A 57671-nucleotide genomic window follows, 5' to 3' on the forward strand; every position below is an offset into this window, starting at 1 on the left:
GGTCTCGTGATATTCACACTGTTGTTCGTCGTGAACTGGTTCGGTCTCAAGGATGGCGCCACTCTGGGATACATCCTGGCCGCCTTTTCGCTCATCCCCCTGGTGGTCCTGACAGCGGCACCTTTTGCCACCGGACATGTTGACATGTCCAAGATCACCGGCAGCTGGCTGCCGACTGACTGGGCCTGGGACGCGCACCATGTCCTGATCCTCTTTGGCATCTTCGCGATCGCCCAGTGGAGTGCCTGCGCCTGGGAAACAGCCGCCATCTACGGCCCTGAATACAAGAACCCGGCAAAAGATGTGTCCAAGGCGCTGTTTGCCTGCGGCATCATCTGCTTCTTCTCCTTCGTGGCGGTCCAGTCTGCGGTTATCGGCGTGCTTGGCGTTGATGGCGTGGTGGCCGAAGCGGTATCGCCGCTGATTCCGGTGGCCCAGGCTGTCTTTGGCGAAGCCGGCTCCATGGTGACCATCATCATGCTGATCGCTGCCATGGTGCTGATCATTCAAACGGCTTATTTGGGCTCCTCCCGCGCCATGTATTCCATGTCGGCAGAAGGCAACCTTCCCAGGTTCCTCGGCAAAACGAACCGCAACGGAACTCCGTTTGTTGCCATGCTGGTCATTGCAGCCTTCAACCTGGTCCTTATTTCCCTGGGAACGCCTGCGGCAATTCTTGCGGCATCGGCGATCGGCTACACCTGCGCCAACGGCATCAGCCTGTTCGCCTATGTACGGGCGAAGAAGCACCCGTCCTTTGCTCACTTGGAGCGGCCTTTCAAGGCACCCAGGGGCTGGAAGCACGTGGCCATGCTCTTCGGCCTGTTCAACCTGCCGTTGTGCCTGGTTGGTGTCGTCTACCTGAACAGCCTGGAGGTCGGCTGGACCTCAACCTGGGTTGGCTTCCTCGTGCTGGCCCTCTACATACCGATCTGGCTGTACTCCCAACGTGAATCCCGCCGCGCCGGACAGAGGAAAACGACGGACCGCTCGTCAGATTATGGCGTCGAAAACGCCGCGAAGGTTCCAGATCCCACCTGATAGCACCGGCACCTAACTTTGCTCCGACGTCGGTCAGCTTGCCGATGATCTGACCCAAACAAAACAGGAAGGCAAGACTGTTCCAGGACGGTCTTGCCTTCCTGTTTTTATGCCATGGCGCCGGCCCCTCTCCCCCAGCAAGGCCCGCCCGCCTCGAATACCTCCAGGACGCACCTTTTCGGCCTCTGACAGCGTCAGCAGTGCCCTCAACCACTGACAGGCGGACAGTGATGAACAAGGGCTTCTGCCGCTGAAACACGCGGTTGGGCGGGCTTGCGGCCTGAGGCAACAAGCAGTGCCAACGTTACGCACACGAAGCCAAAAATGACCATACACCTGAATATTCCAAAAAAAGTCTGGACTAGATGAATTAGGAGGAGTAGGTTTGCTTGTGGGACGAAAACAGTGACCGGCATCACACCAGCAGACCTCAGAGCAGAGCTCGGCTGGCGTCTCTGGAGAGCAGAGAATGCCGGATTTGCAGATCCCCTCCCGGACCTAACCGGGGGTCGTGGGGTGATTTCAGCGCAATTCCATCACCCGCCCGAAGACGAACGGTTCTGACAAAGACGAACAGTTCAGACGAAACCTCAACCACACTATTCACACAGGAGTAACCATGGAAACCTCCCTCGTAGGAACCCTGAGCAAGGCCGGATCCATCCACAAGGTAGTAGGCGGTTACGTCGGTCTGCCGTCGATGAACGAGCCCGGCACGGTCGCTGCGATTGGCGACTCGCTGCACAACCCGGAAGGCTCGGTCATGAGCGCCGGCTTCTTCGAGCTGAAGGCCTCCGAACCCCTGGTGTACACGTACACCTACGACGAGATGAAGGTCGTCATCGCCGGTGAGTTCATCCTCACCGACGAAACCACCGGCGAAGTCACCCACGCCAGGGAGCGCGACGTGCTGTTCTTCCCGAAAGGCACGACCGTCAGGTTCGAAACCCCTGAATACGGCCTCGGCTTCTTCGCCGGCGACCGCACCTTCGCCCCGTAAGGACCGACCATGTGTTCCGCGTCCATGCCGCCGGCAGCAGGCACAGGCCTGGAACCTGGTTTCCGCGGTGTCATCTGTGCGTCTTTTGGCGCCACAGGTGACACCGCGGGTCATCACACCGGTATCCAGCCCAGGCATGACCTCCGTTTCCCAGCTGCAAACCACGAGGCCCTCACGGAGCTGAGGACCGCACTCGGACGATCACACGTCGGAGTCCGCCTCGTCCTCGCCGGTCCCCCGGCGGATATCCGTGCAGCCGCAGCCGCCGCAGCGGAATGCGGACTGCAGCAGGAGGAGATCACACTCCTGAGTGATGAGGCCGCCCCCCGGGTAATTTACTGCCCGCACTGCCATACGACCACCAAAACCGTACGACCTGCCGGCTCCGAGGTGCAGTGCAACGGGTGCGCCACCAGTCTGGCCACCACCGATCACTTTTCGCGCCGGATGGGCGCGTACCTGGGCTACGCAGCCCATGCCGAGGAGGCATCATGACTATCACGGCCCTCCCGATCAGCGCCCACCCGGCGGTGGAAGGCGGCCTCCAGCTTGAGGTGACCAACATCAGTCCTCAGACGGAGTCGATCGTCAGCATCACGCTGGCCGACCCGTCGGGCCGGACACTGCCGTCCTACGTCCCGGGCAGCCACCTGGTCGTCCAGTACGGCAGCGGCGTGAATGCGTATTCGCTCACCGGCTCGGGCAACGGCCCGTCCGAATACACCATCTCGGTCCTCCGGGTCGAGGACGGTGCGGGTGGTTCGGTGGCGATGCATCAGCTCGCCGTCGGCGACCTGGTGTATGTCTCCCGGCCCCGCAGCGCCTTCGCCCCGGCGTCAACCGCCACGCACCACCTGCTGATTGCTGCCGGCATCGGCATCACGCCCGTTCTCTCACATGCACGGGCCGCCGCCGACCGGGGCACCACCTCCTCCCTGATCTACGTGTACCGGCCCGGGGCCGGAGCCCATGTCGAGGAGGCGCGGGAGCTGCTGGGACCGGCCCTCACCGAATGCAGCAACCGGACCAGTTTCCAGAAGGTCCTGACCGAACAGCTCACCACCCAGGGCCTCGGAACCCACCTCTACGTCTGCGGCCCCAACGACTTCATGGACGCAGTCCTGGAACAGGCGCGGGAGCTCGGGTGGTCACCGGCCAGGCTGCATTCCGAAGCGTTCGGCGCGGCTGAACTGGATGAGGGCGAACCCTTCACCGTGAACCTGGTCCGCAGCGGCATCAAGCTGGACGTGCCGGCCGGTGTTTCACTGCTGGAGACCCTCGAAAACGCTGGCAAGAGCATCCCCAACATGTGCCGCAAGGGCATCTGCGGCGAATGCGTCCTCCCGGTCCTTCGGGGCACCCCGCAGCACCGGGATCTCTACCTCACCGAGCAGGAAAAGGCTGAGAACACGACAATGATGTGCTGTGTTTCACGCAGCGAAGACCCAGAACTGGAGTTGGACCTTTGAGCATCACCATCGACAGAGACACTGAGACCACCACCCTCCCGGAACGCATCAGGCGCTTCCCCTTCCCCTTCAACGGGGACATGTACCGTTACAGCGCCAACGTCGAACCGGCCAACAAGAACGTGGCAACGGACGCCGGCGCCTGGGGTGCCGGACTGATCGATATCGACGAGTTCTACCACCAGGAACTGGCGGACCGCGAAGCGATCCTGGGCCGTGACCCGTCGCGCATGGCAGTGCTGCCCCACATGCGGCCCGCCGTGTGGGACACGATCGCGACCCTGCTGCCCGCCATGGCCGCAGAAAACCCGGAGATCATGTCCTTCCACCGCGAAGGAAACAAGTGCCGCTGGCACAACGGCCTGCAGGACCTGGACATCGAATTCACCATCGGTGACGACGACTCGCTGCCCATGGAGCCGATGCGGTTCCTTGGCACCCAGATCCAGGACGACATCGTCCTGCTCGACGTCCGGGACAACACCCTGTGGCTCGACGCCGGTCTGGTCACCTTCGCCGCGGACTGGTCCTTCAATTTCGACGTCGGAATGAGCTTCCTCGAGATACACGGGCCCGTCCCGCGCGTGAAGGAAGAAAACATCATCAGCCGGGCCGAACAGTTCCTCATGCGTCTGCAGCCCGGCGAACAGTTCAGGCGCACCAACTGGACCATGACCGTCGGCAACCGCTTGGACACCTCCACCGAAACCTACCCCGAATGGGGCCCGGACCGGGGACCCATCGCGACCGATCCCGACATGCCGGACAAGCTCCACCTTCGCGTCGAGGTCCAGCACCTCATCCGGCTCCCCCACACCGGGGTCCTGCTCTTCCTGATCCGCAGCTACCTGCTGCCCCTCAGCGACATCGCCAAGGTCCCTACCTGGCGCGAAAAGTTTGGCCGTGTCCTGGCCGAACTCCCGGACGACATGGCCGAATACAAGGGCATCATCCGCTACCGCAAGGCTGCATCCGACTGGCTGCTGGCGGGCTGACGGCCCACCTGGCCCGCGCCGTCGGAAATAACTCAGTCATATGGAAGTAATCCATAAAAAGGGCTGGACTAGATGTTTTATATGGCGTAGCTTTTACTGCACAGACGGAATTTAGTGGCCGGGATCACACCGGGAGATGGTCCCTCCCGGACCGGACGAGGTTCGGAAGGGACCGTCAGCACAGTCTTATTTGCACCAACGATGAACAGTTCTGACAAAGGTGAACAGTTCTGAGAATCCATCCGGGCAGGTCGGGATCAACACCCAACATGCCCACACCAGGAAGCCGCACCCGCGGCTTCCAGCCAGTAGGCATTTTCATCCTGAATCAGGATCTATCCAAGGAGATAAGCATGACTCTTGATATTGAATCTTCGACTGTTGTTGGGGTGGCGCATCCGTTGGATCCGTTGTCGCGGGAGGAGATTTCGCGTGCGGTGGGGATTTTGAAGGCTGGTCCTGCTGCGGCGGAGTCGTTCCGTTTTATCAGTGTTGAGCTGCGTGAGCCGTCCAAGGCTGATCTGCGCAATGGTGTGCAGGTGGTCCGTGAGGCGGACGCGGTGCTGGTGGACCGGGCGGTCGCGCGGTCGTACGAGGCGGTCGTGAACCTGGAGACGGGCACGGTGGATGCGTGGAAGCAGCTGGCCGAGAATGTCCAGCCGCCGTTCATGCTTGATGAGTTCGCCGAGTGCGAGGAGCGTGCCGGAAGGACCCGAACGTTATCGCCGCTGGCCAAGCGGGGCCTGACGGACCTGGACCTGGTCTGCTTCGAGCCGTGGAGCGTGGGGTATTTCGGTGAGGACAACGAGGGCCGGCGCCTGATGCGTGCCCTGGTCTTCGTCCGGGACGAGGCCGATGACAGCCCGTACGCGCACCCGATCGAGAACTTCATTGTTTTCTATGACCTGAACGCCGGGGAGGTCGTCAAGCTCGAGGACGACCAGAAGATCCCCGTCCCTCCGCCCGGGGCAACTACCTGCCCAAGTACGTCGGCCCGGCCCGCACGGACCTGAAGCCGATCGAGATCACCCAGCCCGAGGGCGCCTCCTTCCAGGTCACCGGCAACCACGTGCGCTGGGCCGACTGGTCCTTCCGGGTCGGTTTCACCCCCCGTGAAGGCCTGGTGCTGCACCAGCTGAAATTCCGTGACCAGGACGTGGACCGCCCGGTCATCAACCGCGCCTCCCTCTCGGAAATGGTGGTCCCGTACGGTGACACCGCCCCGGTGCAGGCGAAGAAGAACGCGTTCGATTCCGGTGAGTACAACATCGGCAACATGGCCAACTCCCTGACCCTGGGCTGTGACTGCCTGGGCGAGATCAAGTACTTCGACGGTCACTCCGTCGATTCCCTGGGCAACCCGTGGACGATCGAGAACGCGATCTGCATGCACGAAGAAGACGACTCGATCCTGTGGAAGCACTTCGACTTCCGTGAAGGACCGCCGAGACCCGCCGCAACCGCAAGCTCGTGATCTCCTTCATCGCCACGGTCGCGAACTACGAATACGCCTTCTACTGGCACCTGTTCCTGGACGGGTCCATCGAGTTCCTGGTCAAGGCCACCGGCATCCTCTCCACCGCCGGCCAGCAGCCCGGGGAGAAGAGCCCGTACGGCCAGTCCCTGAACAACGACGGCCTCTACGCCCCGATCCACCAGCACATGTTCAACGTCCGCATGGACTTCGAAGTCGACGGGCCCAACAACGCCGTCTACGAAGTGGACATGGCCTACCCCGAACACAACCCCACCCACACCGCGTTCATGGCCGTGGACCGGCTCCTGGAAACCGAGAAGGCCGCGATCCGCAAAACCGACGAGGCCAAGCACCGGTTCTGGAAGATCGTCAACCACGACTCCAAAACATCGTCAACGAACCGTCGCCTACCGCCTGATCCCCACCAACGGGATCCAGCTCGCCGCCGGAGACGAATCCTACGTCTCCCAACGCGCCCAGTTCGCCCGGAACAACCTCTGGGTCACCGCCTACGACCGGACCGAACGCTTCGCCGCCGGCGAGTACCCCAACCAGGCCACCGGCGCCGAGGACGGCCTGCACATCTGGACCCAGAAAGACCGCAACATCGTCGATCAGGACCTCGTGGTCTGGTACACCTTCGGCATGCACCACGTCGTCCGCCTCGAAGACTGGCCCGTCATGCCCCGCCAGAACATCGGCTTCATGCTCGAACCCCACGGCTTCTTCAACCAAAACCCCACCCTCAACCTCCCCACCGAAACCCGCACCACCAACGGCGGCCACTGCTCCACCGGCAACAACCACTAACCACCAGCACCAAAAACCAGCAACACAGCACTAACCACCACACAGACGGTCCCCGGGCGCTGCCCCACGGCAGCACCCGGGGACCACCTGTATCCACCCCCAAAACTTTCCCCAGTCTTCGGTCCCCGGTGCTGACGGCATCCGCACCGGGGACCGAACCCCACCCGGACCCACCCAGACAGTAGGGCGTGATCGAACGTGTTCCATATCCCCGCACTCACCTGGACCCTCACAGCCGTCCTGCTCATCGCCGGAAGCTACCACCTCGCCCAGGCAGTCCGCGCCCGCCACCTCACCGACCGGGTCAACAACACCCTCCACGCCCTCATGAACACCCTCATGACCGCCATGCTCTGGAACCTCGGCCCCTCCACCCTGCTCGCCCAAATCGCCATCCTCGCTGGCGCCGCGCTCTGGTTCACCCTCCAGGCCGTCGCCCGCCCCGAATTCAAACTCCTCTGCGCCGGCAACCAAGGCAGACTCAAATGCGCCTACCACAGCCTCACCATGGCCGCCGCCGCCACCATGATCACCCTCATGACCACCCACACCCCCACGGCAGCCGCAACCGCAACCGGGACCGGGACCACGACCACCGCGGCGGGAACCCACACCACCCACCACGGCAGCGCCTACACAACCACCGACACCACAACCACCGCAGCCCTGGGCAACACCCCCGCCATCGCCCTCACCCTCGTCTTCGCCGCCGCCGCAACCACCTTCCTCATCCTCCGCCACCGCACCACCACAACCACCCACCACGGCCGCAAACACCCCACCCGCACCGAACACGCCCTCGAAGCCCTCGGCGCCACCACCATGGCCCTCATGTTCGCCACCATGACCACCTAACCCCCCACACCACCTACCCAAAAGGGTCGTTTAAAACCATCCGGAATTAGCGTTTCCCCGCCCCGCCAATGGCAGGACGATGGATGTCAAGCCCCTCTCTGGACCATCACACGAGCTAGAGCTCAACCAGACCACACCCTTTTGGAAAGGCAGTCCGATGCTACATACCTCTGATTCATATCTTGATGCGTGGATGGGCCGGGAAGCCCTCGCCGAGGCTATGATTCCGGTGATCGGTCAGCTGTACCGTGAAAACAACGTGGTGACCAGCATCCATGGCCGGACGTTGGTCAACAAGTCCACCATGAGCATCCTGAAGGCGCACCGTTTTGCCCGCCGGATCAGCAAGGACGAGCTGCCCTTGGAAGAGACGGCACCGCTGCTGAACACACTGGCCCAGCTGGACCTGGGTGCCGCTGCCATCGACGTTGCCCGGCTGAACCAGAAGTTCAAGGCCGACGGCGGGGACCGGACTCTGGAGGAATTCCTCCGCACCGAACTGGCTGAGGTCGTGGGCAAGCGGGGCGCCGACGAGCGCACCAGCACCGACGTCGTGCTTTACGGCTTCGGCCGCATCGGCCGCCTCGTGGCCCGCCTGCTCATCGAAAAGGCCGGCGGCGGCCACGGCCTGCGCCTGCGCGCCATCGTGGTCCGCCGCGGCTCCGACAACGACCTCACCAAGCGCGCCAGCCTGCTGCGCCGCGACTCCGTGCACGGTTCCTTCGAAGGAACCATCCGCGTGGACACCGAGGCCAACACCATCACGGCCAACGGCGTCCGGATCCAGGTCATCTACTCGGACAACCCGGCCACCATCGACTACACCGCCTACGGCATCAAGGACGCCCTCCTGGTGGACAACACCGGCCGCTGGCGCGATGCCGAGGGCCTGTCCCAGCACCTGCTGAGCAAGGGCGTGGCCCGCGTACTGCTAACCGCGCCGGGCAAGGGCGACCTGAAGAACATCGTGCACGGCATCAACCACCGCGACATCACCGATTCGGACCGGATCGTCACGGCTGCCTCCTGCACCACGAACGCCATCACCCCGGTCCTGCAGGCCCTCAATGACAAGTACGGCGTAGTCCACGGACACGTCGAGACGGTCCACTCGTTCACGAACGACCAGAACCTGATCGACAACTTCCACAAGGGCGACCGCCGTGGACGCTCCGCCGCGCTGAACATGGTGATCACCGAAACCGGCGCCGCCAAGGCCGTGGCCAAGGCACTGCCCGAACTGCAGGGCAAGCTCACCGGAAGCTCCATCCGCGTTCCCACGCCGGATGTGTCCATGGCCATCCTGAACCTGAACCTGGAACGCGGCACCACCAAGGACGAGGTCAACAACTACCTCCGCGAGATGGCGCTGCACTCGGACCTGCGCCAGCAGATCGACTACATCGACTCCCCCGAAGTGGTCTCCACCGACTTCGTCGGCTCCCGCCACGCCGGCATCGTCGACGGCCTCGCCACCATCTCCAACGACAAGAACCTGGTGCTCTACGTCTGGTACGACAACGAGTTCGGCTACAGCTGCCAGGTGGTCCGCGTCATGGAGGAGATGGCCGGCGTAAACCGGCCGTCATTCCCCGCGGCGGATGTCGTCGAGGAGGCAATGTCCGTGCTTGCTGCCGCGGAACCGGCCACTCCCACGATTTGAGCTGAACATGAAAATTGGAATCCTCACCAGCGGTGGCGACTGCCCCGGACTGAATGCTGTCATCCGCGGCGCCGTCCTCAAGGGCATTGCCATCCACGGCCACGAATTCGTGGGATTCCGTGACGGTTGGCGCGGAGTGGTTGAGGGTGACGTCATCGACCTCCCCCGGACCATGGTCCGGGGTATTGCCAAGCAGGGCGGCACCATCCTGGGCACGTCCCGGACGAACCCGTTCGAGAACGGCGGTGGCCCGGACGTCATCAAGTCGCACATGGACCGCCTGGGGATCGATGGCATCATCGCCATCGGCGGCGAAGGAACCCTTGCTGCCGCCCAGCGCCTCACCGACGCCGGACTGAAAATCGTCGGCGTCCCCAAGACCGTGGACAACGACCTCGACGCCACCGACTACACCTTTGGCTTCGACACCGCGGTGCAGATCGCCACCGAAGCGATCGACCGGCTGCGGACCACCGGCGAGTCCCACCGCCGGTGCATGATCGCCGAGGTCATGGGCCGGCACGTCGGCTGGATCGCCCTGCACGCCGGCATGGCCGCAGGCGCCCACGCCATCCTCATCCCGGAGCAGAAAGTCAGCATCGAACAGATCGCCCAGTGGGTGAAGGAAGCCCATGCCCGCGGGCGCGCCCCGCTGGTGGTGGTGGCTGAAGGGTTTGTTCCGGACCACATGGAGTCACCGCACTCCGAGCGCGGCCTGGACACGTTCGGACGGCCCCGGCTTGGCGGCATCGCCGACCAGCTGGCCCCGGAAATCGAAGCCCGGACTGGCATCGAAACCCGCGCCACCATCCTGGGCCACATCCAGCGCGGCGGCGTCCCGTCCGCATTTGACCGCGTCCTGGCCACCCGCCTGGGCATGGCGGCCGTCCACTTGGTGGTGGAGGGCCGCTGGGGCACCATGGTGGCCCAGAAGGGCACGGACATTGAACACGTGGGCTTCCAGCAGGCCCTTGGCCGCCTCAAGACTGTCCCGCAGCACCGCTACGACGAAGCTGCGGTGCTGTTCGGTTGAGCAGCGTTGTTCGGCTGAGCGCTCCTGTTCGGACACAATGGATGGCATGACCCTCACGACTTTCGCCCTCATCCGCCACGGCCAGACAGACTGGAACGCGCAGCGCCGGCTGCAGGGGTCCAGCGACATCCCGCTGAACGACGTCGGCCGCGGGCAGGCGCGGAACGCCGTCGCCGCGCTGTCCGGGCAGGAATGGGACACGATCGTCTCCTCGCCGCTGCGCCGCGCGGCGGAAACCGCCGAACTGATCGCCGCAGGCCTCGGGCTCACGGTGGCCCGCCACGTGCCGGAGCTCACCGAGCGCAGCTTCGGGCTTGCCGAGGGCCTGCAGGCGGGCCCGGAGCTGGAGGCATTGCGCATCCCCGGAGGCTTCCGCGGCGGCGAAAGCGACGACGAAGCGGCCTCCCGGGGCCTGACCGCCCTGGAGGCACTGGCCGAGGAGTTCCCCGGACGCCGGGTCCTGGTGGTAGCGCATGGCACGCTCCTCCGCCTGACCCTCAGCCTGGCCACCGGAAACACGCTGCGCAGCATCGACAACGCCGTACTGAACCTGGCCCACCACCACGCCGTCGATGGCTGGCGGCTCGAATACTTCAACGGCGAACCGGTAGTGGAGGCGGTCCACGGCTAGCGATTACGGACGCCGGGTCCTGCCTCTGCCGGACCCGCGGCTCTGGCCCGGCCGCGACGCGAAGCGTATTCTGAAGGCACGCTTTTTTTGGGGTGTGAACCGCAGGCATGGTACGCAAAAGCTTGGCATCGCGATCTCATACGGCCCTGGCAAGGATGCTGGGGTTCGTGCTCCTCAGTTGCCTTTGTGGCGCCCTGGTGGCCGCATACTTCGTTCCCCAGATTGCCGCCGCCGGCGTTGCCGTGAGCGGCACGGTCAACTTTTACAGCGGCCTCCCGTCAGAGCTGGCTGTGCGTCCCCCTGCACAAACCACAAAGATCCTGACGTCGGACGGGAAACTGATCGCGTCGTTCTACGAGGAAAACCGCGTCCGTGTTCCGCTGAACAAGATATCGCCATATGTCAAGAACGCCGTAGTCGCGATTGAAGACAGCCGCTTCTACGACCACAGCGGCGTTGATCCCATCGGCGTCCTGCGGGCGCTGGTGACCAACGTCTCCGGCGGGGAGCGGCAAGGGGCATCCACGCTGACGCAGCAGTACGTCACCAACGTGGCCAACGAAGCCAAGATCACGTCCGGACGCGAGGACGAGGTGGTCCTCAGCGGGGACAAGACCATTGGCGACAAGGTGCGGGAAATGAAGCTCGCGATCGAGCTGGAAAAGAAATTCACCAAGGACCAAATCCTTGAGGGCTACCTCAACATCGTGTTCTTCAACCGCAGCGCGTACGGCATCGAGGCTGCCGCGCAGCACTTCTACAGTGTTTCCGCCAGCAAGCTCAGCCTCCCGCAGGCCGCAATGCTGGCAGGACTCGTCAACAGCCCGAGCCTCTATGACCCTGTAACTAACCCGGAGAACGCCCTCAAGCGCCGCAACCTGGTGCTGGATGCCATGCTGGAGCAACGCAAGATCACCAAAAAGCAGCATGATGCAGCGGCCGCCACCGGCGTGGGCCTGAAACTCCGTGTCTCCAAGCAGGGCTGCGCCGCCGCAACCATCGCCCCTTATTTCTGCGACTACGTATCCCACCTGATCCTCAACAACCGGGCCTACGGGGCGGATGCGGAAGCGCGCGAGCAAAGGCTGCGCCGCGGCGGCCTCACCATCAGGACCACGCTGGACAGCCGGCTGCAGGCGGCGGCCCAGGCCCAAGTGAACTCCACCGCCGGGGCCAACCCGGGCAAGTGGGGTGCTTCGCTGGTGACGGTCCAGCCAGGCACCGGCAAGATCCTGTCGATGGCGCAGAACACGGTATTCCTTCCGCAGCGAGGCAAGTTCGACACCCAGCTGAACTTCAACGTGGACGCCAAGGATCCCAACGGCAATGACCTCAACGGCGCCGGTGGGTTCCAACCGGGCTCCACCATGAAGCCGTTCACATTCGCCGAGTGGCTGCACCAGGGACGGAAGATCACCGAGGTGGTGGACGCCTCGCGGCGGGAGTACCCGCTGGGATTCCGCTGGCGGGACTCGTGCGCCAAGGTGGTTGGTGGCTACAGCAGCAGGCAGCGCGCTGCGGGCCTGGAGACTGCGGACGATCTGCAGAATGCGTCAGCGGGCTACTACCGCAGGATGCCGGCCGACTACGGGCTTTACAACTCCATCAACACCGCCACCTTTGCCGAGGTGGCACAACTGGACATCTGCGGCATCCACAAGATGGTCAAGAGTCTCGGCCTGCACAGCGGCCTCGATGGGTCCGAGATCAACATGCACCAGCTGGGCAACATACTCGGCGGAACTGCCGTGTCGCCGCTCACCCTGGCGATGGCCTTCGCCACCTTCGCCGCCGACGGGCGCTACTGCGCGCCGATTGCCATCCAGCGCGTCACCGACTTCGCCGGACGGACCCTGTCCAGCCAGCAACCGGCATGCCGGACCGCCGTGGAGCCGAACATTGCCCGCGGTGTGAACTCAGTGCTGCAGGACGTGCTCAAGAAGGGTTCAGGCGTCTACATCAACCCGAAGGTCCAGAGCAAGGTCCCCGTGGCGGCCAAGACCGGCACCAACAACAGCAACGGCGCCACCTGGGTGCTCGGCTACACCACCGGCCTCGCCACCGCATCCTTCTTCGGGGATGCCCTGAACGGCCAGAAACGGCCGGGCAGGAACATCACCATCAACGGCAAGCACTACGACCGCATTGATGGCTACATGATCGCCGGGCCGCAGTGGGCCAACTACATGCTCAAGGTAGCCAAGATGTATCCGGCCAAACCGTTCCCCAAGCCCCCGGCGTCCATGATCCGCAAGGGCGGCAAGTAGCGCCGGAACTACAGGCAGCCGCGCCTACTCAGAAGCGGCTGCGCCGACTCAAAAGCAGCAGGGCCTACTCGAAATGCGTCTCAACACCTGATCCGGAGAGCCTGCCCAGGAGCTCCACGGCCACGTCGCGCAGCTTCTGGTTGCGGTTGCTGGAGACCTTGGCCAGGATGTCCATGGCTTCCTTCTGCGAGCACCTGTTCTGCGCCATGATCACCCCGCAGGCAACGTCGATCGCGGTCCGGCTCTGCATGGCCGCCTCGAGGTTCTGTGCCCGTGTCTGGGCAGCCCCCATCCGCACGGACAGGTGCAGCGTGCGGCTGGCCAGCTCCCCAAACTCCACTGCCTTGTCGAAGAGTTCGGCGGTGAAAATGCCCGGTGCCGGGCCGAAGAAGTTCAGCGCCGCACTGGCCCCCTCCCCGATGTCGAGGGGAACGCCCAGGGTGGAGTAGACGCCTTGCTCGGCGAGCCGCCTCTGGTACTCGGGCCACCGATCGTCCGTGTTGACATCGTTGAGCAATTCAGGGGCCATGGTGAACAGAGCCCGGATGCAGGGTCCGTCCCCCACGCGCTGCTCGATGTGGTCCAGCTCCACCGCACGGGGGCTGCTGCCGGCAACGGTGGTGGTATGCCTGCGCCGCTTGAGCGTCACAGCGCACTCGATGCCGGTACCGGCCAGGCCGCTGAGCGTGGAGGCGGCGAACGCGGCCAGCCCGTCAAGGAAGTTGTCAACGTTTTCGGCTCCAATCAGGATGTCCTGAAGTTGGAGTACAGCCGTTCCCTCGTTCGCTTCGGTCATTCCACAATGCTAGACGCCAAAAGTCCGCTTTAGGCTGCCTGCTCCCCCGTTTGGACCAGCTGCACACGCACGCCCGCATCCCTGAACAGTGCCACCTGGCCGGGGTCTGCGCCGGAGTCCGTCACCAGGGTCCACGGCAGGGCAAGTTTCGCCCACGCGTGGAACGGGCGTTTGCCCAGCTTGCCGGAATCCGCCAGGACATAGACCGCGTCACCGCGCCGGGCCATGAGCTCCTTGAGCCTGGTCTGTGCGTGGTCAGCTTCGCAGAGCCCGTCATCGGCCGTGACGGCGTCCGCGCCCAGGAAGACGCGGTCGAAGCTCATGCGTTCCAGGGCCGCCTCCGCCAGGGGACCCACAAACGTCTGGCTCACGCCCCGCAGCCGGCCGCCAAGGCAGTCCACCTGGATCCCCGGCGAGTCGGCCAGCTCCTGCAGTGTGTTGATCCCGGGGGTGGTGACGGACAGGTTCTCCCGTCCGCGCAGGGCGTGTGCCAGGGCGCCGACGGTGGATCCGCCGTCGAGCAGGATGTTCTCGCCGTCCTTCACCTCGGCAGCCGCCCAGGCCGCGATCGCGTGCTTTTGCTCGTATGCCTCGCCGGTCCGCTGCCGCAGGGACGGTTCGGGGTGCGCGCCCAGGGCCACGGCCCCGCCGTAGGTCCGGGCCAGCTTCCCCTGTTCGTTCAAATGGGCGAGGTCCCGCCGGATGGTGGAGGCCGTGACCCGGAAATGCCGCGACAGTTCCTCCACGGACGCCAGCCCCGTGGTGACGGCGAGGTGGTAGATCTCTTCGCGCCTGGCTTTGGCGGTGGTCATCTGTGGCTCTCCTTTGCTGTCACCATCGTAGGGGTCGGGCGGCGGTGCCGCCCTGTGCAGACGGCGTTTACTGCAAGCGTCCTACAGGGAGGCGCCTCCGCAGATGACGTAGTTCTGTCCTGTGATGGACTTTCCGTGCGGGCCCAGCAGGAAGCCGGCGAGCGCGGCAACGTCCTCCGGATCCACCAGCCGGCCGAGCGCCGGCAGCTTAGGAGGCGTGGCCGCCCGCCCCGGATCAGCCAGCATGGGGGTATCCGTGGGCCCCGGGGACAGCACGTTCACTGTAATGCCGCGCGGGGCGAGCTCCTGCGCCCAGGTCCTGCCCATGCCCATCAGCGCGGCCTTGGTGGCGGCATACTGGCTCTTGCCCGCCGCGCCCGTCGAGGTGCGGCTGCCGATCAGGAGCACGCGGCCGCCGTCGGGCATCCGCGGAACCACCTCGTTGGCCAGTACACTGGCGGCCCCGACGTGGACAGCGAACATGCCGGCGAGCGCCTCCGGGTCCAGCTCACCCAGCAGCGCCGTGCGCTGGTAGCCGGCGGCGTGCACCAGCGCATCCGCCGGCTCAATCCGCGCCGCCGTATCCGCCAGCGACGACGGATCGGACAGGTCTGCCCGCAGCCACCGGAACCCCGGTCCCAGCGAGGTCTCGCCGCGGCTCAGCCCGGTAACAGTCCAGCCGTCTGCCAGCAGCCGTTCGGCGATCGCCTTGCCGATGCCGGAGCTGCAGCCCGTGACAACCGCGTGGCGGGTCCCGGTCACTGCTTGTCTCCTCCCGGCGTTGCGCTGCCCTCGTAGGCCCACTGCGGGTCCACGCGGACGTACTTGATGGCCTGCCGGAAGTAGGTGTACGCGATGTGCAGCGCACCGTCCGGGCCCTGGTGGATGGACGGATAGGAGTACTCCCTGTTCAGGCCGTCGCGGGAGTTGTTGGAGAGGCAGTAGCCGTCCCCCACATCGAGGTTGCGCCGGATGGGCCAGCTGCGGCCCGAGTCCTCGGAGATGGCCAGCGTCATGGGCGAGCGGGGCGTCCCCCAGAAGGCGCGGCGCCCGCCGTCGTCCGTTCCGGCGCTGACGGAAGGATCGGGTTCGGTGAGCTGGCCCTGTTCGGCGGCCAGGCCGTCGTCGTCGATTTCGTCGTAGAGCGACAGCCGCCGCTCGGTGTCCGCTTCCGCCCGGCTGTGGTTGTAGACCAGGGCCAGGCGGCCGTCCGCGAGCGCCGTGAACTGGATGGAAGAGTTGTTGTTCGGCAGCTCCGTGGGAACCGGCTCGCTCCACGTGGTCCCGTCGTCCGTGGAACGGGATTCGTAGATCGAGTCCGCCCAGCGGCTGCGGAACAGCGCCAGCAGCGAGCCGTCAGCCACAGGCTGGATGTTCATGTGGACGCAGCCGAGGCTGCCGGGCAGGACCGTCCCGCTCCAGGTGGCTCCGCCGTCGTCGGAAATCATGACGGCGCTGTCGTCGCTGTTGCCAACCCATTTCTCCCCCGGCGTGGTGATGCAGCGGAAGACCGGGATGATCAGGCGGCCGGACGGCAGCAGGACCGGCAGCTGGCGGACAAACACGCCGCCTGTCTCGTTTGCCGGGAACAGCGTTTCCACCGGTCCCCACGTCCGGCCGCTGTCCGTGGAAGTACGACGGCGGACCTCGGCTGTGTCCTGGTTGCCCGCCTTCTGCGCGGTGTACAGAAGCCACAGGGAATCCCCCGGCGCGTTGAACAGGATCGGATTCTGCTCGGAGCGGGTGGAGTCGTCCGAAAGCTGCTGGGCCGGTGACCACTGGCTGCTGCCCGGTTCCAGCGTGGAGAACCAGATGGAAATGTCCGGCACGCCCTCCTGGGTGCCACCGAACCACACGCAGCCGAGGCGGCCGTCGGGCAGGGTCAGGAGATTGGCGGCATGGCTTTGCACGGTGGGTGCCGGCAGGTACGCGAAGTCGGCACCGTCCGCGCGCTTCACGGCGCCGTCGGGGGTGATGCTGCTGTACTCGGTGTTGGTGGTCTGCATGGCCTTAGCCCTCCGCGTTGCCGGCATCGGAGCGGGCCGCTGCCAGGTGCGCCTTGGCGGCCAGCTCGAGGTGGGTCAGGTCGGACGCGACCGTGGTGAAGGTGTAACCCTGCCGCAGCCGCTGGGCCGCGATCTCCCCGGCGGCCGTGTGGATGCCGGCGGCGATGCCCGCGGAGGCAGCCGCATCGGCGATGGTTTCCAGCGCCGCATTGAACTCGGCCTCGATGGCGGGATCGCCCGGGAAGGCGCCACCGACGGCGATCGCCAGGTCCGACGGGCCCACGTAGATGCCGTCCAGGCCGGGGGTCGCACAGATCTCCTTGACGTTGGCCAGGCCCTCGGGCGTCTCGATCATGGCAAAGACCAGGGTGGCTGCGTTGGAGTCGCCCGGTACGGGGCCGATCCGCAGGGCCGAGCGCATGGGCCCGTAGGACCGCCCGCCCATGGGCGGGTATTTGGCGGCAGCCACGGCTGCCGCCGCGTCTGCGGCGTTGTTGACGAGCGGGACGATGACGCCGACGGCGCCGGCGTCCAGCGCCTTGCCGATCGCGGTGAAGTCGTTTGCCTCGACCCGGACCATGCCGACGGCGGTGTGCCCGGCGTCGATGGCCATCAAGCCGTTCAGCACGCCCGAGTAGCCGAGCAGGCCATGCTGGGCGTCCAGGGCCACGTAATCATAGCCGAGCCGGCCGATGCGTTCCGTTGCCACGGGCGCGTCCAGCACCGCCCAGTAGCCGACGGCCTGTTCACGGGCGCGGATCTTGCGGGCGAATTCAATGGCCAGGTCCGATGTCATCTGTATCTTCTACCTTCAGGTCGTGGGTGGTCTTGGCGATTGCCGGGTGGGGGCTCAGCGGTTGTAGGCGGGCATGGGCCCGCGGAGCCCGGAGCCGACGGCGTCGCAGGCGGCGGTGACGTCCTCGGGCAGCGGCCCCTTGGCCACAGCGGCGATGTTGGCGCTCAGCTGCTCCACCTTGGAGCCGCCCAACAGCATGGAGCCAACGCCCTTCCGGTAGGCGAGCCAGCGCAGGGACAGCTCGGCGAGGGTGATGCCGGCCTGCTCGGCGATGCCGGCCAGGGCGTTCACGGCGTCGAACAGCTGCTTGTCCCAGTAGCGCTGGGTGTACATGGCAGCCAGCTTGGAGTCACCGAAGCGGCCTTCCGAGGGCTTGGCCTCGAAGCTGTGCTTGCCGGTGAGCAGGCCGCCGCCCAGCGGGTTGTAGACCATGGTGTGGACGTTGTGCGTGGCGGCGAACTCGAGGTACTCCTCCTCCACCCGGCGGGCCACCAGGTTGTAGAGCTGCTGTGCCACCACGGGCCGGGGTGCCCCCACCTCGCGGGCCACGTGGATCACATCGGCGATCTGCCAGGCCGCGAAGTTGGAGACACCCAGCCCCCCGATCTTTCCCTCTTCAGCCAGTTCGGCCACGGTGCGCAGGGTGTCCTGCAGCGGGGTGGCGCGGTCCGGCTGGTGCAGGTAGAACAGGTCGATGCTGTCCACGCCAAGCCGGCGCAGGCTGCCCTCCACGCTGTTGCGCAGCCCCTGCGGGGACAGCGGCGAGTGCTGGCCGTGGTCGGCGTGCGGCATGCCGGCCTTCGAGGCGAGGATGACCTCGTCGCGGCGGCCCTTGAGAAGGCGGGCGAGCATTTCCTCCGTCACGCCGCCCACGTAGGCGTTGGCGGTGTCGATGGTGGTGATGCCGGCGTTGAGCGCCTCGTCCACCATGCGCCCGGCGGTGGCTTCGTCGGCGGTGTCGCCGAACGTCATGGTGCCCAGGACCAGGCGTGAAATGGGAAGCTTCAGTCCTTCCACCGGGGTGCCTTCTGGCTGCTTGCTCATGCGTGTTTCTCCGTGGTTGCAGTGCGGGTCGGGTTTCGGTTTCTTCAAAGGGCCGCGGCCTCAGGCGCCCTTCAGCGCCAGCGACCGGACAACGTGCCGCGGCTTCAGGCCCCGCATGGTGGAGGGGTCCAGCGCGGCGCGGCGGAGCTTGCGGGTGTAGTCCTCCTTCGGCGCGGTCAGCACGGATGCGGTGCTGCCGGATTCCACCAGCTTGCCGCGCTGCATGACCATGACGCTATCGCTGATCTCCTGCACCACGCCAAGGTTGTGGGAGATGAACACGTAGGTGATGCCGGTTTCGTCCTGGATGGACTTCAGCAGCCGCAGCACCTGGGCCTGGACGGACACATCGAGGGCGCTCGTGGCCTCGTCGCAGACCAGCAGTTCCGGCTTGGAGGCGAGTGCCCGGGCGATGCCGATGCGCTGCCGCTGGCCGCCGGAGAACTCAGCGGGGTGGCGGTCCAGGGACTTGGCCGGCAGGCCAACCTGGTCGATCAGCTTTGCGGCTTCCTTGTGCCGCTCGGCCTTGGAGCGGACGCCCTGCAGCTTCAGCGGTTCGGCCACGATCTCCTGGGCGGTGAGGTGCGGATCCAGCGAGCCGTAGGGATCCTGGAAAACCATCTGGAACTTTGAGCGCAGCGGCCGCAGTTTGGCTTCGCTGAGCGCCGCCAGGTCCGTGCCGTCCAGCTCAATCCGGCCGCTGGCCGGCGTCACCAGCCGCATCAGCGCCTTGGCCACGGTGGACTTTCCGCAGCCGGATTCACCGACGACGGCGATCGTCTTGCCTTTGTCCACGGAGAAGGAGACGTCATCCACGGCACGGAACGTTCCGCCCGGCACGTGGTAATCCACCACGAGGTTCTCGACGGAGAGGAACGGCTTAGTCATGCTGGCCTCCGGTGCTGGTCAGTGCGGCTGTGGACTGTGATGCGGCTGTGGACGGGGAAGGGTTGGCTGCCGGGGTTTCGTCCCAGGGACCGAGGACCGGCACCGCGGCCAGCAGGCTGCGGGTGTACTCGGTGGCCGGGTGCTCCACGATCTGCTGGACCTCGCCGGACTCCACGAAGGAGCCGTCCTTCATCACGTGGATGCGGTCCGAGATGAGCCGGGCGACACCGAGGTCGTGGGTGATCATCAGGATGCCGATGCCGCGCTGTTCCTGGAGCTCGAGGAGGAGGTCCAGGATGCCGGCCTGCACCGTGACATCCAGTGCCGAGGTGGGTTCGTCGGCCACCAGGAGCTGCGGTTCGCTGGCCAGTGCGATGGCGATCAGCACGCGCTGGAGCATGCCGCCCGAGAGCTGGTGCGGGTACTTCTTCAGCTGCACGTCCGGCGTCGGGATGTGCACCTGTTCCAGAAGCCGGATAGCCCGGGCCCGGACGGCGTCCTTGTCCTTGGAGGCGGCACCGGCGATCCGGATGGCCTCCGACAGCTGGCTGCCGATGGAGTGGACGGGGCTCAGGGCCGTCATCGGGTCCTGCGGGATGAGCGCGAGCGTCCGGCCGCGGACCTTGTCGATGGCCTTCGGCTCGGCCACCACGTCCACGCCGTCGATGAGCACGGTGCCGGAAAGCACGGCCAGATCGTCCGGCAGAAGACGGAGGATGCCCATCGCCGTCGTCGATTTGCCGGAACCGGACTCACCGATGATGGTGACCGTTTCGCCGCGGTGGATGCTGAAGTTCACCGAATCGACGGCCCGGATGATTCCGGCGTCGGTGATCAGCTCCACCTGGAAGTCGCGGACCTCGAGGAGAGGCTGTTCCTTATTGGCGTCCATGTCAGGCACCCTTCTTCTTGCGGCGGGGACGGTCGCGGAGGCCGTCGCCCAGCAGGTTTACGCCCACCACCATCAGCACGATCACCAGGCCGGGCAGGGTGACCATCCACCAGGAGGTGGTGATGTAGTCCTGGCCGTCGGAGATGATGCGTCCCCAGGTGGCGAACGGCCGCTGGGGTCCGGCGCCGAGGAAGCTGAGCGCACTCTCGAGCAGGACGGCCTGGGCCAGGAGGAGCAGCACCACGAGGGTTGCCTGCTTGATGACGTTGGGGATGATGTGCTGGATCAGGATCTGGATGCGGTGCAGGCCGAGGATGCGCGCCGCGGAGACGTACGGTTTTTCGCGTTCCACCAGCACCATGGACCTGGTCAGCCTGGCCACCTCCGGCCATTGGGCGATGGCGATGACGAAGGTGATCACCGGGATGGACGGACCGAAAAGTGCCACCACCAGGAGCAGCATCATGAGCAGCGGCAGGGACATCTGGGCTTCGAGGACGCGGGAGACCACCGTATCCACCCAGCCGCCGAAGTAGCCGGCGGCTGCACCGAGGATGATGCCGATGGCGCCGGAGACCACCACCGCCAGGATGCCGATGGTCAGGGACACCTGTCCGCCGTGCAGGACGCGGGAGAGCAGGTCGCGGCCCAGCTGGTCGGTGCCGAACAGGTGGCCGTCCACCAGCGGGGCGAGCCTGCGCGCCGAGAGGTCCTGGTGGTTGGCGTCCGGCAGGGGCAGCACCTGGGCCAGCAGGATGGGAATGATGACGATCAGCGTGCAGACGGCGCCGATGCGCAGTTTCCACTTGGCGGCGTTGCGGCGGCGGGTGGCGCCGGCCTTGGCTACGAGTTCCCTGGTGACGGCGCTCGGAGACGGGGTGCGTGTTGCGGTGTCGCTGAGGCTCATGCTGCTGCCGCCTTTCCAAGACGAACGCGGGGATCAAGAAGCGGGTAGGCGAGATCGATGACCAGCTGCACGGCTACCGCCAGCAGCGCCGTCAGCAGGACGGTTGCCTGGATGAGGGGGTAGTCACGGGTTTCCAGGGCCCGGACAATCAGGGAGCCGACGCCGGGCCAGGCGAACACCACTTCCACCACCACCACGCCGTTGAGCATGGCCGCGAAGCGGGTGCCCAGGGCGGTGAAGACCGGGATGGCGGAGTTCCCCATGGCGTAGCGCCAGGTGAGGGCGGAGCTGCCCACTCCCCTGGACCGTGCGACGGTCAGGTACGGGGCCGCGAAGTTGGCGGTCATCTCCCGCCGCACCATCCGGGAGATCAGCGCGATCTGCAGGATGGCGATGGTGACGGTGGGGAGGACGAGGCCGCCCCAGGTGGCGAAGCCGGAAGCCGGGAACAGCGGGATCAGGACGGCGAAGCCGGTCAGGAGCATGATGCCGGTCCAGAAGTCCGGCATGGACTGTCCGGCGATGGTGAGGACGTTGACGCCGAGTTCGCGGTTGGTGTCCGGACGGCGGGCCATCCACACGCCCAGCGGGATGGCGATCACGGCGGTAAGGAGGATGGAGGCGGTGGCGAGGGTCAGCGTGTACGGCATCCGCTCCGCCACGACCTGCATGGCCGGCGCCTGGAAGGAGTAGGAGGTGCCCAGGTTGCCGGTGAACAGCTGCTGCAGGAAGATCCAGTACTGCTCCAGCACGGGACGGTCCAGGCCGAACTGTTCGCGGACCTTGGCCAGCTGCTCCGTGGTGGCCAGCGGGCCGGCGTAGGAGACGGCCGGATCACCGGGGGCGAGGCGGATCAGGATGAAGACCGTGGAGACCGTCAGGAACACGGTCAGCAGGCCCTGGCCGAGCCGCTTGAGGATGTATTTGGTCATGGCTCAGGCCTCCAGCCGGACGTCAACAAGGGGGTAGGAGTTGGTGGGCGCCAGCGCCAGGCCTGCCACGCGCTTCTGGTGGGCCAGCACCGACTTCGGAACGAACGCCCAGGCACACGGCCAGGTGTCCCAGATGGCCTTCTGCGCGGTGGCCAGCAGCTGTTCGCGGCGCGCCGGGTCTACCTCGGAGGAGGCGGCCTGGATCTTGGCCTGCACGTCCGGCACCACGTAGCCCTGGTAGGTGTCGCGGGTCTTTTCCTTTTCCGCGGTTCCGGCGTACATGCCCTGCATCATGGTGATGGCCAGGCCGGTGGGGCTGCTGAAGCCGTTGCCGAGCAGGTCCCAGTCGCCCTGCTTGCCCTGGCGCCAGGCCAGGATGTTGCCGCCGGGCTCAAACTGCTGCAGCTGGGTTTTCACGCCGATGTTGCCGAACATCTCCACGAGCGCCTCCATGACGGAGGTGTCGGAGGCGAACTCCCCGGTTTCCCAGATGATCTTCAGGTTCAGGTCGGTGACACCGAGGCTCTTCAGCGTGGCCTTGGCCTTCTCCGGGTCGAAGGTGTAATTGCCGGTCTTGGCGAAGCCCGTAAGGCTGGACGGGACCACGCCTTCGGCCTCACTGACCGAATCGACAGGACGTCCTTGACCAGCGACTCGCCGTCGACCGCCCAGCTAAGCGCCTGGCGGACCCGGACGTCGGAGAGCGGGTGGCTGGCCGGCTTGCGGAAGTTGTAGAAGATCTGGTTCAGGCGGAGGCTGGACGCCTCGGCCAGGACGACGCCGGGAAGTCCGGCCAGCTGTTCGCGCGAGTCGGGCGTGATGGAGTCAATGACGTCCACCTCGCCGCTGCGCAGTGCAATGACACGGCTGGATTCCTCCGGCAGGAAGCGGACCTCGACGTTGTCCACCTTGGGGGCGGGGCCCCAGTAGTTCTCATTGCGCTTGAGGCTGTAGGTGCCGGCGCCGCGGTTGAACTTCGTCACGACGTACGGGCCCGTGCCCACGCCTTCCTGCAGCTCTTCCGGCTTGTTCCGGGCTGCCGGGCTGATCAGGATCATGCTCATGAGGGAGTCGAGGATGGGGATGGGGTTCTTCGATTCCATCCGGAACGTGCGCTCATCCACGGGCACCACGGTGGGGAATTCGGGGAAGAACCCGGCCACGAAGGAACCCTGCACCTGCTGGTACATCTTCAGCGCGGTGGCAACGTCCTCGATCTTCAGCGGCGTGCCGTCTGAGTACTTGACACCTTCGCGGAGCCGCACGGTCCATACCGTGGGGGAAGTCATTTCAAAGCGGTCCGCCAGGACCAGGATCGGCTTGGTTTCGGGGCCGATGGCCGTCAGGCCCTGCCGCACCGCGCGCTGGACGGTGACGGCGGCGTCGAACTGGTTGAGCTTGTTGTCCAGGCTGACGAGCGACCTGTTTAGCGCCAGCGTCAGGGTGCTGGGGCCCGGCAGTCCGGTCGGGCCGGCACATCCGGCCACGGAGCCTGTGCCCAGGAGAAATCCGGCGGCTGCGCCGAACTGCAGGAGGCGGCGCCGTGAGATCTCACTTCCTTGAGGAAGAACGGTCATCGTTGACCTCTCGGTTGATTGGGACGGCTGGCGGCCGGATGGCCTGCGCCGTGTTACATGCATCACTCTGCCACCTCTGCGCGAAATGCGCAACTGACCTAGCGCAATCCGCGCAGTCATGACATCATGGTGCTACCGATCCACAGAAGAAGGGAGGACGACGTGGCTGCAGTCCTTATCCAGGCCGACGACTTTTCCGGCGCAGCAGAAGTGGGGCAATGCTTTGCAACCCAGGGGCTGGACACGCGGCTCCTCCTGTCCGCCCCCGAGGCTGGCACTGGCACCGGCCGCCACCCGGACGTCCTGGTGGTCGACACCCACTCACGGGCTATGGTTCCGGAGGCCGCCGCCGCTGCTTCGGCTGCCGTCTTTGGCAGCCCGGCCGCAGGCCGCGCAGGCGTGCTGTTCAAGAAAATCGATTCGCTGTGGCGGGGCAATATTGGGCCGGAACTCGCGGCACTTTCCGCACTGGGGCACCACGTGGTGGTGGCCGGCGCACTCCCCCAGCTGAACCGGACCGTCGTCGGCGGCCGGCCTTTCGCCGACGGTGTGCGGCTGGACCGCACGAACCTCTGGCGGGCAGAGGCAGCGGCCCCGCCCGCGGAGATCGCGCACTTGCTGCACGAAGGCTCTGCAGTGCAGCTAACGGACCTGTCCACCGTGCGGGCGGACAGCCTGACGGCCGTCCTCGGTGAAGCCCTCTCCGGACCATCAGCCGGCGCCACTCCCACCACAGTGATCGTCGACGGCGAGACTCCGGCTGACCTGGAAAAGGTCGCCGATGCTCTGCTGGCCCTGAACTTCAGTGCCGGCGGACGGCGCATAGTGCTGGCCGGGACCGGCGGCATGGCCCTGCTGCTGGCGGCGAAACTCGGCCCGGCTTCTGCGCGAAACGCGCAGGAACCCGGATCATCCCGCGTAAAGGCTGTGGCGGGCGCACCGCGGCCGGTGCTGGCCGCCGTCGGCTCCGCGTCCACGAAGGCCGCGGCGCAGCTGCGGAACCTGGAAGCCCGCGGTGTCACCGGCCTGCACATCACGCCCGGCGAACTGCAGTGGCCCGAAGATGTCCGCCCGAGGCTCGCGGAAGCACAACAGCTCCTGGCGGCCGGTGAGCCAACTGCCCTGACTGTCAGCGCCGACGTCGTCAATCCGCAGGAGTCCGGCAGGATCGTGCGGAACCTGGCGCGGCTGGCAGCGGAGGCGGCAGCGGCTCCCACCGGAACAGACCTGATCCTGACCGGGGGCGAAACCGCCCGCGAAGTACTCGACGCCCTCGGCGTCCGGTCGCTGACGCCGCTGGCGTCCGTGCAGCACGGCGCCGTGGTCAGCCTTTCCGACGACGGGCGGCTGGTGGGCACCAAGCCCGGCAGCTTTGGCGACGACGACGCCCTGGTCCAGCTTTACTCCGCCATCAAAGACCTTCGGTCTTCCAACAGCATTTCCCATCCCTCCCACATACCTGGAGCTCCAATGACATCAGCAGTGAACGCAACCGAACAGGACACCCGGCCCTTCATCGCCGTGACCATGGGCGACGGCGCCGGCGTCGGCCCCGAGGTGACCGTGGGCGCGCTCCTGGACCAGAACGCCTACCGGGACTGCCGCCCGGTGGTGATCGGCGACGTCCACCGGCTGCAGCTCGGCGCCAAGGCACTGGGTGTGGAAGCCAACATCGTCGAGGTGGAGACGGTGGGCGAAGCGGTCTTCGAGGCCGGCCGGATCAACGTGATCGACCCCAAGCTGCTGTCCGCCGACCTGCCCTGGGGCCAGGAGTCCGCCGAGGCCGGGAACGCCGCGTACCACTACATCCGGATCGCATGCGAGCTGGGGATGAGCGGCCAGGTCCAGGGCATCTGCACGGCGCCGCTGAACAAGGCAGCGCTGCATAAGGCCGGGCACATCTACCCCGGGCACACCGAGCTTCTGGCGCACTTCATGGGCATCGAGGAAGTGTCCATGATGCTCTCCACGCCCAAGGTCAAGGTCATCCACGTCACCACCCACATCGGCCTCATCGACGCCATCAACAAGATCGAGCCGGGCCTGGTGGAACGGACCGTCCGCCGCGGGCACAGCGCCATGCAGCGCGCCGGCATCGCCAACCCCAAGATCGGCGTCTGCGCCATCAACCCGCACGCCGGCGAGAACGGCCTGTTCGGCTACGGCGAGGAAGCGGAGAAAATCACCCCGGCCATCGAAAAGCTCCAGGCCGACGGCATCGACGCGGTCGGCCCCCTCCCGGCCGACACCGCGTTCTTCCTGGCAGGCCGCGGCGACTACGACCTCATCGTGGCCATGTACCACGACCAGGGCCACGGGCCGGTCAAGGTCCTCGGCATCGAGGCCGGCGTCAACATCACGGTGGGCCTGCCCGTCATCCGCACGTCCGTGGACCACGGCACCGCCTTCGACATTGCCGGCAAGGGCATCGTGGACGTGCGCAGCATGATCGAGGCGCTGCGCCAGGCGGCGGAGATGTCGCCCAGCCCCGCGGCAGCATAGGTACTGGGCAGCTTAGGTATTAGGAGATCTGCAGGCCGCCGTTGATGTCGTACGTCGCGGCCGTGATGTAGCCGGCATCCTCCCCCATCAGGAACACCATGAGGGCGGCGATGTCGCGGACGGTGCCCACACGGCCCATGAGGATGTCCCTGGACATGTCGGCTTTTCGCTCATCGCTCAGGGTGCCGCCCATGATGTCGGTGTCCACGGGGCCGGGGGCGATGCAGTTGACGGTGATGTTGTGCTGCCCCATCTCCCGTGCGAGCGCCCGGGTGAAGCCGATGATGGCCGCCTTGGAGGCGCTGTACGCCACCTTGGAGTAGGTGCCGCCGCCGCGCTGGGCCGAGATGGAGGAGACGCTGACCACCCGGCCAAGCCGGCGTTCGATCATTCCGCGGAGCACGCGCTGGGTGACAAGGAACGTGCCGGTCATGTTGATGCGGAACACACGCTCCCAGGCCTCAAGTGTCTCGTCCATGAACTCGGTGGGCGAGCTGATGCCCGCGAGGTTCGCGAGCGCCACGATGGGTGGCATGTTGGCCTCCACCTCGTCGATCGCTGCGTTGACGGTGGCCTGGTCGGAGACATCGGCCCCCACGCCCCTGGCCAGGACACCGTACACGGAGGAGATGTCCTCCGCCGCGCGCCGGGCCGCGTCGCCGTCGATATCAAGGATGGCCACGGACCAGCCGCCGCTGGCCAGCATTTCCGCTGTAGCCCGCCCAATGCCCCGTGCTGAAGCGGCCCCGGTCAGCACCGCGGTGCGTTCGGCCGGGAACGTGTCGTGGTGTGCCATGTCCGTAATCCCCTCTAGTACTTGGTGTCGTCGAACTCGTCGGCGGCAACCGCCTCTTCACCGACCGCGGCGGGAGTGCCGGGTTTCACGTGGCCCTCGGGACGCTTGCGGGCGTAGAGGTAGGTGGCGATGGCGGTGACGCCGAGGCAGGCGGCCAGGAACACGAGGCCGGACCGGTTGTCGCCGCTGGCGTCGTTGAGCACGCCCACGATGTAGGGCGCCACGAAGCCGCCGAGGTTACCGAGCGAATTCACCATGGCGAGGCCGGCCGCGGCTGCAGCTCCCACGAGGGCCGTGGAGGGCATGGCCAGGAACGGCGCGATGGCGGAGTAAATGCCCATGGCCGCCAGGGTCAGGGCGATCATGGCCAGGATGGCGTTGACCTGGACAAGGTTGCCGGCCGCGATCAGGCCGATGGCGGCCATGACCATGCTGATGCTGGCGTGCAGCACCCGGTTGCCCGTGCGGTCTGACCGCTTGCCCCAGTAGTAAACGAATATGGCGGCAATCGTGTAGGGAATGGCAACGATGAAGCCCACCTCGGTGGTGCTGAACTTGCCCAGGGCCGCGACGATGGTCGGCATCCACAGGCCCAGGCCGTAGATGCCGCAGACCAGGCCGAAGTACAGGGCTGAGTAGGCGACCGTCCTGGAATCCTTCAGGCCGGCCAGGAAGTGGTGCGGCTGGCCTTTTTGCTTGTGGGCGAGTTCCTCGTCCATGGTCCGGGTCAGCCATTCCCGCTCATCGGCAGCCAGCCAGTGCGCGTGGCTTGGCTTGTCAGTCATGAGCACCGGAGTGAGCAGCCCGAGGAGGATGGCCGGGATGCCCTCGATGATGTACAGCCACTGCCACCCCTGCAGGCCCCAGATTCCGTCCATCTGCAGCAGGAGGCCGGACACCGGGGCGCCGAGGGCGTTGGAGATGGGCTGGGCGAGGATGAAGATGCCCAGCACGGTGACGCGCTGCCGCGCGGGGAACCACAGGGTCAGATAGAAGAGCATGGCCGGGAAGAAGCCGGCCTCCGCCGCGCCGAGCAGGAAGCGGATGATGTAGAAGGTGACCTCTCCGTTCACCAGGGCCATGGCCGTGGCGAAGATGCCCCAGGAGATCAGGATGCGGGCGATCCATTTGCGGGCACCAAACTTGTACATGCCCGCGTTGCTGGGAATCTCCAGGAGCGCGTAGCCCAGGAAGAAGATGCCGGCGCCCAGGCCGTAGGCTGCGGCGCTAAGGCCGATGTCCTCGCTCATGGTCAGCTTGGCGAAGCCGACGTTGTTGCGGTCCAGATACGCAATGAAGTAAAGCAGCACAATCAGCGGCATGAGGCGGCCGCGCACTTTCCGGAGGGTCCTCTGGCCCAGCTCGTCCAAGTGGTCCGCTGGATTCATAGCAGTCATGGTGCACCTCGCAGGGAGTGACGGGTCCGCCGGGTTCCGCGACGGAACAATTAAGGTGTACCACTCCGTGCATAGATAGTCATTATGCTTACTAAATTCTTGAGCTAAGGCCGTGCTGCTAATTCCTGCTGTTCAGCCACTCCAGGAGCCGGTCCAGAGGCCAGGTGGTGACGATCCGCTCGGCCGGGACGCCGTTGCGTTCGGCCCGTTCGGCGCCGTACTGCAGGAAGTCCAGCTGGCCGGGGGCGTGGGCATCACTGTCGATGCTGAACAGGCAGCCGGCCTCAAGCGCCAGCTGCATCAGGTTGTCCGGCGGGTCCTGCCGTTCCGGCCGGGAATTGATTTCGACGGCGACATTGGCTTCCGCGCAGGCCGCAAAGACCCGCTCGGCATCGAATTCGGACTCGGGCCGCGTGCCGCGCGAGCCCTGCATCAGGCGGCCGGTGCAGTGGCCCAGCACATTGGTGTGTGGATCACGGATGCCGCCGAGCATCCGCTCCGTCATGGTGCGGCGGTCCGAGCGGAGCTTGGAATGCACGCTGGCCACCACCACGTCCAGCCGGTCCAGCATCCCGGGCGTCTGGTCCAGCTCGCCGTTTTCCAGGATGTCCACCTCGATGCCGGACAGCAGCCGGAACTTCCCGTCGGCACCCCCGTTCAGCCCGGCCACCACGTCCAGCTGCTCGCTGAGCCGCTCGGCGCTGAGCCCGTTGGCGATCTTGAGGTTCGGCGAGTGGTCCGTCAGGGCGAGGTATTCGCGGCCGAGCGAGCGGGCGGCGTCCGCCATCAGCTCGGGAGGAGAACCGCCGTCGGACCAGTCGCTGTGGCTGTGCAGGTCACCGCGGAGCAGCGGGCGCAGCCCGTCTCCCCCGGCGGCGAGTGGTTTGGCGCCGCCTTGGCGCAGCTTTTCCAGGTAGTCGGGCACATCGCCGTCCACCGCCTGCCGGATGACGTTGAAGGTGGTGTCCCCGATTCCTTTCGTCCGCTTGAGCCGGCCGTCGCGGGCCCGCTCCGCCACCTCGTCCGGAGTCAGTGCGCTGATGACGCCGGCCGCCTTCCGGAAAGCCTGGACCTTGAAAGTGGGCGCTGCGCTGCGCTCAAGCCAGAAGGCAATCTCATTCAGGGCATCAGCGGCGTCCATGCAGTACTAGTCCTGGTGCAGCTGGATGAAGTTGCCGCAGCCGTCGTCGAACACGGCGGAAATCCCGGACGGATCCTCGGCGGGCTCGCCCCGGAACTGGACGCCGGCGGCGGACAGCCGCTGGTACTCGGCTTTGACGTCCGGCGTGCCGAAGACGATGGCCGGGAGCCCGGCGTCGTACAGTCCCTTGCTGTAGGCCGACGCGATGGGGTTGTCGCTCGGCTCCAGCAGCAGTCCGACGGTGCCGGACGCTCCGGGGTCCTTGACGATGAAGAGGTTGTGCTCGGGCATGGCCATGAGTGTGTCGAAGCCGAGGGTCTCCGTGTAGAAGGAGTGGGCCGCGGCTGGGTCCTGGACGTGGATGCTGCACATTTTGAGTCGCATGGCGCCTACGCTACGCCATTGACCGGGACGCCCACAGGGGCTGCAATTTAATTGCGGCCCGAGTTGCCGGGCAGCGCCCGTCCTTGGAGGTGCAGTGGTGTCCGTACTTTCCGAAGCCGCCCCCTGGGGGCTGCTGCAACTGGTCCTCTGGAGCGCGGTGCTGATGGCCGCCGTCGCCGGCACGGTTTTTGTGGTGCGGCACCATCTAAGGACGTCCGACGGCGACAGCCCGGACCTGCTGTTCTGGGACCTTTTCGGCGGTGCAGTGGTAATTGCCCCGTCCCTGCTCATTCCGGCGGTGGCCTCGCCGCCGGCGGGCTTGGCCCTGGCCGCGGTGGCGGGCGCGAGCGGGGTAGCTGCCTACCGCAGCAGCCCTGCGGTGCTTTCCTGGTTCGAGGCGCGGCGGCGCCGGCGGGTGGACGGGCCGCTGTGCCGGACCGCTGCCGCCACGCAGGAAGAGATTCTGGGCCGCTGGGCCCAGTACGAACTGGACCCAGCGCTGGCCATCAGCTACCCCGCTCTGGCCGACGTCAGGCAGCCCGAAACCGCTGCAATTGTGAAGGCCCTCCGGGAGGCCGATGCGTTGAAAGCCCTTGCTGATCCCGCATATCCGCGCGCCGTCGAGCGTCTGGGCCTGGCGCTGGAACGTGCGGAAACCGCGGCGGGCGTCCCGGCGGGCCTCCGGCCGGCGACACGCGGGACTTGTTCAACGGGCCTTTTTCGGGAAGGGTAGTAAGCACCCTTAGCAGTTCCGGAAATCGCAAAGGAGAACACCATGCAGATCGACAAGTCCCAGATCCTCGAATTCCTCAGGTCCCAGGGTGACAACGACAAGGCTGCCCAGGCCGAGACGCAGCTGCCTGACCAGGTGGACACCGACCAGCATGCCGGCCTGCTCTCCCAGCTTGGCATCAACCCCGCGGACCTGCTGGGCAAACTCCCCGGAGGATTGGGGGACAAGCTCGGCGGCCTCGGCTTGTAGCCAGGCCCCCTGGCCGACAGCACTACTGAGAAGACGGGTTCCTTCCGGGGCCCGTCTTCTCCTTGTGGTTTTGGCCTCATCTGTCCGGTGCCCTGCCGCAGAAAATATAGGCTTAGACGTCGGCCCAGGAGCGGAAATGGTGTGAGGACAACAGTTTGGACGGAGTCTTAAAGGGATTCTTTGTTATGGGCGTGGTTCTGCTCGTGGGGTACATCCTCGCCAGAACCAATGCCCTCGGTCCCCACGGGACAAAGGTGCTGTCCACCCTGACGTTCATGGTGGGGCTGCCGAGCCTGATGTTCTCCACGATTGCGTCCCGGCATATTTCCGAGATCCTGAGCCAGACAGGCCTCATCTCCGTCGTCACGGCACTGTGCGTCATGGCGCTGTTCGCCCTGAGCGGGGCCATAGGCAGATGGGGCGTCAGACGCACCACGGTCGGGGCGCTGGCCACAGGAATCGTCAACTCCACGAACCTTGGCGTTCCGTTGTCGCTGTACATTCTGGGCAGTGCCACCTTCGTCAACCCCATCATGCTGTTCCAGCTGGCCCTGCTCACCCCGGTGGCGCTGACCATCCTGGATCTGACCGATCCCGAGGGCAAAAGGTCGTCGGTGTGGAGCATCCTGTCCACACCGCTGCGCAATCCCGTTACGGTGGCGGCCATTCTCGGCGTCATCGTCAGCGCCGCCGAAATTGAGCTGCCTGACCTGGTCCTGGATCCGCTGGAACTGGTGGCCCAGCTGACGGTGCCGCTGATGCTGATCATCTTCGGTATGTCACTCCATGGCCTCTCACCGCGCCAGGACGTGGCTGACCGCGTTCCCACGCTGTTCGCCGTCATCCTCAAGTCGGCTGTCCAGCCTGTGCTCGCGTGGTTGCTGGCCGTGCTCGTGTTCCGCCTGGATACCTTCAGCACGTTCGTGGTCACGGCCTGCGCCATCCTGCCCACCGGACAGAACGTGGTCCTGTATTCGGTCCGGTACGGCGTGGGCCAGAATCTGGCGCAAACAACGGCAGTGGTTACCTCCGCCCTGGCTGTCCCGCTGCTGCTGGGGGCAGCCTGGCTGTTTGGGTGAGTCCCGCTGGTGGAGTCCTGCCGGCGCTACTGACGGCGGATGCCTCCGCGGAATACACTCGGCTCCTACGGGCCGTTCGGCAGAGAGAGGCCAGCCATGGACTTCCGACGCGATGATGAGTCACCACTGAACCCCTTCCCCCACTACGAGCGGATGCGGGCATCCGCTCCCGTGTTCCACGACGAGGTGTCCGGCAGCTGGCACGTGTTCCGGTACGACGACGTCCAGCGGGTTTTGTCCGACCACGGCACCTTCTCGTCAAGGATGGGAGGGGACGATCCGTCCGAAACAGGCCAGCTCTTCGCGGCGAGCCTGATCACGGCAGACCCGCCCCGGCACCGGCAGTTGCGTTCCCTCGTAACCCAGGCGTTCACGCCCAAGGCAGTCGAAGCGCTTGCTCCCCGCATCTCCGCGCTGACCGGGGAACTGCTGGACGCGATGGCCCCCAAAGGTTCCGCAGACCTCATCGACGAGCTCGCCTATCCGCTGCCGGTGATCGTCATCGCGGAGCTCATGGGCATTCCCGCCGAGGACCGGGACCGTTTCAAACACTGGTCGGACGTCATCGTCAGCCAGACCCAGGCCGGAGCCCGGACCGACGATCACAGCTCCACAAACCGGGAAATGACCGAGTACTTTCTGGCCCTCATCGAACACCGCAGGCGCAGCCCCGGAAGCGACCTGATCAGCAACCTGCTGGAGGCCGAAATCGAGGGGCAGAAACTCAGCGTCCCCGAACTGCTGGGCTTCTGCGCCCTGCTGCTGGTGGCCGGTAATGAGACAACCACCAACCTGATCGGCAACGCGGTCCTCTGTTTCACCGAAGCGGCGGAAACGATGGAACGGCTGCGCGCCCAACCGGCACTGCTCCCCCAGGCCATCGAGGAAGTGCTGCGCTACCGCTCACCGGTCCAGTCGATGTACCGGGTGACAGCCGCCGAAACCGTGCTCGGCGGCTGCCAGGTCCCCGCCGGCGCCCCGCTGGTGGCCTGGATCGGTTCAGCCAACAGGGATGAGCGCCAGTTCCAGCACCCCGAACAGTTCGACATGGACCGCACACCGAACCGGCACCTGGCCTTCGGCCATGGCATCCACTTCTGCCTCGGCGCCCCGCTGGCCAGGCTCGAAGCCAGGACCGCGCTGCAGGGCATCCTGCAGCGGCTCCCCGGACTGGCCCTCGCCCCGGGAGCGCACCTGGAACGGATGGACAGCACCATCGTCTACGGGGTCAAGGAGCTGCCCGTCACCTGGCAGGCGTGAAAGGAAGCCCAGCCCTCGGTTGTTCCGCGAGGTAGCCGAACAGCTGCCGCAGCCCGAAGGTCCACTCCGGCAGTTCCTCGGCCGCTCCCACGCGGTTGACCAGGGCACCCAGGTGGCGGCTCCGGATGGTCACAACGTCGCCGTGCTTGTGCGTGAACCCCTGCCCGGCCTCGTCGCGGTCCTGGGTCGGCGCGAACAGCGTGCCCGTGAACAGGGCGAAGCCGTCCGGGTACTGGTGGTGGCTGCCATGGGTGGCAGCCACCAGCTCCTCGAAGGGCCTGCTGATCCGGGCGAGGGTGTTCCGCCCCTCGAGCAGATAGCCGTCCGGTCCTTCGACGCGCAGCAGGATCTCCTCCTCGCGCAGCGTATCGAGAGTGAAACCGCCGTCGAAGAGCCTGATGAGCGGCCCCAGCGCACTGGACGCATTGTTGTCCTTGGCCTTGCCGAGCAGCAGGGCGCTGCGGCCCTCAACGTCGCGGAGGTTGACGTCGTTGCCGAGTGTGGCTCCCACCACCTCACCGCGGGACGTGGCGATCAGCACCAGTTCCGGTTCGGGGTTGTTCCAGGAGGAGAACGACGGAATTCCGATGCCTGCGCCCAGGCCCACTGAGGACAGCACCGGGGCTTTCGTGAACACCTCCGGGTCCGGCCCGATGCCCACCTCGAGGTACTGGGACCAGAGACCCTCGGCTATCAGAATCCGCTTGGCCTCGGCCGCCGCCGGGGAACCCGGCCGGACCATGGAGATGCTGCCGCCGAGGGCCTTCCCGACCATTTCGCGCATCTCGGCTGCCCGCCCCGCATCGCCGGCACATCTTTCCTCGATGACGCGCTCAATCATGCTGTCCACGAACGTGACGCCGCAGGCCTTGATGACCTGCAGATCCACCGGGGCAAGCAGGTGCGGGCGGGCGGTGTCCCCCGCCAGGGAAGAGCGGACGACGTCGGCTGTCACCCACCGCTGCTCCGTCAGCTCCGGATCGGCGAGCGCCGCGCGGACGGCCGCGGCGGGGCTCGGCAGTTCGAGCAGCTGCGACACTGTGCCGGCCAGCCGGGTCAGGTCAAATATGGAGTCCCCGCTGACCGCAGCCACGCGCGGGCCCCCGGTCTCGGGGTCCCAGACCCTGCCGATCAGCAGCGCCTGGTCCGCGTCCTCCGGAAGGACTGCCTCGGGAATTGCCGGGGCGGTCACGGGCGGCCTCCGGTTTCCGTACCCGGGACGGGATCCGATGGCCGCCGCCAGACGCCGTCCACGCGCTGCGGCACATTCCAGGGGTTGCTGTCCCGCAGCGGTTCGGGCAGCCGGGCAGCCGGGAACGACTGGTAGGCCACAGGCCGCAGGAAGCGGCGGATGGCGGCCGTCCCCACGGACGTTGTGGCCGACGTCGTGGCCGGGTACGGTCCCCCGTGGTTCTGCGCGTAACTGACAGTGACGCCTGTGGGCCAGCCGTTCCACAGCACCCGGCCACTGATGTCGGTCAGCCTGGCACCCAGCTCGGTGACGTCGTCGTCCTCCTCGGCCTGGAGCGTGGTGGTGAGCTGTCCTTCGAGCAGTTCGGCGAGGCCCGGAAGCTCAGCCCCGTCCGTGTATTCGACCACCAGGCTGGCGGGGCCGAACATCTCCTGCTTCAGGAGGGCGGGATCCCTGCGCACGGCGTCCGCCGTGGTGCGCAGGATGGTGGGCGCCGGCGCTTCAGCAAAGTCACCCTCCAGCAGCACTTCAACGCCGTCGGCGCCGCTGAGTCCCCGGACGGCGTCCCTGTAACCGCCGTGCAGGCGTTCGCTCAGCAACTGCGCCGGAGTGAAACCGGCGAGCGCGCCGGCCAGGACACGCCGAGCCTCTTCCGTTTCCCCGGCGGACCCTGCGGCGGGAATGAACAGCAGCCCCGGTTTGGTGCAGAACTGGCCCATTCCCAGGGTGAAGGAGCCGGCGTACCCTGCGAGGATTTCGTCGCGGCGGGCTGCCCAGGCGTTCGGCGTGACAAAAACCGCGTTGATGCCGCCCAGCTCGCCAAAGAACGGGATGGGCTCGGGCCGCGCGGCGGCCCGGTCCAGCAGCGCCCGGCCACCCGCCGTCGAACCCGTGAAGCCGATGGCCTTCACCAGCGGGTGGTCCACGAGAGCCTCGGCGGCACGCCGTCCGGTAACAAGTGAGAACAGGCCCGACGGCGCCCCGGACGCAGCAAGCGCGGCGGTCACCGTTTCCGCAGTGCGGGCTGCCAGGCCGCGGTGGCCGTCGTGCGCCTTGTGCACGACGGCGCAGCCGGCAGCGAGCGCGGACGCGCTGTCCCCGCCCATCACACTGAAGGCAAAGGGAAAGTTGGATGCCCCGAAGACGCCCACCACGCCTACCGGAACGTTGTAGCGCCGCAGGTCGGGGCGGGGACCCATGCCCCACGCCGGGTCGGCGTGGTCGATGGTCGCGTCGAAGTGCTCGCCCTGCAGGATCTCTGCGGCGAACAGCCGGAGCTGGAAGACGGTGCGGTTGAGCTCACCCTCCAGCCTTGGAACGCCGAGGTGGGTCTCGCGTGCGGCGATCTCCACCAGTGTTTCGGCGTCCTGCGCCAGCCCGTCCGCCACGGCCTCGAGCCAGGCAGCGCGGGTGGCCGGCGTGGCGGTCCTGCCCCTTTCGAAGGCCGACTGCGCAGCCTCAACGGCCGCAGCGAGCTCCCCGGCGGTTGTGGTTTCATCGGTGACGGCCCCCACGAGCCCGCCGGTCACTGGGCGGCTCCCGCCGGAGCGAGGTTTGCCCCCGTGACGGCGGCACGGCTGCCCACTTCCTGCCATCCGGCACCGGCAGGGAACTCCCACCGGGACCGGGAGGCGCTCAGCATCTCCGCACCGGTTCCGGGCAGGACCGGGGCGGCATACCGCCCGTTGATGATCCGCACCGGTTCGGCGAAGTGCTCATGCAGGTGGTCGACGTATTCGATCATGCGGCCCTCCTGGCTGCCGCTGACGACCGCATAGTCGAAGAAGGAGAAGTGCTGGACCAGTTCGCAGAGGCCCACACCTCCGGCATGAGGGCAGACCGGAATGCCGAACTTGGCCGCGAGCAGGAGAATGGCGATGTTCTCGTTGACGCCGCCCACACGGGTTGAGTCGAGCTGGAGGACATCGATGGCTTCGGCCTGCAGCAGCTGCTTGAATACAATGCGGCTGGCCACGGCCTCGCCGGTGGCCACCCGGACCGGTTCAACGCCCTTTCGAATTTCGGCGTGGCCCAGGATGTCATCCGTGCTGGTGGGCTCTTCAATCCAGTACGGATCGAATTCGGCAAGCCCGTTGACCCAGGTGATTGCTTCAGACACTTCCCAGCGCTGGTTCGCGTCAATCGCGATGGGCAGGTCTCCCACGGCCTCGCGGGCGAGGGCCATGCGGCGGCGGTCGTCATTGATGTCGCCGCCCACCTTGAGCTTGATCATGGAAAAGCCCTCAGCTGCTGCCTCCTTGCTCAGCCGCATCAGCTTCTCATCGCTGTACCCCAGCCAGCCGGGCGAGGTGGTGTACGCCGGGAATCCTTCGGCTTTGAGCGCGGCAATCCTTGCGGCCTTGCCGGCCTGTCCGGCACGCAGGATCTCCAGTGCTTCCTCCGGGCTGAGGGCGTCCCGGATGTGGGTGAAGTCCACGACGCTGACCAGCTCTTCCGGGCTCATTTCGCTGAGCAGGAGCCACAGCGGCTTGTTCTCGCGGCGGGCCCGGATATCCCACAGGGCACTGACCAGCGCGCCGCAGGCCATCTGGGTCACGCCCTTTTCAGGCCCCAGCCAGCGCAGTTGGGAGTCGTGGATCAGCCGCCGGGACGCACCGCCCAGATCGTAAATCAGTTCGTCGATGTCACGGCCCACAAGGAGGCGGGCGTAGGCGTCGATGGCCGCAGTGAGGATTTCATTGCCGCGGCCGCAGCTGAAGACGAAGCCGTGGCCCTCGTCGCCGGCGTCGGTGCGGATGACCACGTAGGCGGCGGAGTAGTCGGGGTCAACGTTGACCGCATCGGAACCGTCCAGTTCCAGTGAAGTGGGAAACCGGACGTCCTGGGTGTTGATGGAGGTGATGGAAGGCATGGCGCTTCTTTCGCGTCTTGGAACCGGCAGGTCAGGGATCAGGGTGATTTCCTATATGAATTTCGATAATCATATAGGACATGTGATGCAGATCAAGTCCTGGCCTCAAAACCGGACGCGCCGCCGCGTTTCGGGCACGAAAAAGCCCCGGCCGCAAGGGCCGGGGCCTGTCGACGCCTCCATGACCGCCGCTACTTGATGATCCGCTTTCCCGGCGCACCAACCTCGGACAACGGGCCCAGGTCACCCTCGAAGGCCTGGGCGAACCTGTCGAAGGAGTTACGGATATGCCGGGTCATGGCCGCCTCGGCCCCCTCCGGATCGCACGCCTCGATGGCATCCGTCACGGCAGAGTGCTCCTTCACGGTGATGGCGCCGTCCACGTCCGCAGGATAGAGCCGGAAGGTATGAAGGTGGCAGTGGGTCTGGGCGAAGGCGTGCCTCACCACGGGGTTCCCCGAGGAGGCGAGGATGGTGTCGTGGAAACGGGTGTCGTGAGCGACGAGGTCCTGGCGCAGGTCCTTGGTGACCTTCATCGTCTCCCTGAACGCGGCAAGCTCCTTCTCCAGGAAGGGCGCCGGATTGGCCAGCCTGTCGACGGCGGCGGCCCTGGCCGCCCAGGGTTCAACGAGCAGCCGGAACTCAAACAGCGAGCGCAGCTCCGCGATATCCAGCAATGGCGTGGTGCTGTAGCCCCGGCCGGGGCTGTACACCACCAGGTTGTCGCCCTCCAGGCGCTGCAGCACCTCACGCACAGGCGTCTGGGAAACGCCCAGGCTGCGTGCAACGGCGTCGATGTTGATGCGCGCACCCGGGGCCATGTCACCCTCGAGAATGGCCGCACGCATCGACGCGTAGACGTCGCTGACAGCGGCCTTTCCGCGGGAAGTGTCGGATGTTTGACGTGGTGGCACGCGTTTACCTCTTGGTTCTGCTCTGGCTGGACTCGCTGGGGGAATCATAAGCCACCCGTTCCAGCCGTCCGGGAAACTTTTTTCGGCAGCCACTTGATCCCCGGAAGTGAATCTATATGATTAACCAGATTCCTATATGATTTTGGCGCCGATCTCTTCGGCGTCTTCCCCTCCCGCCGGTGCCTACAGCACCCGAAGCCATGTTCACGTCGAAGGAGACCGCATGACTACGCTCGGAAGCAAGACCGCCGCCACATCATCCGCCACGGCACCCCGCATAATGACGCGGAAGCGCTGGGTCATCATCTGGCTCGCCTTTGTGGGCCTCAGCATCAACTACCTCGACCGCTCCAGCCTCAGTGTCGCCCTGCCGTTCATGGGCAAGGACTTTGAACTCACCGCCACCCAGCAGGGGCTTATTTTCGCCGCCTTCTTCTGGGCCTACGACTTCTGCCAGCTCGCGGCCGGCTGGTATGTGGACAAGGTGGGTCCGCGCCGGTCATTCTCCCTGGCGGCGGTATGGTGGTCCGCTTTCACCATGGTGACCGCCGCTGCATCGAACTTTTGGTCGCTGTTCGCTGCCAGGTTCCTGCTGGGCGTCGGAGAGAGCCCGGCACCCAGCACCGCCGCCAAGGTGGTGGCAACGTGGTTTCCGGTCCGGGAACGCGCCTTCGCCACAAGCATCTGGGATTCCGGATCCCGGGTGGGCGCTGTGATTGCACTGCCGATCGTCACCCTGATCGTTGCCCTCACCTCCTGGCACGCGGTGTTCATTATCATCGGCCTCGCCGGCATCATCTGGGCCGCCGCGTGGTGGAAGTACTACCGCAGCCCCGAAGAGCATTCGGGTGCCAATGCCGCCGAAGTGAACTACATCCGCGAAGGCGGGGCGCGCGGCGAGGCCAGCGATGATGCAGGTGCCGCAAAGCTGCCGTGGCGGTCCCTCTTCAAGTACCGCACGGTGCTCAGCATGATGTTCGGCTTCTTCTGCCTGAACAGTGCCATTTACTTCTTCATCACGTTCTTCCCGAGCTACCTCGTGAAGGAGCGCGGCTTCGACCTGCTGAAGCTGGGCTTCTTTGGTGCGATCCCGGGCATCTGCGCGGTGCTGTTCGGCTGGCTCGGCGGATATCTTGCCGACCGCGCTGTCCGGTCCGGAGCGTCCGTAACCAAGGTCCGCAAGACCGCCATTGCCGGTGGCCTCGCCGGCGGCTCGGTCATCATGTTCGCCGCCCTCGTGCCCGAGGCCTGGATGGCCCTCGCCCTGCTGTCCGTGGCGTACTCCTGCCTGACCGTCGCCGCTACCGGCATCTGGTCGCTGCCGGCAGATGTGGCACCAAGCTCCCGGCACGTGGGCTCCATCGGCGGCCTGCAGAACTTCGCCTCCAACCTCGCCGGCATCTTCACCCCGATCCTGATCGGCGTGCTGGTGGACCAGACGGGCTCATTCATCGCCCCGCTGGCGGTCATCGGCGTGGTGTCGCTGATCGGCGCCGCGAACTACCTGTTCATCATGGGCAAGATCGAACCCCTGAAGGTCAAGGAAGCCTAGCAACAAGAGACACTGCAACGGGACCCACGCCGAAAGGTGTGGGTCCCGTTGCTGTTGTAGGCGAGGCTACAGCTCCACCGTTCCGCTCTCGCCGACGCTCATGCGGCTGTGGGTGACCTTCGACTTGACCCACTGCAGAACCGTCGCGGCGGTGCCGCCGGGGCTGGTCGAGTACTCAGCGGAGTCGGAGTCCACGTGGAGCAGGACCACTTCCGGAGTGTCGGGCCCGTCCGGGAACCAGGCCTCGACCGACTGGTTCCACAGTTCGCGGATCTTGGCGCGGTCCCGCACCACTTCAGCGGTACCGGCCACCGACACCCACTCGGTGCCCTTGCCGAAGGAGACGTTGACCCTGGCGTCGGCGGCAACGTGGGCCACCTGGGAGGTGCCCTCCCCCGTGAAGAACCACATGTCGCCGTCGTCCTTGACGTCCTGGACGGCCAGCGGCCGGCTGACCAGGGCGCCTTCCCCGTTGATGGTGGTGAACATTCCGATGTGGGAATCGTTGATGATGTCCGTGACCTTGCTGATGCTTTCCGTGCCCGTCATGCTGTCACCTCGCGGTCCTTGTCAGTACGTTCGGTTGATCCGGGTCATTGCCCTGCCACCACCCTATTAGTAAGTGTGCTTACTTTCCAGTCAGAGTCCCCGCGCCAGAACCTCGCCCCGGAAAAACCCGGGCCGGATCCGGGCCATGACCAGCATCGTGATTACGCCGAGCAGGATGACGCCCATGCCCAGGATGAACACCATGCCCACGCCGCCGACGGATGAACCGGAACCGTACTCCGGGTCCATGGAGTCGTAGGCCGTCTTGACGAACATCACCAGCAGGATGACGCCGCCAAGCAGCGGGGCCAGGAATTTGAAGAGGAACGCCCGAATACTTGTGAACGCCACGGCCCGGAAGAACCAGACGCACGCGAGCGCCGTGATCCCGTAGTAGAAGCAGATCATCATGCCCAGCACCGTGATGGTGTCCCACAGTGCATTCTCCGAGGTGGTCCGCGTGATGACGTAGAACGCCGCCGCAGCGACGCCCGCCGCAATCGTGGCCCAGCTCGGTGACTTGAACGTGGGGCTGACCCTGCCGAACATTCCGGGCAAGGCGCGGTAGTGGCCCATGGCCAGCAGCGTGCGGGCCGGGGAGACGAACGTTGACTGCAGCGACGCCGCCGAACTGCTCAGAATGGCCAGGGACATCAGGATGGCGAAGGGCCCCATGACCGGCCCGGACAGGACTGCGAAGATGCTGGACTGGTTGTCCGGGTTCCCGGCGCCGAGGCCGGTGCTACCCACGCCGGCAAAGGACAGCGTGGCCAGCGCGGCCGTCATGTAGATGGCCACGATGACGACGACGGTCACGGTCGCCGCCCGTCCGGGCGTCTTTTCCGGGTTGCGCGTCTCCTCGTTCATGGTGAGGGTTACGTCCCAGCCCCAGTAGATGAAGATCGAGAGCGACACCCCGGCCGCGAAGGCGGAGAAGGAATCCACGGCGAAGGGGTTGAACCAGTCCGGCGAGATGGCGGTGGCGTCGAAGGCTGTCCCGTTGGCCACATGCACGAACGCTGCAACGGCGAACCAGCCCAGCACCAGCACCTGGAAACCCACCAGGACGTACTGGACGCCCTTGGTGGTTTCCATGCCGCGGTAGGAGATCCAGCAGGCCGCCGCGATAAACACCAGGGTGGTGGCGATGTTCAGCGGCAGGTTCGCGCTCAGCCCAGCCACCTCGGGATTGCCGAGGAGCTGGGCCAGCATCAGGTAGAAGAAGTCGACGGCGACCGCCGCCAGGTTGGACAGCACGATGATGGTGGCGGCGATCAGCCCCCACCCTCCCATCCAGCCGATCCACGGGCCAAAGGCGCGCGTTGCCCACGTGAAGGAGGTTCCGGCGTCGGGCATTGCATTGTTCAGCTCCCGGTAGCCAAGCGCCACGAGCAGCATGGGAATAAATCCCACGAGGAAGACCGCCGGCAGGTGCACACCCACCTCGGACACGGTGGGACCGAGGGCAGCGGTGAGAGTGTACGCCGGAGCGATGCAGGACACCCCGATCACCACTGCGCCGATCAGCCCGACCGACCCGGCCTTAAGGCCCTTTTCACTCAGGCTTTTGTGTGTGTCCTGGCTGACGGGGGCTTGTGTACTCATGGGATTGCCTCTCCGGAGTCATTCATCGTCGAATGGGTGCGGGCGCGGGCTGTTAGCCGACGGCGGCCGTTGCGTCCGCCAGGTCAGGTGCCTCTGCGCCGGCTGCTTCGGCGATGCGGGCGGCGGTGGACTGGCCCATGCGGACGGCGCCGTCCACGTGCTGGTAGCCCTCGGCGGCGAGGTCGGAGGAGCACCAGTAGATCGGGCCGACAGGTGCGTGCTGGTCCTTGCCGTAGCGGTGCAGTCCGCCGAGGTCGTAGCTGGCAGCGTAGGCTCCGCGGGTCCATTCTTCGGATCCCCAGTCGGATTCGTAGTACACCTCAGGTTCCAGGGCCTTGTCCCCGAGGAAGCCGGCGATCGATTCCAGGATGGCCCGCTTGCGGTCTGCGGCATCCAGTTCGAAGACTGCGTCGGCCTTTTCATCGGAGACGAAGCCAACCAGTGTTCCGCGGCTGTCGCCGTGGTTGGTGTTGTCGTAGACCTCCTGGACCAGCGAGCCGGCGCCGAAACCGGTGCCGGAGAGCCCGTCCTCGCGCCAGAACGGCGTGCTGTAAACGGCGTGGACCTTGATGACCAGGCCGAGGGACTGGTGCTGGTGCATCTGGTGCTGGCGGCGCGGCAGCGGCGGGTTGAAGGAAACGCGGGAGTAGAGATTGGGCGGCACGGCCATGATCACGAAGCGTGCGTTTACGGTGGCCCGGTCGGAGACCGCGGTGACGCGGTGGCCGTTGCCGCCGTCGGCCTCCCAGTGGATGGTGCGCACCGGGCTGTTCAGGACGACGTCGGCCCCCAGTTCCGCTGCCTGCAGCAGGGAGACCTGCTGCATCCCGCCGATGACCCGCTTGTCCAGGATGAAGTCCTCGTCCGTCAGGTGCGTGAAGGAGCCGGCGGAGGCGGCCATCAGGACGGCCTGCAGGGCGGAGAAGGCGTGGGCCGGCTTGGTGAGCATGCCGCCGGCGATGAACAGCCCGATGTTGTTGCAGGCTTCCTCGTCCGGGGAGTTCTGGCGCAGCCAGTGGTGGAAGGAGATGGTGTCCAGCTCCCGCGCCTTGGGGTGCGCCCACGGTTCCGCGGCGCCAATCTCCGCCGCCAGTTCATCCAGCAGGGCGGTGAGCTTGTCCATCTCGCCGGCCGTGGTGGCACTGACCGGGAACATGTCCCCGGTATAGCGGACCGGTGCGCCGTCCGCGCCGATGTAGACGGACTCGCCTTCGCGGTAGCGGGAGTAGGTTTCCAGGCCGAGCTCGTCCAGCAGGGCCAGCAGTGCGGTCTGGTCCGGCGAGACCCACTGGCCGCCGATTTCGAGCATGGCACCGTCCACAGTGTCGGTCCACGTCCGGCCGCCCACGCGGTCACGGGCTTCGAGCACGGCCACGGTCAGGCCCGCCTTTTTAAGTTCGCGGGCAGCGGTGAGGCCGGAAGGGCCGGCACCTACGATCACTACGTCGCGGTCAAGATTCAGCATGATGTCCTTTCTCTGTGGCCGCGTAAGTGAGGCGAACCACTAAATGAATGCCATTCATTTATAAGAACTATAGAGGCTTAGGCAGGGAAGCGGAAGAGCCTGATGGAATAATGCGAAAGGACGTTCACCGGAGAAAGGGCAGCCATGCCGGCAACACCAGCCGTAGCAACAGCCGGTTCAGCAACGGCAGGCTCAGCAACAGATCGCCAGGGGAACCGGCGCCGCGCCGGACGCCCCGTAGGCGGCGTGCTGGACAAGGGCGGCATCACGGAAGCCGCCCTGCGGCTGATCGAGAAGAAGGGCTACGACGGCCTGACCATGGCCGCACTGGCCCGCTCGCTGAACGTGGCGCCGTCGGCCCTCTATAACCATGTGAAATCCAAAGGGGACGTGCTCCTGCTGGTGGAGGACCACCTTGCCTCGCTGGTGGATGTCTCGGCCTTCGGCGCCGGCCCGTGGGAGGACGCCGTCCGCAAGTGGGCCTGGAGCTACCGCGACGTGTTCTCCCGGCACACCCCGCTGATTCCGGTCATTGCCGTGCTGCCCGTGACCGACGCGCCGCAGACCCTGGCCATGTACGAAACGGTCAGCGCCGGCTTCCGGGACGCCGGTTTTCCCGAGGAGCGGATCGTCTCTTCGATCGTCGCGCTGGAGTCCTTCATCTTCGGATCTGCCTACGACGTCACCGCGCCGGCGGACATTTTCGACCCCGGCACCATGGCGGAGGCGACGCCCAGTTTCACGGGTGCTGTGCGAAGCCTGGCCGAGCAGGGGCACGAACGGCCGGCCGACGTCGCCTTCACCCTTGGGCTCGAGGCGCTGATCAGCGGGCTGGGCGGGCTGCGGAACCCTGGCAGCTAAGGGTCAACGGCCCATTCCTGACGCCGTCCCCGAGGACTAATATTCCTTACACGCAACGTTGCGAGCTCAAGGACGGCGCCATGACCGTAATCGACCCGGAATCGCTGTTCTTTGAGTACAAGCTCCGGTACCGCGGCACGCCGGGCCTGGAGCACGATCCCGCGGACTATCCCCTGCGCTGGGATGTTGCGGTGAGCTGCCCCATCCCCACCCCGGGCGGTGATGAGGAACGGCAGCTGGGCAGCGCCGTCGTCCAGGTTGTCCCCAAAGCCGGCATGATCAACCTCTTCCTCACCGCCGGCAAGGCCGACCAGGAGATGGCCAAGGCCGTAGAGATGCTCACCATGGACCGCCCCGACCTGATCAGGGAGTATCTTCAGGACGGCGGCGACCTGATGATCGTCTCCTCGCTGGAGATCTTCCCGGAATACCGCGGCGGCAAGACGGGCTACTCGGTGCTCAATGCCATCGTCGAAACCGTGGGCCGGTCGGTGAACCTGGTGGTGGTGCACGCCGCGCCGGCGGACGGGGAAGGATCCCCGCCGGCGGACTCGCCGGAGTACGAGGAGGCCAAAGCGGCGCTGCGGGCATACTGGCAGGACTTCGGGTTCGAGGAGGTTACGGGCGACTACCTCGTGTTCTTCCACAAGAAGATCCTGGCCTGACCCGCCTCCATCACGCCGACGGCAGCCCGCTGTCCAGCCGGGACGAGGTGAATCAGCGGTCCAGCCCGGCGGCCGGTACGGGGCTAAGGAGAGCCTTCGTATGCTTTGGTCAATTAGGGATCCGGAATCCTCGACTGACATTTCACCGGGCGCGGCGTTGTCCGCAGCCACCACTTCCTCTTCTCGGAATACGTCTCGACCCGAAACGTGCCGCCAGATCACAGGTGAAGTCGCCTGGGCTCGGTGGGATAGAGTTCGGCGACCTTTTTTAATCAGCGTCGCCTTTTTAATCAGCGTCGCCGCGTCTGATGTGGATAGCTCTCGCTCTCCGAACACCGCGTGCTCCCGAATGAATCGGATAACCATGCGGTCCGGCTTTACGGACTGGAAGCCGGCGAGGATTGGGAGGTAATTGAACGTGGCACCGGATCGCTGGCTTGAGCCTCGACCAGCCTCTCTTCATATTCTCCTTGTGTTCGTCCTGAACGCCGATAATTGACCTTATGTCAAGTCAACAAGTTGAAAAGCTGCTGAACTCTTGCTGACCCACCTCAATCGCTCGGGGTTTCATGGTGTTGCTCGTGATCGGTCCTTCTCCACCAGACCGTCCGGCCCGACAGGCCGACTCCAAATCCACCGCTATTCCGACAATCCTAGTAATAGGACCGGAATTATCTCTTTTGTTCGGCCTTCTCCACACCTAGGGAGGAGGATGGTCCAAAGGAACGGTGGTGAAACATGACGGATCGATCGGACATCGTGTGGAAACGGCGACGAGAGCAGTCACTCGCGCTGTTGCTGCTCTCCGGACTGCTCGCAGTCATAGGAGTAGTCGTAGCCAAATGGGAGGGGCCGAGTTGGGTTCTTTTGATTCTGGCCCTACTGGTCGCTGTGGGTGGAATCGGCGTAGCGAGCTGGAAAGAAATTCTTAAGCAGCGGGATGCACAGGAATGGGCTCTGGAAGCAGGCGTCTGGACAGTCAGTGCGGGGAAGACGCGAAAGAGACTGCCTACTGTCGGGGAGACCGAATTGCCGCGATTTGGTGTTCATCAGGCTTTGGAACAGATTCCTTACTTGTCCCGTGACGTCGAGAAGAGCATAGTTGAAATATTGCTCAGGGGTCGTCCGGTATTGATACTCGGTAATTCAATGTCGGGAAAGACCAGGACCGCCGCAGAAGTCTTGCGTCGGAACTATGCCGACCGATCGCTGATTATTCCTGATGTTCCAAATGGAATTCTTGACCTAATGAACGCAGGCGCCCTACCACGGAACTCGGTCATCTGGCTAGATGATCTAGACCGTTACATCGGGGATCCTAAAAACTTGCGAGCCAAGTCGCTGGAGATTTTTAGCTCCAATGGGAACGTGATTGTGGCGACCATGAGAGAGAAAACGTACGAGGGTTTCCGACCTACAGGTAACCTTCCCAGTACGCAGTGGGAGCTGCTGACTGAGTTCGACAGGGTTCGCATTGTCGATAACCTGGTCGAAAGGCAGCGCCTTGCGGATGAGAGCGGAAACTCCAAGATAAGCGCAGGAATATCAGCATACGGTCTAGGGGCGTACATTGGTGGCGGTCCACTTGCAGTGGACTCAATGGATTCTGCAGAAAACCTTCATCCCCGGGCATATGCACTGCTCCGCGCTGCAATCGATTGGCGTAGAAGCGGGATAGGTGAGTCCATCCCGAGCGATATTGCTCAAGCTTTGATGCCGGCCTACCTCACAACCAGGGCATTGAATGATGAGCGCGAGGAGCTACAGGAGTCGATGAAATGGGTGACCAGCTGGGAAACCGGACGTGATGCCTTCAGGCTCCTCAGTCCCGTGGATGGAGGGTTGCGTCCGTTCGATTACCTCCTCGACCACGTCGCCTTCCGAGGGTTTGATGTCCCCGATGATACTTGGAACGCTATTGCTTCTGCGGATGCTCCAGTAGGCAACCTCAATACCGCGGGTATCGCAGCCCACAAAGTTGGTCAGTCTGAGGTTGCGGAAAAACTCTTTCGAAGGGGGGCAGCTCTCGGCGATGCGTGGGCCAAAAGCAACCTGGGAAGAGTCCTGGATCTTAGGGGCGAGTTGGAAGAAGCTGAAGCACTATATCGAGAAGCGGCGGCGCTCGGACATCCATCAGGCATTAACAACCTCGGTTGGATTCTGGATCGGCAGGGGAAGACCGGCGAAGCCGAACGTTTGTACCGTAAGGCCATCGCACTCGATAGTGCGGCCGCGATGAACAACTTGGGGAGGATTCTGCAGTCCCGGGGTGACGAAGCGGAAGCAGAACGGCTGTTCCGCAAGGCAGCCGACGCCGGCGAGCCCTTCGCCATGAACAACTTGGGGAGAATTCTGCAGTCCCGGGGTGACGAAGCGGAAGCAGAACGGCTGTTCCGCAAGGCTGAGGGCGCCGGCGACCCAGCCGGAGCGAACAATCTGGGTTTGACGCTACTGAACCGGGGCGACGAAGCGGAGGCGGAGCGGCTGTTCCGCAAGGCTGAGGACGCCGGCGACCCAGCCGGAGCGAACAATCTGGGCAGACTTCTGCAGTCTCGAGGTGACGAGGCGGAGGCGGAGCGGCTGTTCCGCAAGGCAATCGACGGCGGAGATCCCTTCGCCATGAACAACTTGGGGAGGATTCTGCAGTCCCGGGGTGACGAAGCGGAAGCAGAACGGCTGTTCCGCAAGGCTGAGGGCGCCGGCGACCCAGCCGGAGCGAACAATCTGGGTTTGATGCTACTGAACCGGGGCGACGAAGCGGAGGCGGAGCGGCTGTTCCGCAAGGCTGAGGGCGCCGGCGACCCAGCCGGAGCGAACAATCTGGGCAGACTTCTGCAGTCTCGAGGTGACGAGGCGGAGGCGGAGCGGCTGTTCCGCAAGGCAATCGACGGCGGAGATCCCTTCGCCATGAACAACTTGGGGAGGATTCTGCTGAACCGGGGTGACGAGGCGGAGGCGGAGCGGCTGTTCCATAAGGCTGAGGACGGCGGCGACCCGGCCGGAGCGAATAATCTGGGTTTGATTCTGCAGTCTCGGGGTGATGAAGCGGGGGCGGAGCGGCTGTTCCGTAAGGCTGAGGACGGCGGCGACCCGGCCGGAGCGAATAATCTGGGTTTGATTCTGCAGTCTCGGGGTGACGAAGCGGAGGCGGAGCGGCTGTTCCGTAAGGCTGAGGACGGCGGCGACCCGGCCGGAGCGAATAATCTGGGTTTGATTCTGCAGTCTCGGGGTGACGAGGCGGAGGCGGAGCGGCTGTTCCGTAAAGCAGCCAACGCCGCCGATCCGGCCGCTCTAATGAACCTGGGTCGACTCCTCGAGCGGCGTGGTAACAAGGCAGAAGCCCGGATGTTCTTTGGGAAAGCCCAGGCGCAAAGTCACCAACGGTTTTATTAGTCCTAGATGCCCATGATGATCAGGCCCTTGGAGGCGTAGCGGCTCATTGGTCCCGGCCGCCCGGCCAGCGCCCAGTGGGTCTACGGAACTGGGGGCGGGGCTGCCAGGGCTGCATAAAGTTACTCATGCAACTATCCCTGCTCACTTTACATGATCGCAATTATCGGCGTCCGACTCGCACACTCGTTAGACGCAAAAATTTCGTAGCTAATAGCAGGCAATTTTGTCGTTCGTAGGCAGTTCGAAAGCTTGCTGCCTTGCCAGCCATGCGACACTCTTGGCATAGATGCTTCTCATGGCCACTGAAGGCGTCAAGCTAACTCAGTGGAGCGAACACAACAGCGAACCCGTCGCCGAGGCCGGCAGTGATTGAATATGACGTATTGGTTTCCGATGGGTCAGATGGCCTCGTAAGCAGGGACGGAAGATGACGAATGACTGAAATGTCTCAGGATGGGAAAAGCGGGCCCAGGCCGTGCCTGCTGTGCGGAAGTCCTAATGAGCCGAGCGTCGAACACATCATTCCTCAGGCGCTCTGGAAGCGCTTTGGCCTCGACCCGGATCACGATGAACTCGCGCGTTTCCGGACCGATCTCTGCATCACACACAACCAAGCCACCAGCGTTCTCCATCAACGAACCGAGATGATGGACCTCATCGAGACAGGCTCTCCCGTCACGAAAAAGACCCTGCAGCATCTCGGTGACTGGATCGTTTGGATCACGCTGTTGCTTAGCCTTGCGCGCGGCAGAGGCGTTCTAGGTGTAGAGGCCAGTCGACAACTGCTCCTTCGCCGCTTCGACAAGCTCCATGCCGGTACACCGAAAGGTGTCCGCGTGTACGCTGCGCTTGTCGACGACTCGGTCGAGCCTACGGAATCAGAAACCACTCCCTTCGTTCTTGCTCTGAAGGGCGATTCTAGGGTCCTGCTCGATGAGAAGGGCGCGCCCATCGGGTTCAGTGTCCGTGAGGGGCCGATCAACGCTTCAGAATCAATTAGGCTCGGCCGCGTAGTGTTGCTCGTCGTCGGCTCCACCTACAGCTCTGGAGATGACCATGAGCAGCGTATAGACCAAGCCGTTGCTCGAGTCGGACTGCAGCGAATCTTTCCGCCTGAGAAAGCCCTCCCGAAAATGGAACCCACTCCGATCGACATGACCGACGTCAGCCAGCTGTTTACCGTGATACCAGATGGAGCGGACAACTCATTGATGCCTGAGGCGCTGCGTGCATTTGCTACGTGGGACGACCCAGGGGGCATCGTCCATTGATTCGGCACGTCAACGTGGGTTGACACAATTCTGGGCTTTCGGTCTGAGTTGACACTAGACGAGGGAATCGAATTTCAGGTTTGCGACTTTGAGCAGGCCGACAACCCCTCAGATGGCGGCCGGTTGCTGGGTCGATGCTGGAGGACTAGCCAGGGTCTCCCATATGGTGCGCCGCCCGCAGGGAAGTGACTCCCGGGCCACACTCGCTGAAGAGGGGTTGTCCTACCGCCTAGCCGCATAGGCAACGTTGATGCGGCATGCTTCCGGTCGTTCGCCCGGACCAACGTGGCCGCATGTTCTTGAGTCCGTGAGATTCCGGGCCCTTCGCATTTAGGCATGGTTTGTCTGTTTGGTTCGGTAGGGGCGGTGGCCGCCGGCAGCGAGTAGGCATCTGAGCCTGTAGTTGGTGAAGTTGCGGAAGCCGCGGGCGATTCTGCGGGTGGTTTCGATGACGCCATTGATCGCTTTGGTGGGGCCGTTCGAGGCGCGGAAGGTGTCGAAGTAGGCCAGGATCGCTGTCTTCCATTGCTTGAGGGTGCGGCCGAGCCGGGCGATCTCGGGGATCGGCAGGCCGAGAATGAACAGATGACTTCGTTGACGAGTTCCCTGCCCCGGGCCGGGCTCGCATGGTAGAGGTGGCGGAGCTTCTGGTAGCACTGCCAGGCCAGGGTGACCTCGTGGTCCGGGTCCCCGAGAGCGAGCTTGGCGTCGAGCCGGGCGGATTTGTTTGTCGGTGAGGTGTTCGGCGCCGATCTGCAGGGTCCGGCGGATGCCGCAAGAGCGGATCGCCCTTGCGGCCGCGGTGCCCGAGAGTATCCTGCTGGACCCGGCGGCGGACCTCATCGACCATGGCTGACCCGAGTTTCACGACGTGGAACGCATCTAGAACGGTGATGGCTTCGGGCAGTTCATCGCGGATCGCGTTGGCGTAGCCGCGGAAGGGATCCAGCGCCGCGGTCTTGATGCCGGCGGTGAATTCCTCGCCGCGGTCTTGATGCCGGCGGTGAATTCCTCGCCGCGGTCTTTGAGCCAGTCGGCGTAGGCCTTCCCGGACCGGCCCGGAACAAGGTCCAGCAACCTCGCATGCACCACACCGTGGGCGTCGCGGGTGTGATCGACGATCCCGGTGACCATGCCAGAGCCGGGCGGGCTGGTATGGGACCAGACATGCTCATCGACGCCAAGCGCGTCCACTCCTGTCAGCCTCCCGGCCGTGGCGATCCGCCGGGCGGCCTCGCCTTGATGGCGTCCCAGGCCGTGTGCCAGGAGACGCCGAGCTGGTGGGCCAGGGCGGAGACCGAGGTGTCGAATCGCTGCAGCCCGTCGGTCGCCCACGTCACGGCCCTGGCAGTGAGTTTCGCCCGGGGCCCGGCCGACTCGTGCTCTTCGGTGAACGTGGTTCTCGGGCAGCCGGGGTCCGGGCAGCGCCAGACACGCTTGGCCCACAGCAGCCGCACCGGACGGCCGAAACACGGGGTGTCATGAAGCCGAACCGGCCGGCGGCCGTGCCCGATCGCGACGACGCCGCAGTCGGGACAGCCGCTGACAGTTTCGGCTGTCTCTACGTGCAGAACCAGGCCGGTCCCGGCCGCGGTGACGGAGCAGACGTGGATACCTTCGACACCAAGAAGCGCGTCGGCCCGCTCGCACCAGCGACCGCCCGGGCAGGAAGTAGCATTGGGCATATCAGGGTCTCTTTTTATTTGGAAGCTTGGTCGCTACCAATTCAAAGAGGCCCTGACCTCTCTCCTCCTGCACCACGCCGCAGCGGCATCAGAACACACTCCCGACCTTGGCGTCAGTCGGCCCTAGCCACGCTCATCTGCGAAGGGCCAGATTCCGGGGTGCGGGCCGCTGTATCGTTACCGCTTGGGCCCCGCCTGTATCGCGGATTATGGTCACATGCTCATCACTTGACCCTTACCACTTGCGCAACGGCGCCAGACGGTCCTCGGCTTCCTCAACGGACGATTCAACGATGTACCCATGGTGGCGTAGCACGGACGCGGCTTCCTCAGGGGCGTCCCGGACGGCCGATCTAAGCTGGATGCGACGCCACTTCTCCCGTCCCGCTTCAACCACAGCTCGCCAGTTGTCCTTGGAATCAATCCCGCACTCTTCGATGAGAAATTGGATGACATCCTCCAAGCATGGGCGGAATCTTTCGCCACCCAGCGGAAAGTGGAGCGAACTGAAATCGTGCGGACGGCTGACAGTCCTCCCAGGAAGCGCATAAGCATGGCCAAGCAAATGACTCATCGCACCACGCTCGGCATGTATCTGCCAATGGGAGATGGGTGCTCCCCTCATCGCTGCGTCGTACTCGAGTCGGATTAGCGGTGTCCTATCGATTTTTGACCAGACAGTAACTTTTGATCCTGTGGTCTTCAGGTACTTCCCGGCTCGATCCAACTCCTGGTCCATCGAGCATCCGAGATATGCCACCGTCTTGCCAGCTACTGTGAGGGGCATCTTCGCTTCCTCAAGCCTGACGACGAACTTGTTTCCAGAGGGCGCCTTGTATGACGCAACTAGACGGTCCCCAGGAAGGGAACCGTCTAGCGTTTCTTGGATTTCTGAGGCGAACAGTGCCGAACGCTGCTCAAGCGTTAAATCAGTCAACTGACCATGGTGCGCGTTCGTCCAACAGGAAGTAAATTTCCTCCAGCCGATCCTTAGCTTCCCACTCGGCCCCACTCAGGGTATTCGTCCGAACAGTGTCAACGGCAGCCTAGAAATGACCGGTGGCGGCATGTTGGTTTGCCCGTTGGCGGCAGGTGATTGACCGGTGGCGGCAAGTATTTTTGGACAGCGTCAGGTGCCCCGGGCGTGCCGGGTTGGTGGGGGCGCCTGACCGGTTTTGGGTTAGTTCATGGGGCGGGTTCCTTTCCCGTTTTGGGCTTGCATGAGCCGGACGGACTCGCCGCTGGTTTGGCAGAGGTGGGCGTGGTGCATGAGCCGGTCCACGGTTGCGGTGGCGATGGTTTTGGGCATGAGCTCGTCGAATCCGGAGGGGTGGATGTTCGAGCTGATCGCCAGGGAGCGTTTCTCGTAGGAGGCCTCGACGACGCGGTAGAAGCCCTCGGCGGCGTCGGCAGAAACCGGCAAGAGGCCTATGTCGTCAATGCAGATCAGGTCGACGTTGGTGGCCCGGGTGATGGCTTTGTTGACGCTGTCATCGATGCGGTGCCGGCGGACAAGGGCGCCGAGGTCTTCCATGCTGAGCCAGGACACGGACATGCCTTGGTCGATGGCTTGCTGGCCGAGCGCTTCCAGGAGCAGGGTCTTGCCGGTGCCGGAGGGCCCGCAGGCAATCAGGTTTTCACGCCGCCGGACCCATTCCAGGGTCCGCAGAAACGATGTTGTTGCCGGCGGGAGGGTGGAGAGGGCTTCGTCCCAGACGTCGAAGGTCTTCCCGGTGGGGAAGCCGGCGCGTTTGCGGCGGGTGGCGAGCATCGAGGCGTTCCGGCCGGTGGCTTCGGCTTCGAGCAGGACGCGCACGACTTCGGTGGGGTCCCAGCGTTGGGCTTTCGCGGTGGCCAGGACGTCGGCGACGACAGCGCGGGCGTGCGGCATCCGGGTGGTGCGCATCAGCGCGATCACGTTCTCTACGGACGTGTCGGCCAGGGGCGGGGTCATGGTGTTAGTGCTCATCGATGGCTCCTTCAAGGTCTTCGTCACTGGTGGCGGCGATGGGTGTGGTGCCGAAGCTGGCCCATGCGCTGGTGCCCTGGCTCAACCACCGGTCCTGGTCTGTGACGGTGTGGGTGGTGCTGGTTGTGTGGCCTGCCGCGCTGCCGGTGTTGACGATGGAGAGCAGGTCCTCGTGGGTGAAGCGCTGATGCACTGCTGCCGCGCCGAGGCCTTTGTCGACCTCGTCGGCGCCGAGGACCTTGGCCAGGGTGACGGCGCGTTCCATTTTGTGCCTGATCTTCTGGGTTCCGGCGGCGGCGGCTTCCTTGAGCCAAAGCGCGGCGCCGGCGCCGAGGGCCAGGAATTCTTCCTCGGCAGTGTTCGTCGGGCGGATCACCCGCTCCAGGGCGCCGGCGGGGGCGGGCGGGAAGTGGTCGTCGATAATCGCGGGGGTTCCGGGACGGGTGAGCTTGTGGCGTGCGACCTCGACCGGTCCGGTCGCATCTACGTGGACGATGATCACTTCGGTGTCGGTGCCGCGCACCCACACCATCTGCCCCATCAGGGTGTGCGGGACCGAATACCGGGACTGGGCGAAGGTGATCATGGGCGTGTTCGGCGGAACCTGACGGGTCTGGCCGAAACTCGCGGTCACCGGGGTCGCCGGGACCGGATGCAACCTGGGGCCTTCGATCACCTGCAGCATGTCCTTCGGGATCTCCAACGTGGCCCGGTGCACCCGCGAGTTCACCTCCTCCATGAATGCCTCACATGCAGCCTCCAGCTCGCCGAACGACCGGTATTCGGGCAGCAGGTTGGTGTCTTTGGGGACGAGATCGGCCTTGGCGATCTTGACCGCATTCTCCACCCCGCCCTTGGAGGCAGGGTCTGCCGGCAGGCAGGTCTGCAACGACGTCGAGTAATGCCTGGTGAACGCCACGATCTGGTGGTTGCGGACAGGGATCCCGGCGACGTGCTCGACCGTGACGGTCTTCTCGTTATCGGTCAAAATGTAGGTCGGAACCCCGCCGATCAGGCGGAAGGTCCGGTCGAGGGCGGCGAACACACTCGGCATGGTCTTATCCCGCAACGCGATCACGACCCGGAACCGTGAGAAGGCCAGCCAGGCCACGAACAAAACCGTCTTCACACCACCAACGACGGGCCCGTCGCCGTAGTCATACTCGAGCCAGAGACCCGGCTCCGGCGTCCACGGCCGGTGCACCCGCACGCTCCGGGCCCGGTATTTCGCCTTCAACTCAGCAAGAGTGGTCCTGGTCGTCCGCTCACACCCGGTGAACCCCAAAGCCCGGAGCTTCTCATGCACGACATCCCCGCGGATCTTTCCGCGGGACTGCTCAACCCAAGAGATCATCTGAGGCAGGAACGGGTCGGTCATCCGGCCGCGTTGCCGGGCCACCGGCGCCTGCGCGCCTTCCTGACGGGCTTTCACGTAAGAGCGCACCGTGTTGTGTGAGACGCCGCAGATTTTCGCGGCATCCCGGTATGACCGGGTCAGATCGTAAGCAGCTAATATTTCCATGAACTCTCCTGGAGACTTCACAACGAGCCCCCTCCTTCCCGCAACGGGTGAAATACACGATTGGCATCGCCATTTCACCGCGGAAGGAAGGGGCTCTCCCCGTAACGACACGAGGGATGGACAAGAGGAATCCCAGCACGCCCAGCCACCCACGGGTGGCCCGCTACTGTCCAAAAATGCTTGCCGCCACTGGTCAAAACCACTGCCGCGAACGGTCAATCAAATTTGCCGTCTCCGGTCAGTTTAAAGTTGCCGCTTACAGAACAGTCTTCGTGAATTCGTCAATGGAGACCCCCAGGTCCCGCAGAACGTGCCGGCGTTGCGCCTTCAAGTCATGTCGCGTAAGGGCAATTGTGGGTGCCATGCGTCCTCCTCCTTATGTCTTCTGATAGTAGACCGGAAGGCTGTGACATTTAAGCGAGACCCGCTCTAGGAACTGACTTTGGGTTGCAGCGCCCGATGCCGGTTCGCATTTGACCAAGGGATTCAGATTGGTGGACCGCACAATTCCCAGCCGAGGTAAGGGAAGATGCAGCGCTGGAGGCGCTACGCGCAAACGCTAAGGCCGTAGAACTGCTCACGGGCAGGCCCTGGTACCTCGTCAAAATCCTCCCGCACGGCCGGCCGCAACCTGGATTCAGGTCATATGCTCAATCGCGTGGTCAGCGTCTTCATCATCCGCCCACCCAACCAGTGCCGGACTGGTCCAAGTTGGCTCGTGGCGATGCCGTCGCGGCCCTCCACAAGGACGGCAGGATAGTCACCGGCCGCATTGAAATGATGGCCATCGATCGCAGTGTTTTCTGGGTCATTTAGGAGGGCGGCCTCGGAAGGACGATGGTCTACGGCGCCGACAAGCCTCTGGTGCACGTATGGAGACCATGAGGAGAGGCAGGACCAAAGGATGACCGACAATGCAGCGCCCACACCTCTCACCCTCGCCTCCGTAGGAAACCCAGTCATGAGCCAGACCAGCAACACCGACTTGCCAGCCCAATCTGTAAGCGGGCAGGACCTGCCCATCGGCACGCCCTCCAAAGTGAAGCCGGCCTTGATGCACCAACCAGGCCGCTGCTCTTCGCCAAATGGCCAAACACACTCATCGGCCACGGCGGCGAGATCCTCGTTCCCCAAGGCGTCCGAACCGCCTATGAAGCAGAACTAGCCGTCGTCATCGGCCGCCGTGCACGCAACGTCACTAGTGAGGACGCACTGGACTACGTGGCAGGCTACCTGTGCGCGAACGACGTCTCCGCCCGCGACCTCCAATTCGACGACGGGCAGTCGGTCCGCGGCAAGAGCCTGGACACGTTCTGTCCCATCGGACCCACACTGGTACCCCGCGAGCAGGTGTCAGACCCCCAGAACCTAGGAATCAAGCTGTGGCTGAACGGGACGCTGATGCAATCCTCATCAACGGCCCAGACGATCTTCAGTGTTGCTGACATCATCAGCTACGTCTCCCAAACCGCCACCCTGTAGCCCGGGACCTGATTCTTACCGGCACCCCGGCCGGCGTGGGCGTCTTCCGCAACCCGCCAGTCGGACTCAAAGACGGCGACGAAGTCACCGTCGAAATCGAGGGGATCGGTAAGCTCACCAACCGCGTCCGAATCACGCCAGCCCTGGACCAGAACCTGTCAAACTAGGGCACACCCCAACCTGACGCCCAAGATTGAGAAGCGGCAGCTCGATGGGTTGGTTTTGGACCGGGTGTTTACGGACAGGGCGTCCGGCAGGAGGGCCCCTCCGGCCAACCCAGAAGGGCGGGTGGTTCCTTTAGCATTCGGGCTGAAGGAACCTCCCCGGGTCATGTTGCTGATAGGCGCAGCAGGTCTTCCTTAGTTCCGGCCGCAAGCCTGTCTTTGGCGGATCTCATATGTTGCGTGAGGAAAGTCCGCCCGCCCTCGTAGTCGCCGTTCTCGATGAAATCCAGGATCGGTGCATGTCGTTCCTTGGCCATATTTAGTAGGGCGTTCTTTGGACCAGCGGAGACCATGGTGATGCGGATGAGTCCTGAGATGGCGTTCCATGAATGTAAGAGGGTTCTGTTGCCGGCCAATTCACATAGTCCGCGGTGAAAGTTCAGATCCGCTTCGATTCCCTGAGCGAGGGAGATTTCGGGTACGTCCAGCATCAGGAGGCGAATCTTCAGCTCCTGCAGCACAGGTGCGCGGTCCTCCATCTTGGTGAGTCGGTGGAGAGCCAGCGACTCCATCATGAGGCGGACCTCGAACAATTCCGAGATTTCCTCTGGTGTCACTGCCCGAACCGATAACCTCCCTCGATGGTCCTGAACGACAAGTCCCTCCTGCTGGAGGTGCCGAAGCGCCTCTCTCAGGGTTGCGCGGCTAATCCCGAGGGATTGGCTGAGTTCTACTTCACCCAGATGGGTTCCTGACGGGATCTCGCCTTGGCCGATGGCGTCCCTCAGCTGCCCTATGGCTGCCTCACGCAGCGTGGTGCGCGTTGTTGAACCTAAGCGGAATTCCATACGTATTACGTCCTCATCAGTGAATCTAGCGGCTTGATGCATGTCCGCGACCGTGACAGTCGCTCACACAAGCGCCCTGTCGGTTCAAGCTCCGGTGAATTCCGCGTTGCGCTTATCGAAGAAGGAAGCGACTCCCGCCGAAAGGTCAGCGCTATCAAAAATTCGCTGCTGCAAGACTGTCGCCTTGGCCAGGCCCGCACCCAAAGGGGAATCGAGGGCTGATTCCACGA

53 protein-coding genes and 3 pseudogenes (2 of these 56 cut by a window edge) are annotated in these 57671 nt (G+C 64.9%); 25 read left to right on the forward strand and 31 right to left on the reverse strand.

The features are described from left to right. From BWQ92_RS09795 to BWQ92_RS09845, 13 genes and pseudogenes are all read left to right on the forward strand, one after another. On the forward strand, positions 1 to 1041 hold the 3' portion of the coding sequence (locus BWQ92_RS09795) for an APC family permease (RefSeq protein ID WP_076799344.1). 444 nt of this gene lie to the left of the window's left edge; 1041 of the gene's 1485 nt are visible here — the last part of the coding sequence; its start codon lies beyond the left edge, outside the window; it ends in the stop codon at positions 1039 to 1041. A gap of 619 nt (positions 1042 to 1660) precedes the next feature. Then, positions 1661 to 2041 carry a cupin domain-containing protein gene (locus tag BWQ92_RS09800; protein ID WP_076799345.1) on the forward strand — a complete coding sequence of 127 codons (381 nt, stop codon included), beginning with the start codon at positions 1661 to 1663 and terminating at the stop codon, positions 2039 to 2041. Positions 2042 to 2050: 9 nt separating this feature from the next. Continuing rightward, positions 2051 to 2536 (forward strand): dimethylamine monooxygenase subunit DmmA family protein, encoded by a 486-nt coding sequence (locus BWQ92_RS09805; protein WP_076799346.1) that lies wholly within the window; start codon positions 2051 to 2053, stop codon positions 2534 to 2536. Beyond that, positions 2533 to 3510, forward strand: coding sequence for a PDR/VanB family oxidoreductase (locus tag BWQ92_RS24520; protein WP_076799347.1), 978 nt, complete (start codon positions 2533 to 2535; stop codon positions 3508 to 3510). Before BWQ92_RS09805 ends, BWQ92_RS24520 begins: the two co-directional genes overlap by 4 nt. Beyond that, positions 3507 to 4505: a heme-dependent oxidative N-demethylase family protein gene (locus BWQ92_RS09815; protein WP_157365130.1), complete on the forward strand. Its 999-nt coding sequence runs from the start codon at positions 3507 to 3509 to the stop codon at positions 4503 to 4505. Before BWQ92_RS24520 ends, BWQ92_RS09815 begins: the two co-directional genes overlap by 4 nt. A gap of 353 nt (positions 4506 to 4858) precedes the next feature. Further along, a complete protein-coding gene (locus BWQ92_RS24275) occupies positions 4859 to 5518 on the forward strand; it encodes a hypothetical protein (protein WP_236783165.1) in 660 nt (219 codons plus the stop codon). A gap of 56 nt (positions 5519 to 5574) precedes the next feature. Next, positions 5575 to 5979: a copper amine oxidase gene (locus BWQ92_RS24425; protein ID WP_250637856.1), complete on the forward strand. Its 405-nt coding sequence runs from the start codon at positions 5575 to 5577 to the stop codon at positions 5977 to 5979. Next, positions 5976 to 6792 (forward strand): annotated as a pseudogene (locus tag BWQ92_RS24280) (copper amine oxidase). Before BWQ92_RS24425 ends, BWQ92_RS24280 begins: the two are co-directional and overlap by 4 nt. Positions 6793 to 6990: 198 nt before the next feature. Further along, positions 6991 to 7647, forward strand: coding sequence for a DUF5134 domain-containing protein (locus tag BWQ92_RS09825; protein ID WP_076799348.1), 657 nt, complete (start codon positions 6991 to 6993; stop codon positions 7645 to 7647). A gap of 157 nt (positions 7648 to 7804) precedes the next feature. After that, positions 7805 to 9310 (forward strand): glyceraldehyde-3-phosphate dehydrogenase, encoded by a 1506-nt coding sequence (locus tag BWQ92_RS09830; RefSeq protein ID WP_076799349.1) that lies wholly within the window; start codon positions 7805 to 7807, stop codon positions 9308 to 9310. A gap of 7 nt (positions 9311 to 9317) precedes the next feature. Further along, entirely contained in the window at positions 9318 to 10343 is a 1026-nt protein-coding gene (locus BWQ92_RS09835) for an ATP-dependent 6-phosphofructokinase (protein WP_076799350.1), read from the forward strand. 37 nt (positions 10344 to 10380) lie between these two features. Next, on the forward strand, positions 10381 to 10974 hold the full coding sequence (locus BWQ92_RS09840; protein ID WP_076799351.1) for a histidine phosphatase family protein: 594 nt from the start codon (positions 10381 to 10383) through the stop codon (positions 10972 to 10974). Between the two features lie 107 nt (positions 10975 to 11081). After that, positions 11082 to 13241 (forward strand): transglycosylase domain-containing protein, encoded by a 2160-nt coding sequence (locus BWQ92_RS09845; protein ID WP_076799352.1) that lies wholly within the window; start codon positions 11082 to 11084, stop codon positions 13239 to 13241. A 64-nt stretch (positions 13242 to 13305) separates the two neighbouring features. On the opposite strand, the gene BWQ92_RS09850 is transcribed toward BWQ92_RS09845, so the two are convergent. The 12 genes from BWQ92_RS09850 to BWQ92_RS24435 form a co-directional block, all read right to left on the reverse strand. Further along, positions 13306 to 14037: a GAF and ANTAR domain-containing protein gene (locus BWQ92_RS09850; RefSeq protein WP_076799353.1), complete on the reverse strand. Its 732-nt coding sequence runs from the start codon at positions 14035 to 14037 to the stop codon at positions 13306 to 13308. Positions 14038 to 14066: 29 nt separating this feature from the next. Beyond that, positions 14067 to 14849, reverse strand: a complete 783-nt coding sequence (locus BWQ92_RS09855; RefSeq protein WP_076799354.1) for a DeoR/GlpR family DNA-binding transcription regulator — start codon at positions 14847 to 14849, stop codon at positions 14067 to 14069. Positions 14850 to 14930: 81 nt separating this feature from the next. After that, complete coding sequence (locus BWQ92_RS09860; protein WP_076799355.1) at positions 14931 to 15611, reverse strand: SDR family NAD(P)-dependent oxidoreductase; 681 nt, start codon at positions 15609 to 15611, stop codon at positions 14931 to 14933. After that, positions 15608 to 16855, reverse strand: a complete 1248-nt coding sequence (locus BWQ92_RS09865; RefSeq protein ID WP_076799356.1) for a sialidase family protein — start codon at positions 16853 to 16855, stop codon at positions 15608 to 15610. Before BWQ92_RS09865 ends, BWQ92_RS09860 begins: the two co-directional genes overlap by 4 nt. Positions 16856 to 16859: 4 nt before the next feature. Beyond that, complete coding sequence (locus BWQ92_RS09870) at positions 16860 to 17651, reverse strand: HpcH/HpaI aldolase family protein (RefSeq protein WP_076799357.1); 792 nt, start codon at positions 17649 to 17651, stop codon at positions 16860 to 16862. Positions 17652 to 17705: 54 nt separating this feature from the next. Then, entirely contained in the window at positions 17706 to 18695 is a 990-nt protein-coding gene (locus BWQ92_RS09875) for an aldo/keto reductase (RefSeq protein WP_076799358.1), read from the reverse strand. 60 nt (positions 18696 to 18755) lie between these two features. Further along, positions 18756 to 19583 carry an ATP-binding cassette domain-containing protein gene (locus tag BWQ92_RS09880; protein ID WP_076799359.1) on the reverse strand — a complete coding sequence of 276 codons (828 nt, stop codon included), beginning with the start codon at positions 19581 to 19583 and terminating at the stop codon, positions 18756 to 18758. Next, positions 19576 to 20475 (reverse strand): ABC transporter ATP-binding protein, encoded by a 900-nt coding sequence (locus BWQ92_RS09885; RefSeq protein ID WP_076799360.1) that lies wholly within the window; start codon positions 20473 to 20475, stop codon positions 19576 to 19578. The genes BWQ92_RS09880 and BWQ92_RS09885 overlap by 8 nt, the downstream gene beginning before the upstream one ends. Before the next feature lies 1 nt (position 20476). Then, positions 20477 to 21382 carry an ABC transporter permease gene (locus BWQ92_RS09890; protein WP_076799361.1) on the reverse strand — a complete coding sequence of 302 codons (906 nt, stop codon included), beginning with the start codon at positions 21380 to 21382 and terminating at the stop codon, positions 20477 to 20479. Further along, positions 21379 to 22314 carry an ABC transporter permease gene (locus BWQ92_RS09895; RefSeq protein WP_076799362.1) on the reverse strand — a complete coding sequence of 312 codons (936 nt, stop codon included), beginning with the start codon at positions 22312 to 22314 and terminating at the stop codon, positions 21379 to 21381. The genes BWQ92_RS09890 and BWQ92_RS09895 overlap by 4 nt, the downstream gene beginning before the upstream one ends. Before the next feature lie 3 nt (positions 22315 to 22317). Next, the gene (locus BWQ92_RS24430; protein WP_250637858.1) at positions 22318 to 22920 is read right to left on the reverse strand and encodes an ABC transporter substrate-binding protein; all 603 of its coding nucleotides are present in this window, start codon (positions 22918 to 22920) and stop codon (positions 22318 to 22320) included. After that, positions 22842 to 23891, reverse strand: coding sequence for an ABC transporter substrate-binding protein (locus BWQ92_RS24435; RefSeq protein ID WP_250637859.1), 1050 nt, complete (start codon positions 23889 to 23891; stop codon positions 22842 to 22844). The genes BWQ92_RS24430 and BWQ92_RS24435 overlap by 79 nt, the downstream gene beginning before the upstream one ends. 162 nt (positions 23892 to 24053) lie before the next feature. Between BWQ92_RS24435 and pdxA the strand changes: the two genes are divergently transcribed. Continuing rightward, positions 24054 to 26393, forward strand: coding sequence for a 4-hydroxythreonine-4-phosphate dehydrogenase PdxA (gene pdxA, locus BWQ92_RS09905; protein ID WP_076799363.1), 2340 nt, complete (start codon positions 24054 to 24056; stop codon positions 26391 to 26393). 19 nt (positions 26394 to 26412) lie between these two features. Here pdxA and BWQ92_RS09910 read toward each other — a convergent pair whose 3' ends face one another. From BWQ92_RS09910 to BWQ92_RS09925, 4 genes are all read right to left on the reverse strand, one after another. Further along, entirely contained in the window at positions 26413 to 27189 is a 777-nt protein-coding gene (locus BWQ92_RS09910) for an SDR family NAD(P)-dependent oxidoreductase (RefSeq protein WP_076799364.1), read from the reverse strand. Between the two features lie 14 nt (positions 27190 to 27203). Next, a complete protein-coding gene (locus tag BWQ92_RS09915; protein ID WP_076799365.1) occupies positions 27204 to 28586 on the reverse strand; it encodes an MFS transporter in 1383 nt (460 codons plus the stop codon). A 118-nt stretch (positions 28587 to 28704) separates the two neighbouring features. After that, complete coding sequence (locus BWQ92_RS09920) at positions 28705 to 29727, reverse strand: PHP domain-containing protein (protein WP_076799366.1); 1023 nt, start codon at positions 29725 to 29727, stop codon at positions 28705 to 28707. A gap of 6 nt (positions 29728 to 29733) precedes the next feature. Beyond that, on the reverse strand, positions 29734 to 30111 hold the full coding sequence (locus BWQ92_RS09925) for a VOC family protein (protein ID WP_076799367.1): 378 nt from the start codon (positions 30109 to 30111) through the stop codon (positions 29734 to 29736). A 97-nt stretch (positions 30112 to 30208) separates the two neighbouring features. Between BWQ92_RS09925 and BWQ92_RS09930 the strand changes: the two genes are divergently transcribed. From BWQ92_RS09930 to BWQ92_RS09945, 4 genes are all read left to right on the forward strand, one after another. Next, complete coding sequence (locus tag BWQ92_RS09930; RefSeq protein WP_236783166.1) at positions 30209 to 30844, forward strand: hypothetical protein; 636 nt, start codon at positions 30209 to 30211, stop codon at positions 30842 to 30844. A 42-nt stretch (positions 30845 to 30886) separates the two neighbouring features. Next, entirely contained in the window at positions 30887 to 31093 is a 207-nt protein-coding gene (locus BWQ92_RS09935) for a hypothetical protein (protein WP_076799368.1), read from the forward strand. Between the two features lie 155 nt (positions 31094 to 31248). Continuing rightward, complete coding sequence (locus tag BWQ92_RS09940) at positions 31249 to 32172, forward strand: AEC family transporter (RefSeq protein WP_076799369.1); 924 nt, start codon at positions 31249 to 31251, stop codon at positions 32170 to 32172. Between the two features lie 96 nt (positions 32173 to 32268). After that, the gene (locus BWQ92_RS09945) at positions 32269 to 33432 is read left to right on the forward strand and encodes a cytochrome P450 (protein WP_076799370.1); all 1164 of its coding nucleotides are present in this window, start codon (positions 32269 to 32271) and stop codon (positions 33430 to 33432) included. On the opposite strand, the gene BWQ92_RS09950 is transcribed toward BWQ92_RS09945, so the two are convergent. From BWQ92_RS09950 to BWQ92_RS09965, 4 genes are all read right to left on the reverse strand, one after another. Further along, the gene (locus BWQ92_RS09950; RefSeq protein WP_076799371.1) at positions 33416 to 34624 is read right to left on the reverse strand and encodes a fumarylacetoacetate hydrolase family protein; all 1209 of its coding nucleotides are present in this window, start codon (positions 34622 to 34624) and stop codon (positions 33416 to 33418) included. The two genes, BWQ92_RS09945 and BWQ92_RS09950, sit on opposite strands and share 17 nt — an antisense overlap. After that, the gene (locus tag BWQ92_RS09955) at positions 34621 to 36153 is read right to left on the reverse strand and encodes an aldehyde dehydrogenase (NADP(+)) (RefSeq protein ID WP_076799372.1); all 1533 of its coding nucleotides are present in this window, start codon (positions 36151 to 36153) and stop codon (positions 34621 to 34623) included. Before BWQ92_RS09955 ends, BWQ92_RS09950 begins: the two co-directional genes overlap by 4 nt. Further along, the gene (locus BWQ92_RS09960) at positions 36150 to 37496 is read right to left on the reverse strand and encodes an L-fuconate dehydratase (RefSeq protein ID WP_076799373.1); all 1347 of its coding nucleotides are present in this window, start codon (positions 37494 to 37496) and stop codon (positions 36150 to 36152) included. Before BWQ92_RS09960 ends, BWQ92_RS09955 begins: the two co-directional genes overlap by 4 nt. Positions 37497 to 37687: 191 nt before the next feature. Beyond that, complete coding sequence (locus BWQ92_RS09965; RefSeq protein ID WP_076799374.1) at positions 37688 to 38410, reverse strand: GntR family transcriptional regulator; 723 nt, start codon at positions 38408 to 38410, stop codon at positions 37688 to 37690. Positions 38411 to 38633: 223 nt separating this feature from the next. Between BWQ92_RS09965 and BWQ92_RS09970 the strand changes: the two genes are divergently transcribed. After that, on the forward strand, positions 38634 to 39962 hold the full coding sequence (locus BWQ92_RS09970) for an MFS transporter (RefSeq protein WP_076799375.1): 1329 nt from the start codon (positions 38634 to 38636) through the stop codon (positions 39960 to 39962). 66 nt (positions 39963 to 40028) lie between these two features. On the opposite strand, the gene BWQ92_RS09975 is transcribed toward BWQ92_RS09970, so the two are convergent. From BWQ92_RS09975 to BWQ92_RS09985, 3 genes and pseudogenes are all read right to left on the reverse strand, one after another. Beyond that, positions 40029 to 40511: a pyridoxamine 5'-phosphate oxidase family protein gene (locus tag BWQ92_RS09975; protein WP_076799376.1), complete on the reverse strand. Its 483-nt coding sequence runs from the start codon at positions 40509 to 40511 to the stop codon at positions 40029 to 40031. 90 nt (positions 40512 to 40601) lie between these two features. After that, positions 40602 to 42116, reverse strand: a complete 1515-nt coding sequence (locus BWQ92_RS09980; RefSeq protein ID WP_076799377.1) for an APC family permease — start codon at positions 42114 to 42116, stop codon at positions 40602 to 40604. Between the two features lie 52 nt (positions 42117 to 42168). Next, positions 42169 to 43593: pseudogene (locus BWQ92_RS09985) on the reverse strand (flavin monoamine oxidase family protein); the annotation flags it as partial. Positions 43594 to 43725: 132 nt separating this feature from the next. Here BWQ92_RS09985 and BWQ92_RS09990 point away from each other — a divergent pair. The 4 genes from BWQ92_RS09990 to BWQ92_RS10005 all read left to right on the forward strand — a co-directional run bounded on the left by BWQ92_RS09990 (position 43726) and on the right by BWQ92_RS10005 (position 49771). After that, positions 43726 to 44442: a TetR/AcrR family transcriptional regulator gene (locus BWQ92_RS09990; protein ID WP_076799379.1), complete on the forward strand. Its 717-nt coding sequence runs from the start codon at positions 43726 to 43728 to the stop codon at positions 44440 to 44442. Between the two features lie 80 nt (positions 44443 to 44522). Beyond that, entirely contained in the window at positions 44523 to 45107 is a 585-nt protein-coding gene (locus BWQ92_RS23505; protein WP_076799380.1) for a hypothetical protein, read from the forward strand. Between the two features lie 738 nt (positions 45108 to 45845). Continuing rightward, on the forward strand, positions 45846 to 48500 hold the full coding sequence (locus BWQ92_RS10000; RefSeq protein ID WP_083706267.1) for a tetratricopeptide repeat protein: 2655 nt from the start codon (positions 45846 to 45848) through the stop codon (positions 48498 to 48500). Positions 48501 to 48934: 434 nt separating this feature from the next. After that, complete coding sequence (locus BWQ92_RS10005; protein WP_216639981.1) at positions 48935 to 49771, forward strand: hypothetical protein; 837 nt, start codon at positions 48935 to 48937, stop codon at positions 49769 to 49771. Positions 49772 to 50101: 330 nt separating this feature from the next. On the opposite strand, the gene BWQ92_RS24285 is transcribed toward BWQ92_RS10005, so the two are convergent. The 6 genes and pseudogenes from BWQ92_RS24285 to istA form a co-directional block, all read right to left on the reverse strand. Further along, positions 50102 to 50428 carry a transposase gene (locus BWQ92_RS24285; protein ID WP_236783167.1) on the reverse strand — a complete coding sequence of 109 codons (327 nt, stop codon included), beginning with the start codon at positions 50426 to 50428 and terminating at the stop codon, positions 50102 to 50104. A gap of 202 nt (positions 50429 to 50630) precedes the next feature. Further along, positions 50631 to 50936, reverse strand: a pseudogene (locus tag BWQ92_RS24575) (transposase); the annotation flags it as partial. A 34-nt stretch (positions 50937 to 50970) separates the two neighbouring features. After that, positions 50971 to 51456, reverse strand: a complete 486-nt coding sequence (locus BWQ92_RS24295) for a transposase family protein (protein ID WP_236783168.1) — start codon at positions 51454 to 51456, stop codon at positions 50971 to 50973. A gap of 235 nt (positions 51457 to 51691) precedes the next feature. After that, positions 51692 to 52393: a hypothetical protein gene (locus BWQ92_RS10015; RefSeq protein ID WP_157365131.1), complete on the reverse strand. Its 702-nt coding sequence runs from the start codon at positions 52391 to 52393 to the stop codon at positions 51692 to 51694. A gap of 243 nt (positions 52394 to 52636) precedes the next feature. Then, positions 52637 to 53425: an ATP-binding protein gene (locus BWQ92_RS10020; RefSeq protein WP_076797998.1), complete on the reverse strand. Its 789-nt coding sequence runs from the start codon at positions 53423 to 53425 to the stop codon at positions 52637 to 52639. Beyond that, on the reverse strand, positions 53415 to 54968 hold the full coding sequence (istA, locus tag BWQ92_RS10025; RefSeq protein ID WP_076797999.1) for an IS21 family transposase: 1554 nt from the start codon (positions 54966 to 54968) through the stop codon (positions 53415 to 53417). Before istA ends, BWQ92_RS10020 begins: the two co-directional genes overlap by 11 nt. A gap of 975 nt (positions 54969 to 55943) precedes the next feature. Here istA and BWQ92_RS23180 point away from each other — a divergent pair. Further along, the gene (locus tag BWQ92_RS23180; RefSeq protein ID WP_083706268.1) at positions 55944 to 56429 is read left to right on the forward strand and encodes a fumarylacetoacetate hydrolase family protein; all 486 of its coding nucleotides are present in this window, start codon (positions 55944 to 55946) and stop codon (positions 56427 to 56429) included. Positions 56430 to 56440: 11 nt separating this feature from the next. After that, positions 56441 to 56596, forward strand: a complete 156-nt coding sequence (locus BWQ92_RS24440) for a fumarylacetoacetate hydrolase family protein (protein WP_257787670.1) — start codon at positions 56441 to 56443, stop codon at positions 56594 to 56596. Positions 56597 to 56757: 161 nt separating this feature from the next. Here BWQ92_RS24440 and BWQ92_RS10045 read toward each other — a convergent pair whose 3' ends face one another. Beyond that, the gene (locus BWQ92_RS10045) at positions 56758 to 57441 is read right to left on the reverse strand and encodes a GntR family transcriptional regulator (protein ID WP_076799385.1); all 684 of its coding nucleotides are present in this window, start codon (positions 57439 to 57441) and stop codon (positions 56758 to 56760) included. A gap of 84 nt (positions 57442 to 57525) precedes the next feature. Continuing rightward, a protein-coding gene (locus tag BWQ92_RS10050; protein WP_216639982.1) for an enoyl-CoA hydratase/isomerase family protein crosses the window boundary here: on the reverse strand, positions 57526 to 57671 show its 3' end. 709 nt of this gene lie beyond the right edge of the window; 146 of the gene's 855 nt are visible here — the last part of the coding sequence; its start codon lies beyond the right edge, outside the window — the gene reads right to left on this strand; its stop codon occupies positions 57526 to 57528.

It is taken from the genome of Arthrobacter sp. QXT-31, assembly GCF_001969265.1.
Lineage (GTDB): Bacteria > Actinomycetota > Actinomycetes > Actinomycetales > Micrococcaceae > Arthrobacter.

Bases quoted from the DNA above. Each gene is read 5' to 3' on its own strand.
- BWQ92_RS09800 (WP_076799345.1), top strand. From the start codon at position 1,661: ATGGAAACCTCCCTCGTAGGAACCCTGAGCAAGGCCGGATCCATCCAC.
- BWQ92_RS09805 (WP_076799346.1), top strand. From the start codon at position 2,051: ATGTGTTCCGCGTCCATGCCGCCGGCAGCAGGCACAGGCCTGGAACCT.
- BWQ92_RS24520 (WP_076799347.1), top strand. From the start codon at position 2,533: ATGACTATCACGGCCCTCCCGATCAGCGCCCACCCGGCGGTGGAAGGC.
- BWQ92_RS24275 (WP_236783165.1), top strand. From the start codon at position 4,859: ATGACTCTTGATATTGAATCTTCGACTGTTGTTGGGGTGGCGCATCCG.
- BWQ92_RS09830 (WP_076799349.1), top strand. From the start codon at position 7,805: ATGCTACATACCTCTGATTCATATCTTGATGCGTGGATGGGCCGGGAA.
- BWQ92_RS09835 (WP_076799350.1), top strand. From the start codon at position 9,318: ATGAAAATTGGAATCCTCACCAGCGGTGGCGACTGCCCCGGACTGAAT.
- BWQ92_RS09840 (WP_076799351.1), top strand. From the start codon at position 10,381: ATGGATGGCATGACCCTCACGACTTTCGCCCTCATCCGCCACGGCCAG.
- BWQ92_RS09845 (WP_076799352.1), top strand. From the start codon at position 11,082: ATGGTACGCAAAAGCTTGGCATCGCGATCTCATACGGCCCTGGCAAGG.
- BWQ92_RS09850 (WP_076799353.1), bottom strand. From the start codon at position 14,037: ATGACCGAAGCGAACGAGGGAACGGCTGTACTCCAACTTCAGGACATC.
- BWQ92_RS09855 (WP_076799354.1), bottom strand. From the start codon at position 14,849: ATGACCACCGCCAAAGCCAGGCGCGAAGAGATCTACCACCTCGCCGTC.
- BWQ92_RS09865 (WP_076799356.1), bottom strand. From the start codon at position 16,855: ATGCAGACCACCAACACCGAGTACAGCAGCATCACCCCCGACGGCGCC.
- BWQ92_RS09870 (WP_076799357.1), bottom strand. From the start codon at position 17,651: ATGACATCGGACCTGGCCATTGAATTCGCCCGCAAGATCCGCGCCCGT.
- BWQ92_RS09875 (WP_076799358.1), bottom strand. From the start codon at position 18,695: ATGAGCAAGCAGCCAGAAGGCACCCCGGTGGAAGGACTGAAGCTTCCC.
- BWQ92_RS09880 (WP_076799359.1), bottom strand. From the start codon at position 19,583: ATGACTAAGCCGTTCCTCTCCGTCGAGAACCTCGTGGTGGATTACCAC.
- BWQ92_RS09885 (WP_076799360.1), bottom strand. From the start codon at position 20,475: ATGGACGCCAATAAGGAACAGCCTCTCCTCGAGGTCCGCGACTTCCAG.
- BWQ92_RS09890 (WP_076799361.1), bottom strand. From the start codon at position 21,382: ATGAGCCTCAGCGACACCGCAACACGCACCCCGTCTCCGAGCGCCGTC.
- BWQ92_RS09895 (WP_076799362.1), bottom strand. From the start codon at position 22,314: ATGACCAAATACATCCTCAAGCGGCTCGGCCAGGGCCTGCTGACCGTG.
- BWQ92_RS24435 (WP_250637859.1), bottom strand. From the start codon at position 23,891: ATGACCGTTCTTCCTCAAGGAAGTGAGATCTCACGGCGCCGCCTCCTG.
- BWQ92_RS09910 (WP_076799364.1), bottom strand. From the start codon at position 27,189: ATGGCACACCACGACACGTTCCCGGCCGAACGCACCGCGGTGCTGACC.
- BWQ92_RS09915 (WP_076799365.1), bottom strand. From the start codon at position 28,586: ATGACTGCTATGAATCCAGCGGACCACTTGGACGAGCTGGGCCAGAGG.
- BWQ92_RS09920 (WP_076799366.1), bottom strand. From the start codon at position 29,727: ATGGACGCCGCTGATGCCCTGAATGAGATTGCCTTCTGGCTTGAGCGC.
- BWQ92_RS09925 (WP_076799367.1), bottom strand. From the start codon at position 30,111: ATGCGACTCAAAATGTGCAGCATCCACGTCCAGGACCCAGCCGCGGCC.
- BWQ92_RS09935 (WP_076799368.1), top strand. From the start codon at position 30,887: ATGCAGATCGACAAGTCCCAGATCCTCGAATTCCTCAGGTCCCAGGGT.
- BWQ92_RS09945 (WP_076799370.1), top strand. From the start codon at position 32,269: ATGGACTTCCGACGCGATGATGAGTCACCACTGAACCCCTTCCCCCAC.
- BWQ92_RS09960 (WP_076799373.1), bottom strand. From the start codon at position 37,496: ATGCCTTCCATCACCTCCATCAACACCCAGGACGTCCGGTTTCCCACT.
- BWQ92_RS09970 (WP_076799375.1), top strand. From the start codon at position 38,634: ATGACTACGCTCGGAAGCAAGACCGCCGCCACATCATCCGCCACGGCA.
- BWQ92_RS09975 (WP_076799376.1), bottom strand. From the start codon at position 40,511: ATGACGGGCACGGAAAGCATCAGCAAGGTCACGGACATCATCAACGAT.
- BWQ92_RS09980 (WP_076799377.1), bottom strand. From the start codon at position 42,116: ATGAGTACACAAGCCCCCGTCAGCCAGGACACACACAAAAGCCTGAGT.
- BWQ92_RS09990 (WP_076799379.1), top strand. From the start codon at position 43,726: ATGCCGGCAACACCAGCCGTAGCAACAGCCGGTTCAGCAACGGCAGGC.
- BWQ92_RS23505 (WP_076799380.1), top strand. From the start codon at position 44,523: ATGACCGTAATCGACCCGGAATCGCTGTTCTTTGAGTACAAGCTCCGG.
- BWQ92_RS10000 (WP_083706267.1), top strand. From the start codon at position 45,846: ATGACGGATCGATCGGACATCGTGTGGAAACGGCGACGAGAGCAGTCA.
- BWQ92_RS10005 (WP_216639981.1), top strand. From the start codon at position 48,935: ATGACTGAAATGTCTCAGGATGGGAAAAGCGGGCCCAGGCCGTGCCTG.
- BWQ92_RS24295 (WP_236783168.1), bottom strand. From the start codon at position 51,456: ATGCCCAATGCTACTTCCTGCCCGGGCGGTCGCTGGTGCGAGCGGGCC.
- BWQ92_RS10020 (WP_076797998.1), bottom strand. From the start codon at position 53,425: ATGAGCACTAACACCATGACCCCGCCCCTGGCCGACACGTCCGTAGAG.
- BWQ92_RS10045 (WP_076799385.1), bottom strand. From the start codon at position 57,441: ATGGAATTCCGCTTAGGTTCAACAACGCGCACCACGCTGCGTGAGGCA.